The sequence below is a fragment of the Pseudomonas sp. Ma2-10 genome, assembly GCF_054330215.1.
Genome location: NZ_JBTEYL010000001.1, coordinates 456,282 through 513,090, shown reverse-complemented (window position 1 = coordinate 513,090; position 56,809 = coordinate 456,282). Strand labels below are relative to the sequence as shown.

The window sequence follows — 56,809 nt, the reverse complement described above, 5'->3', positions numbered from 1 at the left end:
GCCGCTGCTGATCGACGAAATCGCAGGCATGCTTGATGCGCTGATGGTGGGGTTCGCCGCAGCGTGTGTGATTTTTCAGGCTTTGGTGCTGGTTCAGGCCGAGGGCCTTGCCAGCCTATGGCGCGATATTCGCGGGCAGCTGCTGATGGTGGCACTGTATGCGTGTGCGATGTATGTGACGGTGCGTATCGGTTGGCCGGATGCCATGCGTTGGCAGGTGTTCAGCTATCTTGTTCTGGGTTTTTCCGGGCTGGTGCTGGTGTTGCAGCCGGTGCCTGGGTGGAGTGGCAGGGTGCGCGAAGCACACCCTTGACCCTTGTCATCACTTGAAGCGATGGACGTTCGACAGTTGCTTGTTGACGCTGAAGTTCTTGCGGTAAATCAGTGCCATCTTGCCGATGACCTGAACCAGGTCCGCTTTGCCGACCTTGCACAGTTCTGCAATGTTCGCCAGGCGCGACTCGCGATCGAGGATGTTGAGCTTGATTTTAATCAGCTCGTGATCCGCCAAAGCGCGTTCAAGTTCGGCTAACACACCTTCAGTCAAACCGTTGTCAGCCACAGTCAAAACTGGTTTCAGATGGTGGCCAATGGATTTGTACTGTTTCTTCTGCTCTTGAGTGAGCGGCATAATCTGACCCCTGCGTCTGATCTTGTAAAAAGCGGCGGCCAGTTTACCCGAGCGAGTCCGGGACCGCCCAGTTAATCACGACCCGTTTTATTTTCGAGGTGGCCCGTGGCCCGTTCCAAGACAAGCCTTAAGTGGCTGCAAAGACATGTCAATGATCCCTATGTGAAGCAGGCGCAGAAGGATGGTTACCGTTCGCGTGCGAGTTACAAGCTTCTGGAGGTCCAGGAGAAATACAAACTGATCCGTCCGGGTATGAGCGTTGTCGACCTGGGAGCGGCGCCCGGCGGCTGGTCGCAGGTCACTAGTCGGCTGATCGGTGGTCAGGGGCGTCTGATCGCCTCGGACATCCTGGAAATGGACAGCATTCCGGACGTGACTTTCATCCAGGGTGACTTCACCCTGGACGACGTGCTCGCTCAGATCCTGGAAGCCGTGGGTAATTCGCAGGTGGACCTTGTGATTTCCGATATGGCCCCCAATATGAGTGGTACGCCTGAGGTGGACATGCCAAAAGCCATGTTTCTATGTGAGCTGGCTCTTGATCTGGCAGCTCGCATACTCAAGCCAGGTGGTAATTTCGTGATCAAGGTGTTTCAAGGCGAAGGGTTTGATGCTTACGTGAAGGACGCTCGTCAGAAATTCGACAAGGTTCAGATGATCAAGCCGGACTCTTCCCGTGGCAGCTCCCGCGAGCAATACATGCTGGCTTGGGGCTACCGCGGCCGTAGTGAGTAAATCGAGGTTCTTCAGCGGGTCGATAGGTTTTTCGTATTTCGCCTCGTGAGCAATAGCGAATAATGTGTAGGAAGTGTTTCACAAAGGGTTACAGACGGCGCCTGCCAGAGCCGTAGGTAATGTAGTAAGTTAGGCCGGTGAATATCATGCGAAGCGCGCGCCATTAGCGGAGCTTGCTTCAGAGGGTAGTTAATTGAACGATATGGCAAAGAATCTGATCCTGTGGTTGATCATCGCGGCTGTCCTGGTGACAGTAATGAACAACTTCTCCAGCCCTAACGAGCCGCAGACCCTCAACTATTCCGACTTCATCCAGCAGGTCAAGGATGGAAAGGTCGAGCGCGTAGCGGTTGACGGCTACGTGATTACCGGCAAACGCAACGACGGCGACAGCTTCAAGACCATTCGTCCGGCAATCCAGGACAACGGTCTGATCGGCGACCTCGTGGACAACCATGTCGTAGTCGAAGGCAAGCAGCCTGAACAGCAAAGCATCTGGACTCAACTCCTGGTCGCAAGCTTCCCGATCCTGGTGATCATCGCCGTGTTCATGTTCTTCATGCGGCAGATGCAGGGCGGCGCCGGTGGAAAGGGTGGGCCAATGAGCTTCGGCAAGAGCAAGGCGCGCCTGCTCTCCGAGGATCAGGTGAAAACTACCTTGGGTGATGTTGCCGGCTGTGACGAAGCGAAGGAAGAAGTTGGTGAGCTGGTCGAGTTCTTGCGTGATCCGGGCAAGTTTCAGCGTCTGGGTGGTCGCATTCCTCGCGGCGTGCTGATGGTGGGTCCTCCGGGTACCGGTAAAACGTTGCTCGCCAAAGCGATTGCAGGCGAAGCAAAAGTACCGTTCTTCACTATTTCTGGTTCCGATTTTGTCGAAATGTTTGTCGGTGTCGGTGCCAGCCGTGTCCGTGACATGTTCGAGCAGGCCAAGAAGCACGCGCCATGCATCATCTTCATCGATGAAATCGACGCCGTCGGTCGTCATCGTGGCGCCGGGATGGGTGGCGGTCACGATGAGCGCGAGCAGACTCTCAACCAGTTGCTGGTAGAGATGGACGGCTTCGAAATGAATGACGGCATTATCGTTATCGCAGCAACCAACCGTCCGGACGTACTGGACCCTGCGTTGCTGCGTCCGGGCCGTTTCGACCGTCAGGTTGTCGTCGGTTTGCCGGATATCCGTGGTCGCGAGCAGATTCTCAAGGTTCACATGCGAAAAGTGCCAATGGGTGACGATGTCGCTCCGGCTGTGATCGCTCGTGGTACTCCTGGTTTCTCCGGTGCCGACCTGGCTAACCTGGTGAACGAAGCGTCGTTGTTCGCGGCCCGTACTGGCAAGCGCGTCGTTGAAATGAAAGAGTTCGAATTGGCCAAAGACAAGATCATGATGGGCGCCGAGCGCAAATCCATGGTCATGTCCGAGAAAGAGAAGCAGAACACCGCGTACCACGAAGCAGGTCACGCTATTGTTGGGCGCGTCGTGCCTGAGCATGACCCGGTCTACAAGGTGTCGATCATTCCGCGCGGTCGTGCGCTGGGTGTGACCATGTTTCTGCCGGAAGAAGATCGCTACAGCCTGTCCAAGCGTGCATTGATCAGTCAGATCTGCTCGTTGTACGGTGGCCGTATTGCTGAAGAAATGACCTTGGGCTTCGACGGCGTCACCACTGGTGCGTCAAACGACATCATGCGTGCCAGCCAGATTGCACGGAACATGGTAACCAAATGGGGCTTGTCGGAAAAACTCGGTCCGTTGATGTACGCAGAAGACGAGGGTGAAGTGTTCCTCGGTCGCGGTGGTGGCGGTCAGGGTGCAAGCTTCTCTGGTGAGACCGCCAAGTTGATTGACTCCGAAGTGCGCAGCATCATTGATCAGTGCTACGGCACGGCCAAGCAGATCCTCACCGATAATCGTGACAAGCTCGACGCCATGGCTGATGCCTTGATGAAGTACGAAACGATCGACGCTGATCAGATCGACGACATCATGGCGGGTCGTGCGCCTCGTGAGCCTCGCGACTGGTCGGGCGGTGGTACCGGGACCTCCGGAACACCTCCGGTGGCGCAGGATCCGCGTCCGGAAACACCGATCGGCGGTCCGGCTGCTGACGTTTAAGGTTTGAAATGACTTCTGTTCAGTCCTCGACCCGGTTGCCTTGCGGCAATCGGGTTCTTGATTTGGCCCTGACGCACGTCATGGGTATTCTCAATGTCACTCCCGATTCCTTCTCTGATGGCGGCCAATATAGCCAGCTCGATGCGGCCTTGCGCCATGCCGAGGCTATGGTGGCGGCCGGCGCGACGTTGATTGATGTTGGTGGTGAATCGACCCGCCCGGGTGCCAGAGCGGTATCGCCGCTGGAAGAGCTTGAGCGCGTAGCTCCGGTCGTCGAGCGAATACACCGCGAGTTGGATGTAATTATCTCGGTCGACACTTCCACCCCGGCTGTGATGCGCGAAGCCGCGCGACTCGGTGCGGGGTTGATCAATGACGTGCGCTCTCTGCGGCGCGATGGCGCTCTGGATGCGGCTGCGGCCACTGGCCTGCCAGTCTGTCTGATGCACATGCTCGGTGACCCGGGCGACATGCAGGACAATCCGCAGTATCAGGATGTCACGAAAGAGGTGGGCGAGTTTCTCGCTGAGCGCATGGCTCAATGTGCGTCGGTAGGCATTACCGCGAACCGGATCATCCTTGATCCGGGCTTTGGCTTCGCAAAAACCTTGCAGCACAATCTAAGCTTGTTCAAGCATATGGAGGCCTTGCATGCCTTGGGGCGGCCCCTGTTGGTTGGGGTTTCGCGAAAGAGCATGATAGGTCAGGCATTGAATCGTCCGGTTGGAGAGCGTCTGCATGGTGGTCTGGCGCTCGCAGCGCTGGCTTCGGTCAAGGGGGCGCGTATATTGCGCGTCCATGATGTGGCCGAAACCGTCGATGTGGTGCGAATGATCGCCGCAGTGGAATCTGCCGAATAAGAATGATGGAGCTCTTATGACTAAGAAATACTTTGGCACCGACGGCATTCGTGGTCGGGTCGGAGAATATCCGATTACTCCTGACTTCATGCTCAAGCTCGGCTGGGCTGCGGGCATGGCGTTCCGTAAAATGGGCGCCTGCAAGGTACTGGTGGGCAAGGACACCCGGATCTCCGGCTATATGTTCGAGTCGGCTCTTGAAGCCGGACTTACGTCGGCAGGTGCCGATGTCATGCTCCTGGGGCCGATGCCGACACCGGCCATCGCCTACCTGACACGTACCTTTCATGCCGAAGCGGGCATCGTGATCAGTGCCTCGCACAACCCTCACGATGACAACGGCATCAAATTTTTCTCCGGAAAGGGCACCAAGCTTCCGGACGAAGTCGAGCATATGATCGAAGAATTGCTCGATACCCCGATGACCGTGGTTGAATCGAGCAAGATCGGCAAGGTATCGCGCATCAACGATGCTTCAGGCCGCTATATCGAATTCTGCAAGAGCAGCGTCCCTACCGGCACTAGCTTCGCAGGCCTGAAGATCGTGATCGATTGCGCTCATGGCGCGGTCTATAAGGTGGCGCCTAGCGTGTTCCGTGAGTTGGGTGCCGAAGTCGTTGTGCTTTCCGCTCAGCCTAACGGACTGAACATCAATGATAATTGCGGTTCGACCCATATGGGGCAGCTGCAAGCCGCTGTATTGGCAGAGCATGCTGATCTGGGCATTGCCTTTGATGGTGATGGTGATCGTGTTCTGATGGTGGATCATACCGGTGCCATCGTTGATGGCGATGAACTGCTATTCATCATCGCTCGCGATTTGCATGAACGCGACAAATTGCAGGGCGGAGTCGTCGGTACATTGATGAGTAACCTGGGGCTGGAATTGGCCCTGGCGGATCTGTCGATTCCTTTTGTGCGTGCCAACGTCGGTGACCGTTACGTGATCGCTGATCTGCTGGAGCGCAACTGGCTCCTGGGTGGCGAAAACTCCGGGCATATCGTCTGCTTCAGCCACACCACTACGGGTGACGCAATTATCGCTGCGCTGCAGGTGCTGATGGCGCTGAAACGTCGCTGCGAGGGGTTGGCGCAATCGCGTCAGGCGCTGCGCAAATGCCCACAGGTGCTGATCAATGTGCGATTCGGCGGTGGCGCGAGCCCTCTTGATCATCCATCCGTCAAGGAGGCAAGCGAGCGCGTTACCAAGGCAATGGCTGGTCGTGGGCGCGTGCTGTTGCGCAAGTCCGGGACGGAGCCGCTGGTGCGGGTCATGGTCGAAGGCGAGGACGAAACACAGGTTCGCGGCTACGCCGAAGAGCTGGCAAAACTGGTTACTGAAGTTTCTGCCTGATTTCGGCTTGCCAGTCATGATTGTGTTGGGTAACATCTGCGCCCACTTTGACCGACGAGGTACAGCATGCGTCGCCCTATGGTAGCTGGTAACTGGAAGATGCACGGTACCCGCGCCAGCGTCGCTGAGCTGATCAATGGCCTTCGTCATTTGGCCTTGCCGAGCGGTGTTGATGTCGCGGTATTCCCGCCTTGCTTGTATATCAATCAAGTGATTGATGGCTTGGAAGGAAAGTCGATTTCGGTCGGTGCGCAGAATTCTGCGGTGGAATCCATGCAAGGTGCATTGACCGGTGAGATTGCGCCGAGTCAGTTGGTGGATGCAGGTTGTTCCCTGGTGCTTGTCGGGCACTCTGAGCGCCGCCAGATACTGGGCGAGCAGGACGGAATGCTGATTCGCAAGTTCGCAGCGGCACAGGCATGTGGCTTGATTCCGGTGTTGTGCGTAGGGGAAACCCTTGAAGAGCGCGAAGCTGGAAAAACTCTTGAGGTTGTCGGGCGTCAGCTAGGCAGTATCATAGAGGAGCTCGGTGTTGGTGCTTTTGCAAAGGCAGTAATCGCTTACGAGCCGGTCTGGGCCATTGGTACCGGGCTGACTGCTTCACCGCAACAGGCGCAGGATGTGCATGCAGCCATTCGCGCGCAGTTGGCGGCAGAGAATTCTGAGGTTGCACAAGGTGTGCGGCTTCTATACGGCGGCAGCGTGAAGGCGGCCAATGCGGTCGAACTGTTCGGCATGCCGGATATCGATGGGGGGCTCATTGGTGGGGCTTCCCTGAATGCAGATGAGTTCGGTGCGATCTGTCGCGCCGCGGGAAACTGAAAAAATGCTGGAAACAGTCGTAGTCGTTTTTCATCTGCTGGGTGCATTGGGCGTAGTCGCTCTGGTATTGCTGCAGCAGGGTAAAGGTGCGGATGCTGGTGCGTCTTTCGGAGCAGGTGCTTCAAATACTGTGTTCGGGAGCCAAGGTTCCTCTACCTTTCTTAGTAAGTTTACTGCTATACTTGCCGCCGGTTTCTTCATAACCAGCTTAGGGTTAGGTTACTTTGCTAAAGAGAAAGCTCACCAGCTGACTCAAGCAGGTTTGCCAAGCCCGGCAGTGTTGGAAGTTCCAAAGCAACAACCGGCTTCTGATGATGTACCGGTGCTTCAAGAGCAAAAGTCGGCTGCTTCAGCGACTGACGTGCCTCCAGCTCAAGAGCAAAAGTAAGAAGGGTTTCAAATGTAGTATTGCCGAGGTGGTGGAATTGGTAGACACGCAACCTTGAGGTGGTTGTGCCCATAGGGTGTAGGGGTTCGAGTCCCCTTCTCGGTACCAATTATCAGGAGAGCCCGCTGTAGCGGGCTTTTTTGTAGGCGGAAGGTTACATTGACCCTGTCAGGGATCGGTCGTATACTTCCGCCCCAGCTTTGTCGCGGGGTGGAGCAGTCTGGTAGCTCGTCGGGCTCATAACCCGAAGGTCGTCGGTTCAAATCCGGCTCCCGCAACCAGTTTAAGGAGCCCCTTTTAAGGGGCTTTTTGTTAGCTGGACACTTTCAACGCCGCTGTTCGACGGCGTTTCAAGGATGGGCGTTTCGCCCATTTTTTTATTTTGCACAGCATGCACATACATGCACGAGGGGGTTCAGGTGTCGAGCAAGCTAGAAGAGTTGCAGGCCTTGCTGGCCCCGGTGGTCGTGGCCCTAGGCTATGAATGCTGGGGTATTGAGTTTTCGGCTCAAGGTCGCCACTCAATGTTGCGCGTTTATATCGATAAAGAGGGCGGCGTGCTGGTGGACGATTGTGCCATTGTCAGCCGTCAAATCAGCGGTGTTCTGGATGTTGAAGATCCAATCACCGTTGAATACACCCTTGAAGTTTCCTCGCCTGGCATGGAACGCCCGCTGTTCACTATTGAGCAGTTTGCAAAATTTGCCGGTGAACAAGTGAAGATCAAGCTGCGCTCGCCTTTTGAAGGTCGACGCAACTTTCAGGGCCTTCTGCGCGGTGTAGAAGAACAGGACGTCGTGGTGCAGGTAGAAGACCATGAGTTTCTGTTGCCGATCGATATGGTCGACAAGGCCAACATTATTCCCAGTTTTGACTGAGACGCGGATCCCGCGGATCCAATGGCTTGCGAAAGGCGAGGCGTACGATGAGCAAAGAAGTACTGCTGGTTGTTGAGTCGGTATCCAATGAAAAGGGCGTACCGGCAAACGTAATTTTTGAAGCGCTGGAGCTGGCTCTGGCCACTGCTACCAAAAAACGTTTCGAGGACGAAGTCGATCTGCGTGTGGAAATCAATCGCCACACCGGTGCTTACGAGACATTCCGTCGCTGGACGGTCGTCGAAGAAGCAGACCTGGACGATCCGGCCATCGAAATCTGGCCGAGCAAGGTTGCGCAAACGCATCCTGGTGCTCAGGTTGGCGATGTAGTCGAAGAAAAGATCGAATCCATCGAGTTCGGCCGTATCGCTGCACAGACTGCCAAGCAAGTCATCGTGCAGAAAGTTCGCGAAGCCGAGCGCGCTCAAGTTGTTGATGCTTACCGCGAGCGCCTGGGTGAAATCATCTCCGGCACCGTGAAGAAAGTGACCCGCGACAACGTGATCGTTGACTTGGGCAACAACGCTGAAGCGTTATTGGCTCGTGAAGACATCATTTCTCGCGAAACTTTCCGGGTTGGCGTGCGCCTGCGTGCGCTGCTCAAGGAAATCCGCACCGAGAACCGCGGCCCGCAGCTGATCCTGTCGCGTACCGCGCCGGAAATGCTGATCGAGTTGTTCCGCATCGAAGTGCCGGAAATTGCTGAAGGCCTGATCGAAGTAATGGCAGCATCCCGTGACCCGGGTTCGCGCGCCAAGATCGCGGTCCGTTCCAAGGACAAACGCATCGACCCGCAAGGCGCTTGCATCGGTATGCGCGGTTCGCGCGTGCAGGCAGTGTCGGGTGAGTTGGGCGGTGAGCGTGTGGACATCGTCCTGTGGGACGACAACCCGGCTCAGTTTGTGATCAATGCAATGTCGCCGGCTGAAGTGGCGGCAATTATCGTTGACGAAGATGCCCATGCAATGGACATCGCCGTTGGCGCAGACAATCTGGCTCAGGCCATTGGTCGGGGTGGTCAGAACGTGCGTCTGGCTAGCCAGTTGACTGGCTGGACCCTGAACGTGATGACCGAATCGGACATCCAGGCTAAGCAGCAAGCAGAAACCGGCGACATCTTGCGCAACTTCATCGACGAGCTGGAAGTCGACGAAGACCTTGCACAGGTGCTGGTAGATGAAGGCTTTACCAGCCTGGAAGAGATTGCCTACGTACCGTTGGAAGAAATGCTCAACATCGACGGCTTTGACGAAGAAACCGTCAACGAGCTTCGCGCTCGCGCCAAGGATCGTTTGTTGACCAAAGCCATCGCTACTGAGGAAAAGCTGGCAGACGCCCATCCGGCCGAAGACCTGCTCTCGCTTGAGGGTATGGACAAGGATTTGGCGATGGAACTGGCGGTGCGCGGCGTAATTACCCGCGAAGACCTGGCCGAGCAGTCTATTGACGACCTGCTCGACATCGACGGCATTGACGATGATCGTGCCGGCAAGTTGATCATGGCCGCCCGAGCCCACTGGTTCGAGTAATTAGGCGCGGCCTGAGGAGAGAAGTGCATGACGCAAGTCACGGTGAAACAACTGGCCGATGAGGTCAAAACACCGGTAGAGCGCCTGTTGCAGCAGATGCGTGAGGCAGGTCTGCCGCACACCGCCGCCGAAGAACATGTGACTGACAGTGAGAAGCAATCTTTGCTGACTCACTTGAAAAGCAGCCACAAGGCGAAAGTGGAAGAACCACGCAAGATCACGCTGCAGCGTAAAACCACCAGCACCCTGCGTGTTGCTGGCAGCAAAAGCATCAGTGTTGAAGTCCGTAAAAAGAAAGTTTTCGTACAGCGCAGCCCGGAAGAAATCGAAGCCGAGCGCAAACGTGAACTGGAAGAACGTCGCGCAGTAGAAAATGCTGCCCGTCAGAAGGCTGAAGAAGAAGCCAAGCGTCGCGCCGAAGAAGAAGCGCGTCGCCAGCCTGCCGGCGCGCAATCCGCTACTAACGGCGCCGTTGCAGCACCTGCAGCAGTTGCCGAGCCAGTACGCGAAAGCGCGCCGGTTGTGGCTGCTGCACCAGCACCGTCTGCTGACGTTCGCAACAAGCAGAACGAACAGCGTCGTCCGGACAAGCCGCGTGCAGACGATAACAATCGTCGTGGCAGCAGCGATGGTGATCGCAAAAACGCTCCGCATCGTGCTTCGGTTAAAGAGAAAGCGCCTGCGCCACGTGTTGCGCCACGTACTACTGACGAAGAAAGCGATAGCTTCCGTCGTGGTGGTCGCGGCAAAGCCAAGCTGAAGAAACGCAACGCTCACGGTTTCCAGAGCCCAACCGGCCCTGTAGTGCGCGAAGTGAAGATCGGCGAGACCATCTCTGTTGGCGATCTCGCTCAGCAGATGTCGGTCAAGGCTGCTGAAATCATCAAGTTCATGTTCAAACTGGGTACGCCAGCGACCATCAATCAGGTATTGGATCAGGAAACTGCCCAACTGGTTGCTGAAGAACTGGGCCACAAAGTGACCCTCGTCAGCGACACGGCCCTGGAAGATTCCCTGGCCGAGTCCCTGAAGTTTGAAGGTGAGTCGTTCTCCCGTGCGCCAGTCGTGACCGTAATGGGCCACGTTGACCACGGTAAGACCTCGCTGCTCGACTACATCCGTCGTGCCAAGGTAGCTGCTGGCGAAGCCGGCGGTATCACCCAGCACATCGGCGCATACCACGTTGAAACTGACCGCGGCATGGTTACGTTCCTCGATACCCCGGGTCACGCTGCGTTTACCGCAATGCGTGCTCGTGGTGCCAAGGCGACCGACATCGTGATCCTGGTGGTTGCAGCGGACGACGGCGTAATGCCGCAGACCATTGAAGCCGTTCAGCACGCCAAGGCTGCCGGTGTTCCACTGGTTGTTGCCGTGAACAAAATCGACAAGCCGGGCGCCGATCTTGATCGCATCCGTAGCGAACTGTCGGTTCACGGCGTGACCTCGGAAGAGTGGGGCGGCGACACCCCGTTCGTATCGGTTTCGGCGAAAGTCGGTACTGGTGTGGACGAGTTGCTCGAAGCAGTACTGCTGCAAGCCGAAGTTCTGGAACTGAAAGCAACTCCTTCGGCCCCAGGTCGTGGTGTTGTGGTCGAATCGCGTCTCGACAAAGGTCGTGGCCCGGTTGCAACTGTTCTGGTTCAAGACGGTACCTTACGCCAAGGCGACATGGTGCTGGTCGGTTCGAACTATGGCCGTGTACGTGCCATGCTCGACGAGAACGGCAAGCCGATCAAAGAAGCGGGTCCTTCCATCCCTGTCGAGATCCTCGGCCTGGACGGTACTCCGGACGCTGGCGACGAGATGAGCGTACTGTCCGACGAGAAGAAAGCCCGTGAAGTGGCTCTGTTCCGTCAAGGCAAGTTCCGCGAAGTCAAACTGGCCCGCGCTCACGCCGGCAAGCTTGAAAACATCTTCGAGAACATGGGTCAGGAAGAGAAGAAGACGCTCAACATCGTCCTCAAATCCGACGTCCGTGGTTCGCTGGAAGCGTTGAACGGTGCCTTGAACGGCCTGGGTAACGACGAAGTGCAAGTGCGTGTTGTCGGTGGCGGTGTCGGTGGTATCACCGAGTCCGACGCCAACCTGGCACTGGCCTCCAACGCTGTACTGTTCGGCTTCAACGTGCGTGCCGATGCTGGCGCTCGCAAGATCGTCGAGCAGGAAGGTCTGGATATGCGTTACTACAACGTGATCTACGACATCATCGAAGACGTCAAGAAAGCCCTCACCGGTATGCTGGGCAGCGATGTTCGCGAGAACATCCTGGGTACCGCTGAAGTACGTGACGTGTTCCGTTCGCCGAAGTTTGGCGCGATCGCCGGTTGCATGGTTATCGAAGGTGTTGTTCACCGTAACCGTCCAATCCGTGTACTGCGTGAAGACATCGTTATCTTCGAAGGCGAGCTGGAATCCCTGCGCCGCTTCAAGGATGACGCTTCCGAAGTACGTGCCGGCATGGAATGCGGTATCGGCGTGAAGAGCTATAACGACGTCAAAGCTGGCGACAAGATCGAAGTTTACGAGAAAGTTCAGGTTGCTCGCAGCCTCTAACTCGCGGACTTCAAGGGCCACGATGAGCCGCCGCATGCAGATGCGCGGCGCAGCGTCAGGACTCTAAACGCAACGCCCGGTCTGGCTTTTGTCAGGCCGGGCGTTTGCCGCTTTCAGACCCTTCGGGTTTCACCGTGGGGCAGTAACAGGTAACAAGACATGGCAAAAGAATACAGCCGTACCCAACGTATCGGCGATCAGATGCAGCGTGAGCTGGCACAGCTGATCCGTCGTGAAGTCAAAGACCCGCGCGTCGGCCTGGTCACCATTACAGCTGTTGAAGTCAGCCGTGACGTCGGTCACGCGAAGATCTTCATCACCGTGATGGGGCAAGACAACGCCGAAGATATCGCGCAAAGCATCAAGGTGCTCAACTCCGCCGCCGGTTTCCTGCGCATGCAGTTGGCTCGCGAAATGAAGTTGCGCAGCGTTCCACAGTTGCACTTCCACTACGACGAAAGCGTCGTGCGTGGCGCTCATCTGTCGGCATTGATCGAACGTGCGGTAGCTGAAGACAATCAGCATCCGGTTGCGGCAGAAGCCGAAGACACCAAGGAGTAATCGGTGGCTCAGGTCAAACGTATCCGTCGTAACGTCAGCGGCATCATCCTGCTCGACAAACCACTGGGGTTCACCTCCAATGCGGCGTTGCAGAAGGTTCGTTGGTTGCTGAACGCCGAGAAGGCCGGGCACACCGGCAGTCTCGATCCGCTGGCCACCGGCGTGTTGCCATTGTGCTTCGGTGAGGCCACCAAGTTTTCGCAATACCTGCTCGACTCCGACAAGGGTTACGAAACCCTGGCGCAACTGGGCAAGACCACCACCACGGCCGATGCCGAGGGTGATGTGCTATTGGAGCGCCCAGTGACCGTTGGTCGCGCCGATGTCGAAGCAGTACTGCCGAAATTTCGTGGGCAAATCAGTCAGATACCGCCCATGTACTCGGCGCTCAAACGTGATGGCCAGCCGTTGTACAAGCTGGCCCGGGCAGGTGAAGTAGTGGAGCGCGAACCGCGTTCTGTTACTATTAGGCGCTTGGAATTACTGGCCTTTGAAGGTGATACTGCGCGGCTTGCAGTGGATTGCACCAAAGGCACTTATATCCGCACTCTGGTGGAGGATATCGGTGAGCAACTCGGTTGTGGCGCATACGTTGCTGAACTGCGACGTACCCAGGCCGGGCCTTTCACGCTGGCCCAGACAGTCACGCTGGAAGAGTTGGAAGCGGTACATGCCGAAGGCGGCAACGAAGCGGTCGACCGCTTTCTGATGCCCTCGGACAGCGGCCTGCTGGATTGGCCACTGCTGCAGTTCTCGGAGCACAGCTCGTTCTACTGGCTTAACGGCCAACCGGTACGAGCCCCGGATGCACCGAAGTTCGGCATGGTACGGGTACAGGATCACAATGGTCGCTTCATCGGTATCGGTGAAGTGAGCGAAGACGGGCGCATCGCGCCACGTCGACTGATTCGGTCAGAATGACCGGACGAGTGTGGCTGTTAACAGGCACGGTCACTACTCATTTTTAGATACAGGGATTTGTCCCTGGCCTGTTGAAGCTGTTTCTTTGAAACAGTTTCCTGATAAAAGGATTGCCTCATGGCTCTCGACGTTCAAGAAAAAGCTCAAATCGTAGCTGACTACCAGCAAGCTGTTGGTGACACTGGTTCGCCAGAAGTGCAAGTTGCACTGCTGACCCACAACATCAACAAGCTGCAAGGTCACTTCAAGATCAACGGTAAAGATCACCACTCCCGTCGTGGTCTGATCCGCATGGTAAACCAGCGTCGTAAGCTGCTGGACTACCTGAAAGGCAAGGATCTGGGTCGTTACCAGGCTCTGATCGGTCGCCTGGGTCTGCGTCGCTAATCAGCGATTGCGCTAGAGGTTGGTTGTCTGTCGTACGTCAGTGGGTTTCCCGCTGGCGTATGGCAGGCTCCCAGCCTCAAGTTTTATCTGGATACCTGCTTTACCTGGACAATGACAGTCGGGCCGATTCCCGGCGTTGCCCAAAAATTTCGCAAGAAGACAAATTCCCCAAGAGCCACAAAAGAAGGTAGGACACCGTGAACCCGGTAATCAAAAAATTCCAGTTCGGTCAGTCGACCGTTACCCTCGAGACTGGCCGTATCGCCCGTCAGGCCTCCGGCGCAGTATTGGTCACCGTTGACGACGACGTCAGCGTATTGGTGACTGTAGTCGGTGCCAAACAAGCCGATCCAGGCAAGGGCTTCTTCCCTCTGTCCGTTCACTACCAGGAAAAGACTTACGCTGCCGGTAAGATCCCTGGCGGTTTCTTCAAGCGTGAAGGCCGTCCTTCCGAGAAAGAAACCCTGACTTCCCGACTGATCGATCGTCCGATCCGTCCGCTGTTCCCAGAAGGCTTCATGAACGAAGTGCAGGTTGTCTGCACCGTCGTTTCCACCAGCAAGAAGACCGATCCGGACATCGCTGCGATGATCGGTACCTCGGCTGCCCTGGCAATCTCCGGTATTCCTTTCGATGGCCCGATCGGCTGTGCACGCGTTGCGTTCCACGAAAGCACCGGCTACCTGCTGAACCCGACTTACGAACAACAGAAAGCTTCGAGCCTGGACATGGTCGTTGCCGGTACTTCGGAAGCTGTGTTGATGGTTGAATCGGAAGCCAAAGAGCTGACCGAAGACCAGATGCTGGGCGCTGTACTGTTTGCTCACGACGAGTTCCAGGTGGTGATCAACGCCGTTAAAGAACTCGCCGCTGAAGCGGCCAAGCCGACCTGGACCTGGGCTCCACAGCCAGAAGCCACTGCTCTGTTGGGTGCTATCCGTGCCGAGTTCGGCGACGCGATCTCCCAGGCTTACACCATCACCATCAAGGCCGACCGTTACGCTCGTCTGGGCGAACTGAAAGACCAGGTGGTTGCCAAGCTGTCCGGTGAAGAAGGCCAGCCTTCCTCCAGCGAAGTCAAAGCGGCTTTCGGCGAAATCGAATACCGCACCGTTCGCGAAAACATCGTTAACGGCAAGCCACGTATCGACGGCCGCGACACCAAGACCGTACGCCCTTTGAACATCGAAGTCGGTGTTCTGCCAAAGACCCACGGTTCGGCACTGTTCACCCGTGGCGAAACCCAGGCTCTGGTTGTTGCAACACTGGGCACCGCCCGTGACGCACAACTGCTGGACACCCTGGAAGGCGAGAAAAAAGACCCGTTCATGCTGCACTACAACTTCCCTCCGTTCTCGGTAGGTGAGTGTGGTCGCATGGGTGGCGCTGGCCGTCGCGAAATCGGTCACGGCCGTCTGGCCCGTCGTTCGATTGCAGCCATGCTGCCTGCTGCCGACGTGTTCCCGTACACCATTCGTGTTGTGTCGGAAATCACCGAGTCCAACGGTTCGAGCTCCATGGCTTCGGTCTGCGGCGCTTCCCTGGCTCTGATGGACGCCGGCGTTCCGATGAAGGCACCGGTTGCCGGTATCGCCATGGGTCTGGTTAAAGAAGGCGAGAAATTCGCCATCCTGACCGACATCCTGGGTGACGAAGACCACCTCGGCGACATGGACTTCAAGGTAGCCGGTACCGCCAAAGGTGTTACCGCGCTGCAGATGGACATCAAGATCAAAGGCATCACCGAAGAAATCATGGAAATCGCTCTGGGCCAAGCCCTGGAAGCGCGCCTGAACATCCTCGGTCAGATGAACCAGATCATTGGCCAGTCGCGTACCGAACTGTCGGAAAACGCTCCGACCATGATCGCGATGAAAATCGACACCGACAAAATCCGTGATGTCATCGGTAAAGGCGGCGCGACCATTCGTGCGATCTGTGAAGAGACCAAGGCTTCGATCGACATCGAAGACGACGGCTCGATCAAGATCTTCGGCGAAACCAAGGAAGCGGCTGAAGCTGCACGTCAGCGCGTTCTGGGCATCACCGCTGAAGCTGAAATCGGCAAGATCTATGTCGGTAAGGTTGAGCGCATCGTCGACTTCGGCGCATTCGTCAACATCCTGCCGGGCAAGGACGGTCTGGTTCACATCTCGATGCTGAGCGACGCTCGCGTAGAGAAAGTGACCGACATCCTGAAAGAAGGCCAGGAAGTGGAAGTACTGGTACTGGACGTGGACAACCGCGGCCGTATCAAGCTGTCCATCAAAGACGTAGCAGCAGCCAAGGCTTCGGGCGTTTAATCAGCCTCCACGCCTGACCGCTTCAACGTTATAAAAAATGCCCCGCAGTGAAAGCTGCGGGGCATTTTTTTGCCTGCAAAAAAATGAGACGGGTCATGAAGTTGCCTGCCCCCAAAGTCAGTGCTAGGTTTAGTCCACTGCCCGTGTAGCTCAGTTGGTAGAGCAGCGCACTCGTAACGCGAAGGTCGCAGGTTCGACTCCTGTCTCGGGCACGAGCGACACGTTGTTTTCAAATGATCCCGAATGGTTCTGAAGGCCAGGCAAGCCGGGCTTCAAACGGTTTTTTTGCGTCAGAGAGATCCTTGATGATCCAGATCCATCTTCCATTCCTCAGATCAAAGAGAACGCCATGACCGTTAAAGAGATGACTCAAGAAGCCAGACACGCAGAAGCGCTGAAGAAGTACTTGGTGGATTCGCCCCAGCTAGCCGAAGAGATCAAGGACTTGCCCGCCGACGATCAGAAAGACCAGATCCAGTGGGCATTCGAGGATGAGGCAGAGTCTCAGGGCTTGCAGCCCTGGGAGCTGACGCTCAAGTACACCTCAACCCCTGAAGAGTTCGAGGCTGCGCGCCTTGTTCTGCACAAGGAGGCTGCCGAGGTGTTGGGCGTCGAGTGGGAAGAGTACTGCGAGATGAACAATCTGGTGGTCTGATAAAAACGCCAGCCTCACGAGGCTGGCGTTTTTCATTCACACAAGCGTTATCAAAGGCTCAGGCGCATCGACAGATCGACAGCCTTCACATCCTTGGTCATCGCACCAATCGAGATGTAATCCACCCCCGTTTCGGCGATCGGTAGCAGCGTGCTTTCGTTGATACCGCCGCTGGCCTCCAGTTTCGCCTTGCCGCCGTTCAGGCGTACGGCTTCGCGCATATCATCCAGACTCAACTCATCGAGCATGATGATGTCGGCACCGGCTGCCAGGGCCTCCTTCAGTTCCTCCAGGCTTTCCACTTCGATCTCCACCGGTTTGCCCGGGGCAATCTTGTGCGCGGCTTTGATGGCCTCCGGGATGCCACCGCAGGCGGCAATATGGTTTTCCTTGATAAGGAAGGCGTCGTACAGGCCGATACGGTGGTTATGGCACCCGCCGCAGGTCACGGCGTACTTCTGCGCCTGACGCAGCCCCGGCAAGGTTTTACGGGTGTCGAGCAACTTCACCTGAGTCTCTGCAACGTAATCCGCCAGGTACTGCGCGCGTGTGGCCACGCCAGAAAGCAACTGCAGGAAGTTCAGGGCACTGCGTTCGCCCGTCAGTAGCGAGCGCGCCGGGCCTTCGAGGTGGAACAGCACCTGATTGGGTTTCACCCGCTCGCCATCGAGCACCTGCCAGTGCACTGCAACACGTGGGTCCAGCTGTCTAAACACGGCATCAACCCAGGCGGCGCCGCAGATGACGGCAGCGTCGCGGGTGATGATCGTGGCTTTGGCCAGGCGTTCGGCCGGGATCAGCTGTGCGGTGATGTCGCCGCTGCCGATGTCTTCGAGCAACGCACGGCGCACGTTGGCTTCGATTTCGGCGGTCAAATCGGCGAGACGTAGATTCGGCATAACGGACTCCACAAACAAAGTGACCCGATTATAGGGCCATGGCGCTGGGCAACCCAAGGCATCAGAGGCGTTCCCATCGCTCTGCAACCTGCATTTGGTCGATTCGACTGAGTAATCAACACTAAGTTAGCGCTGCCATAAACGCCTCGGTGGCGCTGCCCAATGCCGGCGTGGAGCGTCGCGTGGCAGTGGAGGGGATGGTCAGCAAAGTGCTCAACCGCGACGGGTTCGCCCTGGACGAACTGACTGACCAGAAAGCCATGCACGTTCAACTGTTCGAACGTCCAGGGCAAAAGCTGGAGCCGTCTATCGATAGTCCGGTAATGGTCGAGGTGCTGCAAGAAACTGTCCTGCGGCGCCTCAATCGCGGCAAGTGATCGCGCCCCGAGGGTCTATCGCGGCATACTGGGCGCCTACACCGTTGCCGTTGAAGGAACCTGTATGCAGTTGGACCCCGCGAGCGGTTGGTGTCAGGGCGTAGATATTTGCCTCTCCCCCAACTTCAATGCGCGCCCCTCGGACGAAATTTCCCTGTTGGTGATCCACAACATCAGTTTGCCGCCTGCGCAATTCGCCACCGGCAAGGTGCAGGCGTTTTTCCAGAATCGTCTGGATGTCACGGAGCACCCCTACTTTGAAGGGATCGCCGCCCTGCGTGTGTCTGCGCACTTTCTGATCGAACGTGACGGTACCGTCACTCAGTTTGTCTCTTGTCTTGAGCGCGCCTGGCATGCCGGTGTCTCGAGTTTCGAAGGGCGGGAAACTTGTAACGATTTTTCCGTGGGCATTGAACTTGAAGGCACGGATGATCTGCCGTTCACCGACCCTCAGTATCAAGCGTTGACGACCCTGACCCGGCAACTGCAAAGCGCGTTCACGGCCATCACCGCACAGCGTATTTGCGGGCATAGTGACATCGCACCCGGGCGTAAAACTGATCCTGGGCCTGCGTTCGACTGGGCACGCTATCGGGCGGCCCTGGCAAAAGAGGAACAATAATGAGTTTTCTGGTGTTGCTGTTGGCGGTCTGGATCGAGAAGTTTTCGGCCCTGCGTCATCGGGTTCAGCGCGATGGCGGTTGGTTGCGGGAGCTGGCCAAGCTGGAAACCAGTTCGCGCATGGTCAATCGTCCGTGGCTGATTTTGCTGATACTGGTGTTGTTGCCAGTGGCACTGCTGGGTTTGCTGCTACTGGTGCTGGACCCGGTGGCTTACGGGCTGCTGGCGTTGCCGGTGCATCTGCTGGTGGTGATTTACAGTCTCGGCCGCGGTGATCTGCTGGCCGGTCTCGGGCCGTTTCGCGATGCATGGCGCCGGGAGGACCTGCAAGCTGCCGCTCATGTAGCGGACCGCGATGTGGGAATCTGTGCCGATAGCGGCGAACAACTGCTGGAACGAGTCGAAGGGCATTTGCTGTGGGAGGCTTATCAGAGCTTTTTCGCGGTGATTTTCTGGTACTTCCTGCTGGGGCCTGTCGCGGCGTTGAGCTATCGACTGCTGGCCCTGGCCGAAGAGCACGGGCAGAACCCGGCCGTGGTAGAGCGCGCGGCAAAACTGCGTCATGCGTTCGACTGGGTGCCGGTGCGTCTGCTGGCGGCGAGTTTTGCGTTGGTCGGCAACTTTGTCGCGGTCAGCCGAGTGATGCTGCACGAGCTACTGAACTGGAACATCAGCGCCGCCCAATTGATCGAGAAGGTCGGACTGGTGGCGGGTGAAATCCCGGCGCCGGTGGTCGGGCCTGACGGCATCAACAGCCTGGATCGGATCTGGGAACTGCTGCTGCGCGCGGCAGTGCTCTGGTACGCCGGTTTCGCGTTGTGGACCGTCCTTCCGTAAACACGCTGCCCCTTGTAGCAGCAGCTTCGCCAGCGGCTACAAGACGGCGTGCATCTCGCCGTTAACCTTATGTTACAAAACCTCCCGCCGATTTAAGTTATACAGAGCTAGCGCCGAATAGTGGCTATCTGCTCTCGACCCGCGCCTGTCAATAAAAATAAGAAATCAAAGGGAGACTTCCAGTGATGAGCTTGCTCTATCCCGCCGTCGCGCTGATGAATCGCCTGAGCTTTGGCATGAAGTTCAGCCTGATCAGCGTGCTGTTCCTTGTGCCGATGTTGGTGACCAACTTCTATCTGGTGCGCGATTCTTATCGAGAATTCCAGGGCACCCGGGTCGAGTTGCAGAGCCTTGACCTACTGGGCAGCAGCCTGACGTTACGGCGCGATCTGGAAACCCTGAACAACCTGCTGCAGATCAACGTCACCCTTGGTCAGTCCGGCAAGGCCGGCAATGTCGAGTCGCAGATCAGTACCCTGGGGCAAAATGTGCTGACCCGTTTGCAAGGGCTGACGGCGATGACTGCGGACCCCGAGCAAATCATGGTTTTCGATGGCAAGCGCGATGAAATGATCGCCGCGTTCAAGGCCCAGCAAACGGAAAACTCCCTGCAAAGCAAAAGCGCGATGATCAGCAAGTTGCTCGGCAACGCGCAAATTTTCAGCCAGATCATCGCCAGTCAGGCCGGTCTCAGTCGTGACACCCAAAGCGACATGCGCCAGATGAGCGAACTCATTACCAATGTCACCCCGTCCGTTACCCAGCTTCTGGGCGAAGGCCGGGCGATGGGTTCTTTTTCGCTGGGGCAGGGCTTTCTCAACTCAGCATCGAGTACCCGTTTTGATGAGTTGCTGGCGCAGATAGAGAAACTGCACGCCGAATATGCCCTGAAGTTGCAGGACGCGCTGGGCTCCAGCAAAGCGGCACGGGAAACCCTGGCTACTCAGGCTGATAACAGCAAGGCATCGATGAAAAAGGCCAGTGAACTGTTCGAAGAACAGGTAGTGATGGCCGACACGCTGGATGCGCCGTGGCAGGGCTTTTACGATCAGGTCAGCGGCCTGATGGAGCAGACCTACCAACTCAACGAAGCCACCCTGAAGTTTCTCGGCTCCCAGTTGCAACAGCGACTGGAGCAGAACCGCACCCACATGGTCTTGCAGGCCGTGGCGTTGTCGGTGGTGTTTGTGTTGATCTTTTACCTTTACGGCGGCTTCTACGCCTCGACCCGCACCACCCTCAAACGTCTTGGCGCGGTGATGGACAAAGTCGCGGGCGGCGACATGACGGTGACCTTCAGCGCCAACAGCCGCGATGAACTGGGCGAGTTGGGCGAGGTGTTCAATGGCACCGTGAAGAAAATCCATGACCTGATCGAGCGGGTCGGCCAGACCGTCAGTGAGGTCGAACGCCAGGCCGGGCAGGTGGAGAGCGTTTCCGCCCAGAGCAACCAGGCGGTGGCGGGGCAGCGCACTCAGATCGAGCAGGTCGCCACGGCCATGAACCAGATGTCCGCCACGTCCCTTGAGGTTGCACGCAGTGCCGCGGCAGCGGTCAGCAGCGCTCATAGCGTCAACGATGAGACCATCAGCGGTCGTGGGCTGGTGGAATCCCAGCAGGGCAGCATCGCGGCACTGGCCAGTGAGATCGATCAGTCGGTGTTGGTGATCAATCAACTGGCCAGCGACAGCCAGTCCATCAGCCGCGTGCTGGAGGTGATCAAGAGCATCGCAGAGCAGACCAACCTTCTGGCCCTCAACGCCGCCATCGAAGCCGCTCGGGCCGGTGAACAGGGGCGTGGTTTTGCGGTGGTGGCCGATGAGGTCAGAACCCTGGCCAAGCGCACCCAGCAATCGACCGAGGAAATCGAGCAGATGATCGCCAGGCTGCACAGCGGTGTCGGCGCTGCGGTGAAGGCGATGGGGACCAGTCATCAGATGGCCAACGGCACGGTAGGGCAATCAGAAAAAGTTCAGCAGGCGCTGGAAAATATCCTCGGCGCCGTCGGTATGATCGTCGATCAGAACCAGCAAATCGCCGCCGCAGTAGAACAGCAGACCGCCGTGGCCCATGACATCGACCAGAATATCGTCGAGATCAACCGCGCCGGTGAGCGTACTGCCGAAGGTGCGCACCAGACCGAGGACGCCAGTCGAGCATTGTCGGCCCAGGTGGTGGAATTGAAGCAACTGATCAGCGCGTTCCGGGTGTGATGCTACGCCGCTCCCACAGGGATTTGCAGCGACTGACTACCAGTTAAACAACTCGCAGGCATTGGCTGTGCTGGCAGTGGCCAATTGCTCTGGGCTGATCGCCATGATCCCAGCCAGTGCCGAGCAGATGGCCGGCAGATGCGCCGGGCTGTTGCGTTGGCCGGGGAACATGGCAGGCGCCATGTCCGGCGAGTCGGTTTCCAATACCACCGATTCAAGCGGCAATTGGGCAAGCACACGATGCATGCGGAGCGCCTGAGGCCAGGTCGCGGCTCCGCCCAGGCCCAGTTTGAAACCGAGCTTGATGTATTCGCGGGCTTCTTCTTTGCTGCCGGCGAAGGCATGAATGATCCCCGCGCGTTTCAAGCGAAACCGTTTAAGCGTGGCAATCACCGCCGCGTGGCTGCGTCGCACATGAATCAGCGCCGGAAGATTGAAGTCCGCCGCCAGCTGCAGTTGCGCATCGAACAGTACCTGTTGACGTTCACGGTCCAGGGTTTCGATAAAGTAATCCAGACCGATCTCGCCCACCGCACACAACTGGCGATGACCCGCCAACCGGGTCAGCCAATCACCCAGTTCGTGTAAATCTTCAGGGCGATGATCCTCCAGATACACCGGATGCAAACCGAACGCCGCGTGCAGGTCTGGATCGCTTTGCACCAGGTCCCAGACGCGCTGCCAGTTGCCCTGATAAACCCCCAACACCACCATCCGCCGCACGTGGAGGGCGCGGCTCTCGGCCAACAGCGCCTGACGGTCCTCGTCGAAGTCCGGAAAATCCAGATGAGTGTGGCTGTCGATCAGCTCCACGGTTCAGTCCTGGCGAATACGCTGCTTGAAGGTCCGCGCGATGGCCTGCACGCCGGGTCGGTAATCCGATTGCTCGATGGCGGCCAAGGCCAGTTCCAGCGCTTTGTCGGCGATCAGCTGATGCTGCTGGGCCATTGCGTTGACCGGCAGAGGCAGGAAATCCAGCAGCTGCGTGTCGCCGAATGTGCCGAGGCGCAAGGGGCGGGTTTTGAGCGGGAAGTCGTGCAAGGCATCGAATACGCCCTGAAGCAGCACGTAGGAGGTGGTCACCAACGCATCCGGCAAATGGCCCAGACGCTGTAGCAGTTCTTCCATCAACTGTTTGCCGCACTCACGGCTGAACGACTCGCCGTGTTCGATCAGCACCTCGCCTTTGAACCCGACCAACGCTTCTTTGAAACCGCCCGCCCGCTCCTGGCTGATGCTCAGTTCGGGGCGTGCGCCGATCAGTGCGATCTGCTTGGGCAGCGGATCCAGTAGACTGCGGGTCAGTTGCAGGCTGGCCTCGCGGTCATCACTGATCACCGAACAGAAATGCTCAGGCTCCATGACCCGATCGATCGCGATGATCGGAGTGCCCTTGGCCTGCAATTGGCGATAGCTGTCATCGCCGGCCGGCAGGCAACTGGCAACGATCAATGCATCGCAGCGCCGGGCCCGGAACAGTTTCAGCAATTGCCGTTCGCTGTCCGGTGCATCATCGGAACTGGCGATCAGCAGTTGATAACCGCGAGCCCGGGCGCCTTGTTCCAGCAGCTTGGCGATTCGCGCGTAGCTGGGGTTTTCCAGGTCCGGCAGAATGAAACCCAAGGTGCGGGTGTGCCGACTGCGTAGCCCGGCAGCTTGGGGGTTGGGCGTAAAGCCATGTTGTTCGACGACCGCGCGCACGCGCTCGACGGTGGCACTGCTGATACGTTGTTGTTCTGCCTTGCCATTGATGACATAGCTGGCGGTGGTAACGGACACACCGGCCAACTGGGCGATATCACTGAGTTTCAACCCGTGTTTTCCTTGTTTTTTCGAGCTTGCCTCGACATTTTCGCCAATCCTACCCGATTAAGGCAGACGACCATCGTCGCGACGCATCCGACAATTGGACTTCAAGGATGAGACATTATCGAGTAACGTGCCAATCATTCCAGATTAAACGTTTCAGCAAGCGTATTTTCTACGTTATAGGCTCATTTGTCGGTTCTGCCACGAAACCGCCAAAACGGCCCCTGAAAAGGTGTGCCTAAGCGCCTAAGCTGAATCATTCAAAACAATACCTGGCGTCAAAGGCGCCAAAAAGGAGAAAGCATGCTCGAGCTCACCATAGAGCAGATATCCATGGGCCAATCGGCTGTGGATAAGTGCGCAGCGTTGCACCTGCTGGCGCAGCATCTGGTCACCGATGGTCTGGTGGCCGAGGGGTATCTCGCCGGGTTGCAGGCGCGCGAAGCTCAGGGCTCGACCTTTCTCGGTCAAGGTATTGCCATCCCCCACGGTACGCCGCAAACCCGTGATCTGGTGTTTTCCACCGGCGTGCGGCTGATGCAGTTTCCTGAAGGCGTGGACTGGGGCGACGGTCAGATCGTCTACCTGGCGATTGGTATTGCGGCCAAATCCGACGAACACCTGCGTCTGCTGCAATTATTGACCCGTGCCCTCGGCGAAACCGACCTGGGCCAGGCGCTGCGCCGCGCCAGTTCCGCCGAAGCATTGTTGAAACTGCTGCAAGGCGCACCGCAAGAACTGGCGCTGGATGCACAGATGATCGGCCTCGGTGTGTCCGCCGATGACTTCGAAGAGCTGGTCTGGCGCGGTGCACGTCTGCTGCGTCAGGCCGATTGTGTGAGCAACGGTTTCTCGGCCGTGTTGCAGCAGGTCGACGCGCTGCCGCTGGGCGATGGCCTGTGGTGGTTGCACAGCGAGCAAACGGTCAAGCGTCCGGGCCTGGCGTTCGTCACGCCGGACAAACCCATGCGCTACCTCGGCCAGCCGCTCAGCGGTCTGTTCTGTCTGGCCAGCCTCGGTAAAGCCCATCAGGCTTTGCTCGAACGTCTGTGTGCGTTGCTGATCGAAGGTCGCGGCCACGAACTGGGCCGCGCCACCAGCCGCCGCAAAGTCCTCGAAGCCCTGGGCGGTGAGCTGCCGGCGGATTGGCCGAGCGCTCGCATCGCCCTGGCCAACGCCCACGGCTTGCACGCGCGTCCGGCGAAGATCCTCGCGCAACTGGCGAAAAGTTTTGAAGGTGAAATTCGCGTACGCATTGTCGATGGCCAAGACAGCGCCGTGTCAGTCAAGAGCTTGAGTAAACTGCTCAGCCTCGGCGCCCGTCGCGGTCAGGTGCTGGAGTTTGTCGCCGAACCGAGCATCGCCGCCGATGCTTTGCCAGCCTTGCTGGCCGCCATCGAAGAAGGCCTCGGTGAAGAAGTCGAGCCGCTGCCCGCCGTGAGCCAACAGCGCGAAGTGATCGCCGATGTGGCCGAAGTGGTCCTCGCGCCAGCCTCCGGCAGTCTGGTTCAGGCCATCGCCGCGGCACCGGGCATCGCCATCGGCCCGGCGCACGTTCAAGTGCTGCAAACCATTGATTACCCGCTGCGGGGTGAGTCTGCCGCGATCGAGCGCGAGCGTCTCCAACAGGCGTTGGCGGACGTGCGTCGCGACATCGAAGGCCTGATTGAACGCAGCACGTCCAAGGCCATTCGCGAGATCTTCATCACCCACCAGGAAATGCTCGACGACCCGGAATTGACCGATGAAGTCGACACCCGTTTCAAACAGGGCGAAAGCGCCGAAGCGGCGTGGATGGCGGTGATTGAAGCGGCGGCCAAACAACAGGAGTCGCTGCAGGACGCCTTGCTCGCCGAGCGCGCCGCCGACTTGCGTGATATCGGCCGTCGAGTGCTCGCGCAATTGAGTGGCGTCCAAACCCCGAGCGAGCCGGAGCAACCGTACATTCTGGTGATGGATGAAGTCGGTCCCTCCGATGTCGCGCGCCTCGATCCGGCGCGCGTCGCCGGTATCCTCACCGCCCGAGGCGGCGCCACTGCGCACAGTGCGATTGTCGCCCGAGCCCTCGGGATTCCGGCGTTGGTCGGCGCTGGCCCGGCGGTGTTGCTGCTGGCACCGGGCACGCCGTTACTGATTGATGGCCAGCGCGGCCGCCTGCACGTGGACGCCGACGCGGCGACCTTGCAGCGCGCCACCGAAGAGCGCGACACCCGCGAGCTGCGTCTGAAAGCGGCCGCCGAACAACGTCATCAACCGGCACTGACCACCGACGGTCATGCAGTCGAAGTGTTTGCCAATATAGGTGAAAGCGCGGGTGTCACCCGCGCGGTGGAGCAGGGCGCCGAAGGCATTGGCCTGCTGCGCACCGAACTGATTTTCATGGCCCACTCGCAAGCGCCGGACGAGGCGACTCAGGAAGTCGAATACCGTCGCGTCCTCGATGGTCTGGCGGGTCGGCCGCTGGTGGTTCGTACGCTCGATGTGGGTGGCGACAAACCGCTGCCGTATTGGCCGATCGCCAAAGAAGAAAACCCGTTCCTGGGCGTGCGTGGTATTCGCCTGACCCTGCAACGTCCGCACATCATGGAAGCGCAATTGCGTGCCTTGCTTCGCGCTGCGGACAACCGACCCTTGCGGATCATGTTTCCCATGGTCGGCAGCGTTGATGAGTGGCGTCAGGCGCGAGACATGACCGAACGTCTGCGTCTGGAAATTCCGGTTGCCGACCTGCAACTGGGGATCATGATTGAAGTGCCTTCGGCTGCATTGCTGGCGCCGGTGCTGGCCAAAGAGGTCGACTTCTTCAGCGTCGGCACCAATGACCTGACCCAATACACCCTGGCCATCGACCGTGGTCATCCAACCTTGTCGGCCCAGGCGGACGGCTTGCACCCGGCGGTGCTGCAACTGATCGACATCACCGTGCGCGCGGCGCATGCCAACGGCAAGTGGGTCGGTGTGTGCGGCGAGCTGGCGGCCGATCCGCTGGCGGTGCCGGTGCTGGTTGGTCTGGGTGTGGATGAGCTCAGTGTGTCGGGTCGCAGCATTGCCGAGGTCAAGGCGCGGGTTCGCGAACTCAGCTTGGCCCAGACCCAAATCCTTGCCCGACAGGCCTTGGCCGTGGGCAGCGCAAATGAAGTGCGCGCACTCGTGGAGGCCTTGTAATGGCCAAAATCCTGACCCTGACCCTCAACCCGGCGCTGGACCTCACCGTCCAGTTGCCGCTACTTGCCTCCGGCCAAGTCAACCGTAGCGACGAGATGCACACCCACGCCGCCGGTAAAGGCGTGAACGTGGCACAAGTGTTGGCGGACCTCGGGCATCAGCTCACGGTCAGCGGTTTCCTCGGGGAAGACAACCTTCAAGCGTTCGAAACCCTGTTCGCCAAACGCGGTTTTGCCGACGCGTTCATCCGTGTACCGGGTGAGACGCGCAGCAACATCAAACTGGCGGAAAGCGATGGGCGCATCACCGATATCAACGGTCCCGGTCCCTTGGTGAGTGACGCCGCGCAACAGGCGTTGCTTGATCGACTTGATCAGGTTGCACCCGGTCATGACGCGGTCGTCGTTGCCGGCAGCCTGCCCCAAGGCATCAGTCCTCAATGGTTGCAGGCGTTGATTGTACGTTTGAAAAATCTCGGTTTGAACGTGGCGCTGGACACCAGTGGTGAAGCCTTGAGGGCCGCGCTCAATGCCGGTCCGTGGTTGATAAAACCGAACACCCAAGAACTGGCCGATGTGCTGGGCTGCGAAGTGGTTTCGGTCGCTGCACAGGCTGAAGCCGCGAGACGCTTGCATGCTCAAGGTATCCAGCACGTGGTGATCTCCGACGGCGCCGATGGCGTGAACTGGTTCAGTGTCGGTTCGGCGATGCATGCCACGCCGCCCAAGGTCAGTGTCGTCAGCACCGTGGGCGCAGGCGATTCGTTACTGGCCGGCATGCTCCACGGTTTGCTCAGCGCGGACACGCCTGAACAGACCTTGCGCACCGCCACGGCGATCGCCGCGATGGCGGTCACCCAGATCGGTTTCGGTATTGGCGATGCCACGCAGTTGGCGCGGCTCGAACAGGGCGTGCGGATGCGCTCTCTGACAGAACAATAAGAGGGTTTGTCATGAAGTTAGCCATTGTTACGGCTTGCCCGAACGGCATGGTCACCAGTGTGCTGTGCGCCCGTTTGCTTGATGCGGCGGCCCAGCGTATGGGCTGGAGCACCAGTGTCGAAGTCAACGATGCCGCGCACCCTGAACGCCAATTGTCGGCGGCCACGATCGAGGCGGCCGAGTGGGTATTGCTGGTGACGAGCGCGCCGGTGGATATGTCGCGATTTGTCGGCAGGCGGGTGTTCCAGAGTACCCCGGCGCAAGCCCTGCAAGATGTTGAAGCGGTGCTGCGTCGCGGTGCTGAAGAGGCTCAGGTTTACGTCGCCCCCGAAGTCGTGGCCGAGCCTGCCGCCCTGGTAAAAAACGCCCCGCGCCTGGTCGCGATTACCGCGTGTCCGACCGGCGTCGCTCACACCTTCATGGCTGCCGAGGCATTGCAGCAAGCGGCCAAGCGCTTGGGCTACGACCTGCAAGTGGAAACTCAGGGCTCGGTCGGTGCGCGCAATCCGTTGAGCGCCGCAGCGATTGCCGATGCGGACGTGGTGCTGCTGGCCTGCGATATCGAAGTCGCCACCGAGCGTTTCGCCGGAAAGAAGATTTACCGTTGCGGCACCGGCATCGCCCTCAAACAAGCCGAGGCTACGCTAAACAAAGCGTTGGCCGAAGGCTCTCAGGAAACCGCTTCGAGCGGTGCCAAAGGCCCGGCCAGGCAAGAGAAAACCGGTGTCTACAAACACCTGCTGACGGGCGTGTCGTTCATGCTGCCGATGGTGGTGGCGGGCGGTTTGATGATCGCCCTGTCATTCGTGTTCGGCATCACTGCTTTCAAGGAACCCGGCACGCTCGCCGCAGCCCTGATGCAGATCGGCGGCGAGACCGCGTTCAAGTTGATGGTGCCGCTGCTGGCGGGTTACATCGCCTACTCGATCGCCGACCGTCCGGGCCTGGCGCCGGGGATGATTGGTGGTTTGCTGGCAAGTACCCTGGGCGCCGGTTTTATCGGCGGGATCATTGCCGGTTTCATCGCCGGTTACGCGGCGCAGGCGATCAATCGTTATGCGCGTTTGCCGCAAAGTCTTGAGGCGCTCAAACCGATCCTGATCATCCCGTTGCTGGCGAGTCTGTTCACCGGTCTGGTGATGATCTACGTGGTGGGCAAACCCGTGGCCGGGATGCTCGAAGGGCTCACGCAGTTCCTCGACAGCATGGGCACCACCAACGCGATCCTGCTCGGTGTGTTGCTGGGCGCGATGATGTGCGTCGACCTTGGCGGGCCGATCAACAAAGCCGCGTATGCGTTCTCGGTGGGGCTGCTGGCGTCACAAAGTTATGCACCGATGGCGGCGACCATGGCGGCCGGCATGGTGCCGCCGATTGGCCTGGGCATCGCCACGTTTATTGCCCGGCGCAAGTTCGCTCAGACCGAGCGCGAGGCCGGCAAAGCAGCATTGGTGTTGGGGCTGTGCTTTATCTCCGAAGGCGCAATTCCGTTTGCCGCGAAAGACCCGCTGCGAGTGATCCCAGCGAGTATTGCCGGTGGTGCGCTGGCCGGTGCGTTGTCGATGTATTTCGGCTGCAAACTGATGGCGCCGCACGGCGGGTTGTTCGTGCTGGCGATCCCGAATGCGATCAACCATGCGCTGCTTTATTTACTGGCGATTGTCGCCGGGAGTTTGCTGACGGCGGTGGTGTATGCGGTGCTCAAGCGGCCGGAGGTCGTTGAGCTGGCAATAGAGCCTGTCAGCGCCTGACACCCAACCCTGTGGGAGCGAGCAAGCCCGCTCCCACAAGGGATCTGCTGTGTTGGCCATTCACTGATGACGTTGGAGTGGGTTACTCGATACACACCAACTACACGATGTGGTTCTCGTCTCTCAGGGTTCTGCCGGTCCAGTCTTCAAGTGTTCGCACTTGTTCTAGCGAAAGATCGTAGCCGTCAAACTCATCCTCTGGTGTATGCCAATCCATTAGTTTTGCTAGTTCCTTTTGACGGCTATTGGGTATTTCCACACTCAGGAGAAGCTCCTCACTGTGTCTGTCGAAGACCTCTATGACATGTTTCATTTTTCTTTAAATCCAGGCCCTGAGATGCGCGCCATTCACGGCTCACTCGTAGCTGCTGAGATACAGCATTAGCTCCTTGGGGAGTTCAATCATTGCGAGATTCTCAATGGCTTTAACCTGTTCGGCGGATAGTAGATGGCTTGCTATGGCATCCTCTTCTTCATGCCAAGCCATTATTGGCATCAGGGCATCCGTTGTAATGGACCGGGACAAATCCACCTCGAATACAGCCAAGTCACCGTTTTCAGGTATTCCATAAATCTGAAACTTCAGTTCGTATTTCATGGTTCAACCGCTCTGGTTTTATTTGCTGGCTTTGTCTGGCCCCCCGTCTCCGGATTGAACTCACCGAGGTGTTTGCCACGCTTGTTGTACTTTTCCAGCGCCCCATGTTGAGAGTCCCATTCGTAGATCGTACCGTCTTCATCTTTCCATCTATCGCGTAACCCACCGCCTTTTTTTGGAGTTTTAGGTGTTGCGCGTTTGAGGCCTGGGAACGCAGGGAAGCTGTTCGGTCTGGGGTGATAGCTGTGATCCCCCGGCAACACGCTCAGCATAATGTAGACCGGCTCTACACCTGCATCGGCAGGGAACCAGATGATCGCATCCTGGTACTCGGGCGGATGCTCGGGGTTCACTAGTGCTTTATTGGCTTGCTCGGTGGGCGGGTACACCCATACAGACGGTAGTTGAGGGGCGCCTTCCAATGCAGGAATTCCCAGTACAACGTCTGGATTCGCTGCTGGCGTCCAAGTCAGGCCAATCCCGTTACCGATGTCAGCAACAAACTTCTCGCCTTCTTGAGTGGCCTTGATAACCGGGACAAACTCCCAGTCTTTTTTCCCGCCGGTGTAAAAGCCGTAAGCGTTGACTGAGCCATCCGGCAATGTCTTTACGTTGATACGGACACGGGTTCGCCCCGTATCCAGCATTGCGTATTGCTCGTTTTGGTAAAAGGCACTGTCTGGCGAAATGCTGGTGTTCGGCATCAATAGCGCAACTGTCCCGACCGCTGCACCCGTTGCCACAACCGCTGAGCCTGTTAGTAGACGCAGTGCAAGAGAACCGCCGAGACGTTGGGAAATGACGCCGCCCGTTGCCGAGGCACCCACCAGTTTCAGTGGAATCCCTTCGGCGGTGATCGCGACCCCGGTGCCAAGCACGGCCCACGACCCGTAGTCAGTCAGTTTCTCCACGGGGACAAACCCGGCGGGGTTGTTGTGATCGATTACGCCGTCTGGAAGATTGCAGCTTTTGGCGAATACGCAGCCTTTGGGATTAGGATGTTCCTGCTTTTCAGCTCCTATGACGAGACGGTCTTCGTGCGCCTGTTGTCTGGCAAGCATATCGTCGTAAGACTTTTGTCGGGCGTTACGCTCGGCTAACTCAGTCGGGGTCATGTCTCTCAGGTAACGGTATCCGATGCCCGATCCGCCGCCACCACCGCCATGCTCCCAGACTTGGGGGATGTCCTTGTTGCGAGCCATAGGCGTCCTGTTCTGAGTGTGGCTGGGATGCCTCGAACCTACTTGGCTTGCTCAGGGCTGGCGTTAGGACGTTTCCTAAATATGGCGCTGAAATTTCCTATTCCTTGATAGGGCCGGGAGCTGCGATGTTTTGCATCAAAGTGCCGCCGTCCTGGGGCTACACGACGTTGCGTCGTTGCCTACAACTGCGCCAGAATCCGCCGGCTTCCTGGGTCCCCGGTCTACTAACCTGCGCACAGCTGCCACCTCTTCTTATTAGTAGAGAGGCGGTGGTAGCTCTCACGTATAGGACCCCAAATAATGTTCAAACCTACGCCAAACCTGCCGGATACCGATCCGGCCGCTCCATCCGATCCCAACACTGCAACCATCGACCAGACCCAGCGCACACCCAGCAAAATCTTCTTCATTGCCCCCGAAACCGACAACCGGACGTTGCTGGAATACGCCTGTGAATCGCTGGCATCAGCGAACGTCATGGCAAGTGACTTCGCGAGGTATCTGCAAGGATCGCAATGCAACACGATGTTGGGGATTCAGCAGTCGATCATGCTGGGAGAACTGGCGGTGAACCGTGTGCTGGATAATCTCGATCCGCGCGGATAGCCACCGGATACTGTGGGATCGCATTTTCACATCAGCGTCATACGGCCGTGTTTAAGTTTTCCTTTTCAGGGAGAGCACCATGAGCGAATTCGACGTCAGCCGCCGTCGTGTCATACAAGCCGTCGGTGCCGGGCTGTTGTTGCCAGGCTTGGCGCCGGCGGTCATTGCCTCGGTCAAGGATCGGCCACAACTCACCGATGGCGTGCAGTCCGGCGACGTGCTGGGCGACCGGGCGATGATCTGGAGCCGCTGCGATCGCCCGGCGCGGATGGTGGTGGAATGGGACACCCGCAGCCTGTTCAGTAACCCACGTCGTTTTGTCTCGCCATTGGCCGTGTCCAATACCGATTTCACGGCCCGCGTCGAACTCACGGGCCTGCCGGCCGACCAGGCGATTTTCTACCGCGTGCACTTCGAAGACGCCCAGAGCGGCGTTGCCAGCGAACCCTGGTTCGGCCATCTGCGCAGCGTGCCGCAAACCCGCCGCGATATCCGTTTCGTCTGGAGCGGCGACACCGCCGGCCAGGGCTTCGGCATCAACCCGGACATCGGCGGCATGCGCATTTACGAAGCCATGCGTTTGCGCCTGCCAGACTTCTTTATCCACAGCGGCGACACCATCTACGCCGACGGTCCCATACCTGCGCAACTCACCACGGAGAGCGGCCGCGTGTGGCGCAACATCACCACTGAAGCCAAGAGCAAAGTCGCCGAAACCCTCGATGAATATCGCGGCAATTACCGCTACAACCTGATGGACGAAAACGTCCGCCGCTTCAACGCCGAGGTCCCGCAGATCTGGCAATGGGACGACCATGAAGTGGTCAACAACTGGTCGCCGGGCAAGCAGTTGGATGATCGCTACAAGAGCAAAGATATCCACAGCCTGGTCGGTCGCGCGCGTCAGGCCTGGCTCGAATACGCACCGATGCGGTTGCAGAGCGCCGATGGCGGCGGGCGGATATATCGCAAGCTCGGTTACGGTCCGTTGCTTGATGTGTTCGTGCTCGACATGCGCAGTTATCGCGGGGCCAATGACGACAACCTGGGTGCCGCTAAACCGTTCCTTGGCCGTGAACAACTGGACTGGCTCAAACGTGAGTTGAAGGCCTCCAAGGCCCAGTGGAAAGTCATCGCTGCTGATATGCCGATTGGCCTCGGTGTATCGGATGGTGAAGTCAGCCCCGGTGTGGCGCGTTGGGAGGCCGTGGCCAATGGCGATCCGGGGCCAGCCCAGGGGCGTGAGCTGGAAATTGCCGAATTGTTGGGTTTTCTGCGGGCGCAGCAGGTGCGCAATTTTGTCTGGCTGACGGCGGATGTACATTACTGCGCCGCACACCATTACCACCCGGACCGTGCGGCGTTTCAGGACTTCGAACCGTTCTGGGAGTTTGTCGCCGGGCCTTTGAATGCGGGGAGCTTCGGGCCTGAATCGCTGGATAAGACCTTTGGTCCCGAGGTGGTGTTCGAGAAAGCACCACCCGCACAGAACAGCTCACCGTTTGCCGGGTTTCAGTTTTTTGGTGAGGTGAATATTGATGGGCAGACCGGGGAAATGAGTGTGGTATTGCGGGATCTGGATGGGGTTTGTGTTTTCGAACAGAAATTGCAGCCGGTTTGAAATGAAGTCACGGGCAGACACCACATCCCTGTGGGATGTGGTGAGGGTCAGTAGACGTCGCGGCGGTAGCGGCCTTGCTCGATCAGGCGGTCGACCTGTGCAGTTCCGAGTATTTCGTTGAGCACGTGATCCACGCCTGAAGCCATCCCTTGCAAGCTGCCGCAGATGTAAATGACCGCACCCTCGGCCAGCCATTTTTTCAACTCGTCCGCCGACTCGCGCAGTCGATCCTGCACGTAGACCTTCTCGGCCTGGTCCCGCGAGAACGCCAGGTCCAGCCGCTCCAGATCCCCCGAAATCAACCACTCCTCAAGCTCATCTCGACACAGATAGTCATGCTCGCGATTGCGTTCGCCGAACAACAGCCAATGACGTTGCTGCCCATCGGCGATCCGTGCCTTGAGCAAACTGCGCAGCCCGGCCAAGCCGGTGCCGTTGCCCAGCAGGATCATCGGCACCGGTTCGGCCGGCAGGTGGAAACCGCTGTTGCGCCGTACGCGCAGGCTGATGGTGCCGCCCACCGGGGCGTGTTCGGTCAGCCAGCCGGAGCCGACGCCCAGGCGGCCTTCAGGATGCAGTTCCTGGCGCACGATCAGTTCGAGGATGCCATCGGCGGCGATCGAGGCGATGGAGTATTCGCGCATGGCCAAAGGCACCAGCGCATCCACCAGCGCCTGGGCATGCAGGCCGACCAGATGAGTTCTGTTTTCCGGCAGTTGTCGACTGGCGAGGGCTTGCTCCAACGGTTGTGACAGGCCACCGAGCGCAACCGTGGCGCGACCGTCAATGCCCAGGCCATCGAGGAAGTGTTCGATCGCCCATGGACAATTGCGCGGCAACACTTCCACCAGGTCACCGGCCAGCCAACTGCTGGTGGTGGGGGCGGTGAGGCCGAGCAAGTAAACGCCCGAAGCGCTGCTGTCAGGGTTGAGCAACTCACGACGGGTCAGGTTCCAGTTGTCATAGCTTGGCGCTTGCCAGATGTCCACGGGTGCCTGTCCGGTCAGCAGGCCCAGTTGCTGCTGCCAGTGACGCAAGGCGTAAGGGTCGCCACTGTCGACCTCCACCGGGGCGAACAGGGTCTTGCCGCCGTGCTCGCCCAGCCACGTGTGCAAGCGTCGGGCGAAGCCGCAGAAATGTTGATACTGGCGATCACCGAGGCCGAGCACGGCATAGTTCAGCCTTTCCAGGCTCAACGTCCTGCCCAGCACTTTGCGCTCAAACCCTCGGGCGCTGTCCGGCGCTTCACCATCGCCGAAGGTGCTGACCACGAACAACGCATGGCTGGAATCACGCAAGTCTTGCTCGCTGACCTCTGCCAGCGGCTGAACTTTCACCGGCAGGCCCGCCGCCTGCAATTGCCCGGCGGTCTGCCACGCCAGTTGCTCGGCAAAGCCGCTCTGGCTGGCGAAGCCGATCAGCCACGCCGATGCGGTACTGTCCGGTTGTGCGAGGTCTTTGCGGGCATTCTTGATCTGCTTTTTCTTGCGTCGACGATCGAGGTACAACAACCAGCCCGTGATGAAAAACAGTGGCATCGCCAGTGCGCTGATCGTCAGGATGATCCGCCCGATAATTCCGAAGTAGCTGCCGACGTGCAGCGCGTAAATACTGGTCAGCAGTTGCGCCTTAAGGCTCTTTTCGCTGTAGCGATCGTGCCGCGCGACGCTACCGGTCGCCGGGTCCAGCTTGATCTGGTTCAGGGCACGGTCGTGGGGTGAGGTGTTCAACAGGTAGAACACGGTGGCTGGTTGTCCGGCCACGGGCGGCATGCGGATGTTGTAGGCGCTCAATGCCGGGCCGGCGGCGCTGTAGATGCTGCTCCACATCGCGGCGTAATCGGCGGAGGGGCCCGGGCCGCTTGGCGCTGGGCCGCGACCGCCGCGACCGCGCTCGTTCTGCGGTGAGTCGGAAAGCAATCGGGTCAGGCCCTTGTTGTACCACTCATAGGACCAGGACAGCCCAGTGAGCGCTGCCAGGAGGTAAAACACCAGGCACCAGGTACCGGCCACCGAGTGCAAATCCCAGTTGAAGCTGCGGCCTTTTTTCTTCCAGTCGAGGGTCAGCCAGGCGCGCCAGCTTTTCCATTGGCGCGGCCAGCGCAGGTAAAGACCGGACAGGCAGAAGAACACCAGAATCAGTGTGCAGGCGCCGGTGATTTGCCGACCGGTATCGCCCATGGCGAGGAAACGGTGCAGTTGCAGCATCAGGCCGAAGAAATCCTGGCCAGTGGCGTCGCCCATGAACTCGGCGGTGTACGGGTCGAAGTAGCGCATCTGCCCACGTCGTTCGCCCGGTGGCGGGGTAAAGCTCACGCGCGCGGCGTTGCCGCTGTCAGTCTCGACCCACAGCATCGCGACTTTCTTGCCCGAGGCACCCTCGATTTTTTCCACCAGTTCGGCGGGCGGCAGGACGCCGGCGACCTGCTTCTCGACCTGCAACACAGAAGGGTTCAGCGCGCGCAGGATTTCATCCTGAAACGACACCGTCGCCCCGGTGATGCCCATCAGGGCCAGGACCAGTCCGGCGCTGATGCCGAAAAACCAGTGCAACTGGAACAGGGTTTTCTTCAACACGTCGCTCGCCTTGTTCGTTCGAAAATAATGATCACGGCGCGCATTATGCCGTGGGTTGTCGAGAAACATTCTTTATTACGCACAAAAGCCCCGTTCACCTGGATGAACGGGGCCTTGGTCTTCACGCTTCTATCAGAAGTGGAAGTTGGCGCTCAGCAGGGCGGTACGACCCGCCGCCACGTGGGCGTAGTGCGTCTGGAACACCTGGTCGAAGTAACGCTTGTCGGTCAGGTTCTGCACGTTGAGTTGCAGGTCGACGTTCTTGGTCAGGCGATAGCTGGCCATTGCGTCGTAGCGCCAGTAGGACGGGATCTCCACCGAGTTAGCGACGTTGCCGAATTGCGAGTCGACGAACGTGGCGCCGGCGCCGATAGTCAATTTGTCCGGCACCAGGTCGTAGGTCGACCAGAACGTGAAGTTGTTCCGCGGGGTGCTTGGCATGTGGTTGCCTTCATCGGCGGCTAGGGTGGTTTTGACCACTTCGCTTTCCATGTAGGTGTAGCCGCCGAAGACCTTCCATTTAGGGGTCAGCTTGCCGCTGTAGCTCAGTTCCAGACCGTTGACCCGCTGCTCACCATCCAGCACTTGCGTGGTGGCACCATCTGGATCGTTCATGCGCGCGTTGGTTTTCTCGGTGCGAAACAGTGCGGCGGTCAGCGACAGGTCGTCACCGAAGAAATCCCACTTGGTACCGATCTCGTAGTTGCGGTTCTTTTCCGGGTCCAGGTCACTGTTGTTCGCCGCCAGTTCCAGGCCACCGTTGCCGCTGGTTTCACCGGACGGGTTGCTGGAGGTGGAGTAGGCCGCGTAGAGGCTGCCGTTAGGCAACACGTTGTAGACCACGCCGATCTGGTAGTTGATCAGGTCGCTGGTGTTTTCACGGGAGAAGTCGTTCGCTGGCGCTGTCCTGCTCGCGTTGGCGTAGCCGCTGGATTTGACCTGGTAGTTGTCGTAACGCAGGCCCAGGTTCAGGGACCATTGCTCGTTGAACTTCAGTGTGTCGAACACGTAGGCCGCAGCGGTTTTGGTGTCGGTGTCGGTGAACGCGTTGCTGTCGGTGATTGAGCCGTTCCAGTGATCCCCTGGCGTCGGTTTTTGCAGGCTGGTGCAGTCGCCGGAGTTGAACAGGGCGGTGTTGCACCGGGTGCCGCTGGCGGTCGAGGTCAGGGTGTATGGGCGGTTGTGGGTGTCTTGATAAGAAAACTCAAGGCCGGTGACCAGGCTGTGCTCGATGGCGCCGGTGTTGAACCTGGCGCTCAGGTCGGTCTGGTTGATCCAGCTGCTGGACGTCGAGTTACGGCTTTTCGCGCCGCGATACACGCTGCCATTGGCCACGTTGCCCTTGCTGTCGTCCGGGTTGGTGACGATGTAATCGAGCGTGGAGCGCGACATGCGGAAGCTGTTCGAGACGGTCAGGTCATCATTGAGATCGTGTTCGATCTTGATGGTGCCGCTGTCATTGCTGGTCTGGCGATAGTCGCGACCGGTGAGGCCGTAGAAGTTGTCGCGATCGACATGCACAGGTTTATCGACGTTGTACTTGCTGCGGTTGGGGCTCGAGGTCAGCGGGAGGCCGTAGTCGGGCATATCGTCGGTTTCAACGTGGTAATAGCCGATGGTCAAGCGGGTGTCGGTACCCAGGCCAAACGCAAAGGAGGGTGCCACGCCCCAACGGCTCACGTCCACGGCATCACGGCCGGCGACGTTAGCTTCATGCTTCATCAGGTTCAGACGGAAGGCCGAGGTGTCGGTCATCTGTTGGTTCAGGTCGAGGGTGGTGCGCTTGGTCTGGTCCGAGCCCCAGGTGAAACCGCCGTTGTAAGAATTGCCCAGTTTGGCGGTCTTGCTCACCAGGTTCAGGCTGCCACCGGTGGAACCGGCGCCGGTGAAGGCCGATCCCGGGCCCTTGCTGACTTCGATCGATTCTACGTTGAAGATCTCGCGGCTCTGGGAGGCCGGGTCGCGCATGCCGTCGATGAACACGTCGCTTTCCGCGTTGAAGCCGCGAATGATCGGACGATCGCCGGCCGGGTTGCCGCCTTCACCGGCACCGAACGTGATACCCGGTGTGGTGCGCAGCGCGTCGACCAGACTGGTGGCGCCCGTGTCGCGAATCACTTGTTGCGGAATCACGGTGACGCTTTTCGGCGTCTCGCGCAGCGGCGCAGTGTATTTCTTGGAGGCCGAGGTATCGGTCTTGTAGGAGGTCTCGTTCTGAGCTTCGCCGTTGATAGCGGTAGCGCCCAGCGAAATCACGTTGCTCGGTGCTTTTTCGTCGGTCTGTTCAGCCGCAAAAGCCATGTGGCCCGCAGAGCTGGCAGTGATCGCCACGCCAATTGCAGACGCGAGCAAGCGCGGTGAACTGACCGGTAATTGTGGTTGTTGGCGTGACATGAGAATTCCCCTCCCCAAGGATTTGAGGCCGAGGAATATAGGGTAAACAGGTATCTGTATCAATTGCGAAACTTTATTATTCGCATTAAATTTACATTCTTTACAATTTACCCTTACGGTTTTTGCTGTCTCGTTCGTCATGGGGGTTTTACACGGGCAATAAGAATCAATACCATTGCCGGCTCTTTGTCTTCAGGTGTCATCCCATGCTGCTGCACATTCCAGGCGTGTTCGCGAAAGAAGAAGTGCAGCGCATCCGCGAGGCTCTGGAGCAGGCAGATTGGGCGGACGGCAAAATCACCGCCGGATACCAGTCGGCCAAAGCCAAGCACAACCTGCAGCTGCCCGAAGGTCATCCGCTGGCCAAGGAAGTCGGCGCGGCGATGCTGGAACGGCTGTGGAAAAATCCGCTGTTCATGTCAGCGGCGTTACCGCACAAAGTCTTCCCTCCGTTACTGAACTGTTATACGGCCGGCGGCAGTTTTGACTTTCACATCGACAACGCCGTGCGACAGCCCAAGGGCAGCATCGAGCGGGTGCGCACCGATTTGTCGGCCACTCTGTTTTTCAGCGAACCGGAGGATTACGACGGCGGCGAACTGGAAGTCCAGGACACTTTCGGCACCCAACGGGTGAAGTTGCCGGCCGGCGACATGGTTCTGTACCCCGGCACCAGCCTGCATAAAGTCAACGCCGTGACGCGCGGCACCCGCTACGCCTCGTTCTTCTGGACCCAAAGCCTGGTCCGCGAAGACAGCCAGCGCGCCTTGCTGTTCGAGATGGACGGGGCGATCCAGCAGTTGACCCAAGACATGCCCGACCACCCTTCGCTGATTCGCCTCACCGGCACCTATCACAACCTGTTGCGTCGCTGGGTCGAGGTATGAGTTATCAACTGCGCCGCGAGGAAGTCCTCGATGGTGATCGGCTCAAAGCCATGCTCGAGGAAAGCCCGGCGCGCGCTGCGCAGGCAATTCTGATCGCCGCCCGCGAAGGTGTTCTCGATGCTCAGGCCTTGCTCGGGCAGATCCTGCTGGATGGACAGGGCATCGAGCAGGATCAGCCGCTGGCTGTACGCTGGTTCGAGATCGCCGCCCACGGCGGGCATTTGATGGCGCGCAACATGCTCGGTCGTTGTCATGAACATGGCTGGGGTTGCGTTGCCGATGTTTCGGTGGCTGCAGGGCATTATCGCCAGGCCGCCGAAGCCGGGCTGGATTGGGCGATGTACAACTACGCCAACCTGTTGGCTACCGGGCGCGGGGTGACTGAGGATCAGTTGCAAGCGCTTGATTTGTATCGCCACGCGGCTGAGTTGGGACATGCAAAGTCGATGAACCTGCTGGGGCGCTATCTGGAAGACGGGCGGGTTTGCCCGGCGGATCCGCAAACTGCGCGTGACTGGTATCGACGTTCGGCGGATGGCGGGGATTTTCGCGGGCAGTTCAGTTATGCCGCTGTGCTGGCGGATGAAGGCAATATCGACGAGGCATTGGTCTGGTTACGCAAGGCCCTGGACGGTGGGAATCTGAATTTTTTGCGGGTGGCGAGCAAGGCATTGTCGAGCGCGATAGATCCGCAGATTTGTGCTTTGGCAACAGATTATGCTCGACGCTACGCCGACTTGACGTTGGAACTCGCTCCTCTGTAGGAGCAGCCTCGTTGCACTCGGCAGCTCCTACTTCAGATATAAAAAAGCCCATGACACGTCATGGGCTTTTTCATTTCTACGCGTAGTGCTTACAAGTAAAACGACTTCAGCGGTGGAAAGCCATTGAATTCAACCGCGCTGTAGCTGGTGGTGTAAGCACCGGTCGACAACCAGTACATACGATCACCAATCGCCAGGTTCAGCGGTAAACCGTACTTGTAGTTCTCGTACATGATGTCGGCGCTGTCGCAGGTTGGGCCGGCGATGACCACTTCTTCCACTTCGCCTTTCTTCTCGGTCCAGATCGGGAACTTGATGGCTTCGTCCATGGTTTCGATCAGGCCGGAGAACTTGCCCACATCCGTGTACACCCATCGCTCTACCGCGGTACGGGATTTACGGGCGACCAGCACCACTTCGCTGACCAGGATGCCGGCGTTGGCGATCAACGAGCGGCCTGGCTCCAGGATGATTTCCGGCAGTTCGTCACCGAAGTCTTCCTTGAGGAAGCGGATGATTTCTTCAGCGTAGGTTTCCAGGCTGTTGGTGCGGGTGATGTAGTTGGCCGGGAAACCGCCGCCCATGTTGATCAGCTTCAGGTGAATGCCGTCTTCTTCTTTCAGGCGTTCGAAGATCACTTTGACCTTGGCGATTGCCGCGTCCCAGACGCTGATGTCGCGCTGTTGCGAACCGACGTGGAACGAGATGCCGTACGGCACCAGGCCCAGGTCGCGCGCGAGGATCAGCAGGTCCATGGCCATGTCGGTCTGGCAGCCGAATTTGCGCGACAAAGGCCAGTCAGCGGTGGTCGAACCTTCGGTCAGGATGCGCACGTAGACTTTCGAACCCGGTGCCGCCTTGGCGATGTTGCGCAGGTCGGCTTCGGAGTCGGTGGAGAACAGACGCACGCCCTTCTCGTAGAAGTAGCGGATGTCCTTGGATTTTTTGATGGTGTTGCCGTAGCTGATACGGTCGGCGCTGACGCCGCGGTCCATCACTTTGTCCAGCTCGTAGATCGAGGCGATGTCGAAGCTCGAGCCTTTTCCTTTGAGCAGGTCGATGATTTCGACGGCCGGGTTGGCCTTGACCGCGTAGTAGACCTTGGCGAATTCGAAACCGGCGCGCAGGTCGTCATAGGCCTGGCTGATCATCGCGGTGTCGATTACCACGAATGGGGTTTCTTGCGTGTCGGCGAAAGCCTTCATTTTCTGGAAGGTTTCGCGCGCGTAATAGTCTTCGACGTTGATCGACATGCTGGGATCTCCTACTGGCAAACTAAATTAATCAATGGGTGCAAATGAACGTCCTCCGTATCCCCACTTTGGTTCGCCTACTTCCCAAGGCATGTCGCCGAAAGCAAAAAGGCCATGGGAAGCGGTGCTTTCCCTTGGCCTTGCTGTCTCGTCGTCAGTACTTGAGCCGGATGGATCGTTTCCAGCATGGACGTTCGGCGCGAACTTTAGGGCGTGAGGGGTTTGAGATCAACAAAAAATGTCGCGTTTTTGCACACATCCGTCGTGCGGTCCTGGACAGCTACTGATGTAACCGACCTGCATGACAGTGTGATGTTCCCATCAATGCTCGCTCCTACGCAGAACGTGGGAGCGAGCAGTAGGGGGCGTCAGGCCATTGCGGCCTGCTCAGCCACTTCAGCAGGCGAAACAATGTTGGTCTTGCCCCCTCGGGACTTGCCGGAGCTCAAATATTCGGCAATCGATTCCTGCGTCACTTCACCCAGGAACACCCGCTCCGCATCCATCACCGGCAGCCACGAACGGTTGAACTCGTACATGCGCGACAGCAGGATGCGCAAATGCTCGTCGTACGCCGCAGTGGCGTTGAACTCGCGCAGGTATTGCGTGCACGTGCCCGTCTGGCGGTGCAGGTCGCGACGGCGAACGTAGCCCAAGGCCTTGTTCTCGGCGCAAGTGACTACCACGTAGCGACGGTCCAGTTCGTCCATTAACTCCAGGGCTTCGGCCACCGGGGTTTCAGGGCTCACCGACGGAGCGTTGTCCGCCGCATCTTCGGCTTTCACCAGCAACAGACGCTTGAGGGTGCTGTCCTGGCCGACGAAGTTGCTGACAAAGTCATCCGCCGGGTGCGCGAGCAGCGTGTCCGGGTGATCGATTTGCAGCAGTTTGCCAGCGCGGAAGATTGCGATCTTGTCGCCCAGCTTGATGGCTTCATCGATGTCGTGGCTGACCATGATCACGGTCTTGTTCAGCGCGCGCTGCATTTCGAAGAACTCGTTCTGGATCATCTCGCGGTTGATCGGGTCGACCGCGCCGAACGGTTCGTCCATCAACAACAGTGGCGCATCCGCTGCCAAGGCACGAATTACCCCGATCCGTTGCTGCTGGCCACCGGACAATTCACGCGGGTAGCGATTCAGGTACTGCTTGGGTTCCAGCTTGATCATGCTCATCAGCTCGCGAGCGCGGTCGTGGCATTTCTGTTTGTCCCAGCCCAGCAGGCGCGGAACGATGGTGATGTTTTCCTCGATGGTCATGTTCGGGAACAGACCGATCTGCTGGATCACATAACCGATGTTGCGGCGCAGGGTCACGGCGTCGAGGTCAGTGGTGTCTTCGCCGTTGATCAAGATCTTGCCGGAGGTCGGCTTGATCAGGCGATTGATCATTTTCAGCGAGGTGCTTTTGCCGCAACCCGATGGCCCGAGGAACACACAGATCTCGCCTTCATTGACGGTCAGGCTTACCGAGTCCACGGCTTTCACATCTTTGCCGTTGCTTTGGAAGGTCTTACTGAGGTTTTGAAGTTCGATCATTTCAGGAGTCCTTTTGGAGTCAGCGTGCGTTGCAGCCATTGCAGAAGCAGGTCGGCGAAGATGGCCAGGAGGCTGACCAGCACGGCGCCGACGATCAGCATCGACATGTCGCTGCGGCTGATGGAAGCGAGAATGAGTACACCAAGGCCACCGGCGCCGATGGTGGCGGCGATGGTCATGACGCCAATGTTCATGACCACGGCGGTGCGCACACCGGCGAGGATTACCGGCACGGCGATCGGCAGTTCGACCATGCGCAAGCGCTGGCCGAAGGTCATGCCGATACCACGTGCGGCTTCGCGAATGCCCGGTTCGACGCCGGTCAGGGCGAGGTAGGTGTTACGCATGATCGGCAGCAGCGAGTACAGAAACACGGCGGTGATCGCCGGCATCGGACCGAGGCCCTGGCCGAATGTGGAGTAGATCGGCAATAGCAGGCCGAACAGGGCAATCGACGGTATCGTCAGCAGCACCGTGGCGCTGGCTTGCAAAGGGCCGGCCAGCGTTGGGAAGCGGGTCATCAGAATGCCCAGCGGTACGCCCACCAGAATTGCCAGCGTCACGGCAATACCGACGAGGGTAATGTGCTGCAGGGTGAGGTGCAGCACCAGAGGCCAGTCGAGATGTGAAAAGGCGTTCAGAAATTCCATGGCTTTTCTTCCTCCGGCTACTTATTGGAAAGCGAGGGATGCTGGCGCAGGAAGTCTGCGGCAACGGATGAAGGGCTTTCATGATTGACATCGACCCGCGCATTGAGCTGGCGCATGGTTTCGTCATCGAACAGCTCGGCCAGCGGCTTGAGTTCTGCGGCAAGCTTGGGATGCGCGTCGAGGTAATCCTGACGCACCACTGGCGCGGCGGTGTAGTCCGGGAAGTAATGCTTGTCATCTTCGAGCAACTTGAGCTTGAACGCGCTCAATCGACCGTCGGTGGTATAGACCAGGCCGGCAAATACTTGGCCATTGCGCAGCGCGGTGTAGACCAGTCCGGCGTCCATCTGACGGATGTTCCTGCGGGTCAGGTTCATGCCGTAAAGCTCGACCATGCCGTCCAGTCCGTCGGAGCGATTGGCGAATTCGGTGTCCAGTGCTACCAGATGATTTTCCTTCTGCTCAGCCTGCAGCACCGTGTTCAGGTCGCTGATGGTGTTGATCTGCGGGTAGGCCTTCGCGGTGTTTTCCGGCAAGGCCAGCGCGTAGGTATTGCTGAACTTCGATGGGGTGAGCCAGGTCAGGCCTTTCTTCGCGTCGAGTTCTTTGACTCGGGCGTATGACTGAGCGCTGTCGAGTTTTTCGCTGATGTGGTTATAAGACACCAGTGAAACGCCGGTGTATTCCCAGAGCATGTCCAGTTGACCGCTTTCCTGGGCGCTGCGGGCCAGGTTGCTGCCCAAGCCTCCCGTCACTTGGGGGGCATAACCTTTGGTGCGCAGGTATTGAGAGGTGATTTCTGCCAGCAGCGTCTGCTCGGTGAACACGCGGGCACCGATACGGATGACCGGTTTATCAGCGGCGTGGGCAAATCCCGCGAACAGCAGGGCGCAGCCTAAAAATAAGCATATTTTTTTCATGAGTTTTCCTTTGCCGAGGCTTAAGACGGGCGGAGGCCGCGTTCGAGCCAGAGGCGGCTGGCGAGTGTCACCAGGCCGTCGAGCAGCAAGGCCAGCAGGGCGGTGCAGGCCGCGCCGAGCAGCAGTTGCGGCTGATTGTTCAGGGCGATGCCAGGAAAAATCAGGCTGCCCAGGCTGTTGGCGCCAATCAGGAACGCCAGCGGTGCGGTACCGACGTTGATCGCCAGCGCCACGCGCACGCCACCGATGATGATCGGCACGGCGTTCGGCAGTTCGACCCGCCACAACACCTGAGTCGGTGTCATGCCGATGCCGACGGCCGCTTCCTTGAGCGAACCCTGGACGTTTTTCAGGCCTTCATAGGTGTTACGCACGATCGGCAACAGCGAGGCGAGGAACAGGGCGAAGATAGCGGGGCCGCTGCCGATGCCGAGGATACCCAGGGCGATGGCCAGTACGGCAAGAGGCGGCACGGTGTTGCCGATGTTGAAGATCTGCATGAAGCGTTCAGCGTGGCCCACCATAGTCGGGCGGCTGAGAAAGATACCCGCGGGGATGCCTACAACGAGGGCGGCCAGCATGGAAGCGAGGACGAGAACCAAATGAGCTTGCAGGTAAAACAACAAATCGTCGCGGTAATGTTCGATCGTGTTGATGCCAATCCAGTGGACCAGCAGGGCCAGGAGGGCGACGACAACCGCACCTCCTATCAGCCCTTTGCCATAGCGAATAGCCACAGGCAGACTCCTATTTTCAGTCGGCGAACACTCTTTCGTGTGGCAACGCCTTACTTGGCTGCCGAAAAAATGATCGCGAGAAGCAGCTCGTTCAGGCCGGCAAAGCGGCGTGATATCGAGCCATGAGCACAGCCTCGTCAGGCTGATTTGCGGGTATTTCAGGCCCCCGACGAGTGGTCGTTACGGGGGAGTGGACGTCTCCGTGCTTTAAAAGGTTCCCATCTGTGGCAGCATTTGGCCACCCTTAATGTGCTCAACGGTTCGGTTCTTGGATCAACTTGGGCTATAATCTGCGCCCTTTTTTGAATCACCTGCCAGGCGATTTCCCATGACCAAACAGGCCGCCGAAGTCGCGAAACGCCGCACTTTCGCCATTATTTCGCACCCCGATGCCGGTAAAACCACCATCACCGAGAAGCTCTTGCTGATGGGCAAGGCGATTGCGATTGCGGGCACGGTGAAATCTCGCAAATCTGACCGCCATGCCACCTCCGACTGGATGGAAATGGAAAAGCAACGTGGTATTTCGATTACCACGTCGGTCATGCAGTTTCCGTATCGCGAGCACATGATCAACCTGCTCGACACCCCGGGCCACGAAGACTTCTCCGAAGATACCTACCGCACCCTGACGGCGGTGGACTCGGCATTGATGGTCCTCGACGGCGGTAAGGGTGTAGAGCCACGGACCATCGCGCTGATGGACGTCTGCCGTCTGCGTGACACGCCGATTGTCAGCTTCATCAACAAACTCGACCGTGACATTCGCGACCCGATCGAACTGCTCGACGAAATCGAAGCGGTCCTGAAGATCAAGGCAGCGCCGATCACCTGGCCGATCGGTTGCTACCGTGATTTCAAAGGCGTGTACCACCTCGCCGACGACTACATCATCGTGTACACCGCTGGCCATGGCCACGAGCGCACCGATGTGAAAATCATCGAGAAGCTCGACTCCGATGAAGCCCGCGCCCACTTGGGCGACGAGTACGATCGCTTCGTCGATCAGCTGGAACTGGTGCAGGGCGCCTGTCACGAATTCAATCAACAGGAATTCCTCGACGGCCAACTGACCCCGGTGTTCTTCGGCACTGCACTGGGCAACTTCGGTGTCGATCACGTGCTCGACGCCGTGGTCAACTGGGCGCCGAAACCGCTGGCCCGTGTTGCCAACGAGCGCACGGTTGAGCCAGTTGAAGAGAAATTCGCCGGCTTCGTGTTCAAGATCCAGGCGAACATGGACCCGAAACACCGCGACCGTATCGCCTTCATGCGTATCTGTTCCGGCAAGTACGAAAAAGGTATGAAGATGCGCCACGTGCGCACTGGCAAGGACGTGCGGATCGGCGATGCGCTGACCTTCTTCTCCTCCGAGCGTGAGCAACTGGAAGAAGCCTTCGCCGGCGACATCATCGGTTTGCACAACCACGGCACCATCCAGATCGGCGACACCTTCACCGAAGGCGAAGTCCTGGGCTTCACCGGTATCCCGCACTTCGCCCCGGAACTGTTCCGTCGCGTGCGCCTGCGCGATCCGCTGAAATCCAAGCAACTGCGTCAGGGTCTGCAGCAACTGGCGGAAGAGGGCGCGACCCAAGTGTTCTTCCCTACGCGCAGCAACGACATCATTCTCGGCGCCGTCGGTGTGCTGCAGTTCGATGTGGTCGCCAGCCGTTTGAAAGAGGAATACAAGGTCGAGTGCTCTTATGAGCCGATTACGGTCTATTCCGCGCGCTGGATCGATTGCAGCGATAAAAAGAAGCTCGAAGAGTTCGAGATCAAGGCTGTGGAAAACCTTGCCATCGACGGCGGTGGTCATCTGACCTACCTGGCCCCGACGCGGGTGAACCTGGCGTTGATGGAAGAGCGCTGGCCGGACGTGAAATTCCGTGCGACGCGCGAGCATCACTAAGCGCTAGATGTTCGGTCACAGCAAAGGTGAAGCTTTCGGGCTTCGCCTTTTTTTTCTTTTCGGCATAACCCCTATTCAAAACCAATCTCCCAAGCAATGCTATTTTCATCCATTTGCTAGCGTCCTATCTGGAGAACTGCGCTGATCAGAACTAGATTTTATCCAGCGCCACACAGGCACCCCATGCTTCACCCAACAAAGGATGGAATCGGCTATGAGCATTTTTCAACGCATTGTGCTGTTGTTTAAGGTTTTGGTGATGCTGTCCGTTGGCATGTCGGCGGCGTGGGCAGAGTGCCAGGACCCCGGTGAGCAGGCCTCAAGCGGGCCGGTGACGCACACTGCCCTGATGATCGCCAGATCCGAATCGGAACCGGGCGACCAGGATCAGGGTGGTAGCAAGGACGATGACGACTCGACCACTGACGAACCGGACACCGACGAGGATGAAGGGGCTTAAATAACAGGCAAAAGAAAACCCCCTTCTATCGGCCTGATGCGCAGCCCAGGCAGAAGGGGGTCGGTTAACGCTACAAAAGCGCGCCTCAGTGATTGAGGCGCGTTTTTTTATGCCGCGCCGTCGAGGAATTGCTCGGCGTAGTGGCAAGCTACCTGGCGGCTGTCGAGCAGGCGTAGGGCCGGCTCTTCAGTGCTGCAACGTTCGGTCGCGTACGGGCAGCGCTTGTGGAATGCACAGCCGGACGGCGGGTTCAGCGGGTTGGGCAATTCGCCGACGATCTTGATTTTCGGCTTGTTCGGGTCCGGGTGAATGGTCGGTGTGGCCGACAGCAACGCCTGGGTGTACGGGTGCAGAGGACGCTCGTAGATGTCGTTCTTCGGGCCCATTTCCACCGGGCGACCGAGGTACATCACCATCACGTCATCGGCGACGTGTTGCACCACCGCCAGGTTGTGGGAGATGAACACGTACGCGGTGTTGAACTCTTGCTGCAAGTCCATGAACAGGTTCAGCACCTGCGCCTGAATGGATACGTCCAGCGCTGAGGTCGGTTCATCCGCGACCAGCACTTTAGGCTGCAACATCATCGCGCGGGCCAGGGCGATCCGCTGGCGCTGACCGCCGGAGAACATATGCGGATAACGCTGGTAGTGCTCAGGACGCAAGCCCACCTGCTTCATCATCGCCTGCACTTTTTCGCGACGTTCGGCCGCTGACAGGTTGGTGTTGATCAGCAGCGGCTCGCCGAGCTGGTCACCTACTTTTTGTCGAGGGTTCAACGATGCGTAAGGGCTCTGGAACACCATCTGCACGTCTTTGCGCAGTTGCTTGCGTTCAGCTTTGTTCGCACCGGTGACTTCCTGTCCGGCGATCTTCAAAGAGCCGGAGGAGGGCTCTTCGATCAGCGTCAGGGCACGGGCCAGGGTGGATTTTCCACAGCCCGATTCACCGACGACAGCGAGGGTCTTGCCGGCTTCCAGTTCGAACGACACACCGTTCAGAGCGCGAACGGTCGCATGGCCCTTGAACATGCCACGGGACACTTCGTAATGACGGGTCAGGTCGCGGGCGGTAAGTACGACGGCCATTACGCCACCTCCTGATTCAACGGGTAGAAGCAGCGGGCGAGGCTGTTGCTTTTCGGGTCAAGGGTTGGACGTTGCTGACGGCAAGCATCCTGCACGTACGGGCAGCGCGGCGACAGCAGGCAACCCTGGGGACGGTCATAACGACCGGGAACGATGCCCGGTAGCGTCGCCAGGCGGTTGGCGCCCAGGCTGTGTTCCGGAATCGCCTTAAGCAGCGCTTCGCTGTAGGGGTGCGCCGGAATGTCGAACAGCTGAGGCACCTGACCCACTTCGACCGCTTGGCCGGCGTACATCACGCACACGCGCTGAGCAGTTTCGGCCACGACTGCGAGGTCGTGAGTGATCAGCACCAGGCCCATGTTCTGCTCTTTTTGCAGGGCCAACAGCAGGTCCATGATTTGCGCCTGAATCGTGACGTCCAGTGCCGTGGTCGGTTCGTCGGCGATCAACAGTTTCGGTTCGCCGGCAATCGCCATCGCGATCGCCACACGCTGGCTCATACCACCGGACAGTTGATGCGGATAAGCATCCATACGGCTGGCGGCGCCCGGAATTTCTACTTTTTCCAACAGTTCGATGGCGCGTGCGCGGGCTTGCTTGCCGGACATTTTCAAATGCAGGCGCAGCACTTCTTCGATCTGGAAACCGACGGTGTAGCTCGGGTTCAGCGCAGTCATCGGGTCCTGGAAAACCATGGCCAGGTCCTTGCCGACGATTTTCCGGCGCTGACGGTTGCTGAGTTTGAGCATGTTTTTGCCGTCGAAATTCAGGGCGTCGGCGCAGACGATTCCTGGATGTTCGATCAGGCCCATCAGCGCCATCATGGTCACGGACTTACCGGAACCCGACTCGCCAACGATGGCCAGCACTTCGCCCTTGTCCACGGTAATGTCGAGACCGTCGACCACCGGAACGGCGTTATTGTCGCCGAAGCGAACGTTGAGATTCTTGATTTCTAACAGTGACATTTGAATCTCCTCAGGCGGCGTTCTTGAGTTTCGGGTCTAGCGCATCGCGCAGGCCGTCGCCCATCAAGTTGATTGCCAGCACGCTGAGCAAAATGGTCAAACCAGGCAGACTGACGACCCACCAGGCGCGTTCGATGTAGTCGCGAGCTGAAGCCAGCATGGTGCCCCACTCAGGGGTTGGCGGTTGTACGCCAAGGCCGAGGAAGCCCAGTGCGGCGGCATCGAGAATCGCCGAAGAGAAACTCAAGGTGGCCTGAACGATCAGCGGCGCCATGCAGTTGGGCAGCACGGTGACGAACATCAGTCGTGGCAGACCGGCACCGGCCAGGCGCGCGGCGGTCACGTAGTCGCGGTTCAATTCGCCCATCACCGCGGCGCGGGTCAGACGAACATAAGACGGCAACGAAACCACGGCGATGGCAATAATGGTGTTGATCAGGCCAGGGCCGAGGATGGCGACAATCGCCACCGCCAGCAGCAGGGACGGCAGGGCCAGCATGATGTCCATCAGACGCATGATGGTCGGGCCGAGCAAGCGCGGGAAGAATCCGGCGAACAGACCCAAAAGGATGCCCGGAATGAGCGACATCACCACCGACGACAAGCCAATCAGCAGGGACAGGCGCGAACCGTGGATCAGCCGCGACAGCAGGTCGCGACCCAATTCATCGGTGCCGAGCAGGAACTGGAGTTGCCCACCTGCCAGCCAGGACGGCGGGGTCAGCAGGAAGTCGCGGTACTGCTCGCTCGGGTTATGCGGTGCCACCCAAGGGGCGAACAGTGCGCAGAAAATCACCAGCAGCATAAACATCAGGCCGGCGACGGCGCCTTTGTTCTTGGAGAATGCTTGCCAGAATTCTTTGTACGGAGACGGATACAGCAGGCTTTGATCGACTGCTACCGCTGGAATTGAAGGGGTCATGGTCATAATGATCTCAGCGCTGGTGACGAATGCGTGGGTTGGCAAAACCGTAGAGGATGTCCACCACGAAGTTGACCAGAATCACCAGGCAGGCGATTAACAGGATGCCGTTTTGCACCACGGGATAGTCTCGTGCGCCAATGGCTTCGATCAGCCATTTGCCGATGCCGGGCCAGGAGAAGATGGTTTCGGTCAGCACCGCACCGGCCAGCAATGTGCCGACTTGCAGGCCGACCACGGTCAGTACCGGAATCAGCGCGTTACGCAGGCCGTGAACGAACACCACGCGCGATGGCGACAGGCCTTTGGCGCGGGCGGTACGGATGTAGTCTTCACGCAGCACTTCGAGCATCGAAGAACGGGTCATCCGCGCGATCACTGCCAGTGGGATGGTGCCGAGCACAATGGCCGGCAGAATCAGGTGATGCAGGGCATCGAAGAACGCACCGACGTCATCGGCCAGCAGCGTGTCGATAAGCATGAAACCGGTCCGCGGCTCGATGTCATAGAGCAGGTTGATCCTCCCTGACACCGGGGTCCAGCCCAGGGACACCGAGAAGAACATGATCAGGATCAAGCCCCACCAGAAGATGGGCATCGAGTACCCCGCCAGGGAGATGCCCATCACCCCATGGTCGAACAGGGATCCTCGCTTGAGTGCCGCAATCACCCCGGCCAGAAGCCCCAGGATGCCGGCGAATAACAGGGCGGCCATGGACAGTTCCAGGGTCGCGGGGAAGAGGGAGGTGAACTCGGTCCAGACACTGGTGCGGGTACGCAGGGACTCCCCGAGATCGCCGTGAGCCAGTTTGCCGATGTAATCCAGGTATTGGGCATACAGGGGTTTGTTCAGACCTAGGCGTTCCATTGCCTGAGCGTGCATTTCGGGGTCGACTCGACGTTCGCCCATCATCACTTCCACGGGGTCGCCTGGAATCATGCGAATCAACGCGAAAGTCAGCAAGGTGATGCCGAAGAACGTGGGGATCAATAACCCCAATCGGCGGGCAATAAAACTAAACATCTTGTGGTGTACCTCATCAGCCGGTTAGGCGTGCCCGGCATTCCTGGGTCAGGAATGCCGGTAGTTTCTTATCTACTTCACCCGGGTGGTGGCGAAGTTATTAGTGGTGAGCGGGCTAATGTGATAGCCCTCTACGTTGTTGCGCATTGCGGTGAACATACGGGTGTGCGCCATGCTGATCCATGGCTGGTCCTGATTGAAAATCTCTTGGGCTTGCTCATAGAGCGCTGCGCGTTCCGCCGGGTTAACTTTAGCCCGTGCTTGATCGATCAGCGCCTGGAAGTTCTCATTGCACCAACGTGCGTAGTTTTCGCCGTTTTTGGCGGCCTCGCAACTGAGCATAGGCGTCAGGAAGTTATCCGGGTCGCCGTTGTCGCCCGCCCATCCGGCAGACACCATGTCGTGCTCGCCGTTTTTTGCACGCTTGAGCATTTCTCCCCATTCCATGACGCGGATGTCGAGTTTGATCCCGACCTTGGCCAGGTCAGCCTGCATCATCTGTGCGCCGAGCATCGGGTTCGGGTTGGTCGCACCGCCGCCGTTACGGGTGAACAGGGTGAATACGGTGCCTTCCGGAACGCCTGCTTCCTTCAACAGGGCGCGCGCCTTATCCAGGTCGCGAGGCGGGTTTTTCAGGCTGTGGTTGTAGCCCAGCAACGTGTCAGGGTACGGGTTGACCGCCACGGTCGCATTGCCTTTGCCAAACAGCGCGTTGACGGCCGCTTCCTTGTCAAAGGCGATGTCGATGGCTTTGCGCACGCGCACATCACTCAAATATTTATGAGTGGTGTTGATGGCGATGTACGCAACGGTCATCGCGTTCATTTCATCGACTTTCAGCTTGGCGTCTTTCTTGATGCTCGGGATGTCATCCGGTTTCGGGTACAGCGCGATCTGACACTCGTTGGCCTTGAGCTTTTGCAGGCGCACATTGTTGTCGGTGGCGATGGCCAGAATCAGTGCTTCTGCCGGTGGCTTGCCACGGAAATACTCCGGGTTGGCCTTGAAACGGACCTGAGCATCCTTGGCGTAACGCTGGAAGATGAACGGGCCGGTGCCAATTGGCTTGCTATTCAGGTCGCCGGTCTTGTTGGCTTTGAGCAACTGATCGGCGTATTCGGCGGAGTAGATCGAGGAGAAGGCCATGGCGATGTCGGCCAGGAATGGCGCTTCGCGGCGAGTCAGTGTGAATTTGACGGTGTTGTCGTCAACCTTCTCGACGCTTTTGAGCAGTTCTTTGAAGCCCATGCTTTCAAAGTACGGGAAGCCCACGCTCGACAGTTTGTTCCACGGGTGGTTCGGGTCCAGCTGACGCTGGAAGCTCCAGACCACATCGTCGGCGTTCATGTCACGGGTCGGCTTGAAGTATTCGGTGGTGTGAAACTTGACGCCTTTGCGCAGGTGGAACGTGTAGGTCAGACCGTCCTCGCTGATGTCCCAGGAATCGGCCAGTGCCGGAACTACTTCGGTGGTGCCGGGCTTGAAGTCCGCCAGACGATTGAAGATGGTTTCGGCCACCGCATCGGCTGTGACTGCAGTTGTGTACTGAACCATGTCGAAGCCTTCCGGACTGGCTTCGGTGCAAACCACCAGAGGTTTGGCCGAGACACCAACAGCGACACTCAGCAACGCGGCCGCGATGGCCGCCCGTAGGGGAAGCATTTTCATCAAAGAACCCTCTGCAATCGGTTGAACTGGAAAAACCGAACGGCCGACTCGTCATGAGTCAGCCGTTCGGCTGGCGTTTTTACAGAATGTTGAACGGGATGGTGGTCACGAGACGGAACTCGTTGATGTTGCCATCACCCTGGTTTTCGCTGGCTCGGTGAGTGGTGTAAGTCGCACGAATAGCGGTGGCTTTGAGCGGGCCGCTTTGTACCGCGTACGAAGTACCAATGCCATATTCATAGTGGTGTTCGCCGTCGAGGCTGTTCACGTTGTAAGCGTTGCCGGTGTAATGAGTACCGTCGATGCCCCAGCCGCGAGCCTGGTAGATGTTGAACTTCAGGCCTGGCACGCCGTATTCGGCCATGTTGATGCCGTAGGCGATTTGGAAGGACTTCTCGTTCGGGCCGTTAAAGTCCGAGAGCAAGGAGTTGGCCAGGTAGATGCCGTTGGTTTCGTGCAGGTAGTCGAAGTACTCGTTACCGTTAATTTCCTGGTACGAAAAGGTCAGGCTGTGGGCTTGGTGAGTCAGGCCGAACGACAGGGAGTAGGTGTCGTTGTCGATCTCCCCCATCTCTTTTTTGCCGGTGTCGACGGTTTTGTAGTAGTTCAGGCCGGTGGTCAGGCTCAGGACCGAGCTATCGCCCAGTTCATGAGTGGCGCCGAAGTAGTATTGATTCCAGAAGTCTTCGACTTCGGTGGCGTACAGGCTGGTCTTCAGGCTTTTCAGCGGCTGGTAATTCAGACCGACAGTGTTTACGTGGTCGGACTCAACGTCGATGTTGGAGTATTCGGAGCGGAATTTCGTCAGGCTTTGTTCGGTACGTGGCGAGACGCGGTCGAAGGTACCCAGGTCGAACGAAAGGTTATCGAACTCCTCGCTGTGCAGGGTCACACCCTGGAAGCTCGAAGGCAGCGGACGGTTACCGATGACGTCGACGATCGGGCTGCTGAAGTTCTGGCGACCAGCGGTCAGAGTGGTGTTGGAGATGCGAGCCTTGACGTTAGCCAGACCGAGTTTGCTCCACTGGTCCACGGCGTCGCCGTTGGAGTGAGCCAGGGTACGGTTGGAACCGCCTTTGATGTCTTCACGGCTGCGATCCAGCGCAAGAGCGTTGTATGCCGCGACTTCAGTGCTGAAACCTACGGTGCCTTGGGTGAAGCCCGAGGTGTAGTTGAGGATCGTGCCTTGAACCCAGTTGATCCGACGCGAACCGGTCAGATCTTTGCCGTGTCTTTCGTAGCCAAAAGTACCGCCACGACGTTTCAGTTCGTTGGCGTACCAGTTACGGGTAGTACCCGACAGGCTCTGACCATCGATGAAGCCTTTGGCGTCCGATTGGGCACTGGTGCTTGCCAGCTGGGTCGGAACGAAGTCTTGGCTGACGCTCTCGGCATGGGCCCCCGCGGTGACGCTACTAATGGCCAAAGCCAATAAAGCGGTGCTGCTCAGTTTCATGGGTGACGCTCCTTTCTTTTTTTTTAATGCCGGTCTTTTTTGGTGATCCAGCTATTTGGTTTGGAACTCATTCAAGGCATCGCAAACGTTTGCTGTAGGCCGGATTGGCGAATTACGGCAATACGCTTGTGTGAGGGCGGAATCCGCCCCCCTGCGTTTCTGGCTAATCGGTTATTTTTCTATGCTGACACCCGAGAACACGTTACGACCGAAAGGACTCACCTTGAACCCTTCGATTTTGGCGCTCAACGGCTGATTAACCGTCGAGTGGGCGACTGGCGTAATCGGTACCTGCTGCTTGAGGTACTGCTGCGCCTGTTTGTAGAGCACAGTGCGCTGGTCGCGGTCGGTAACGACTTTGGCCTGCTTGATCAGCTTGTCGTAAGCCGGGTCACACCACATGGAGTAGTTGTTGCCGCCAATGGCGTCGCAGCTGTAAAGCGTGCCGAGCCAGTTGTCCGGGTCCCCGTTATCACCGGTCCAGCCAATCAGGCTGATGTCGTGTTCGCCATTCTTGGTGCGCTTGATGTATTCGCCCCATTCGTAGCTGACGATTTTTACCTTGAGGCCGATTTTTGCCCAGTCAGCCTGGAGCATCTCGGCCATCAACTTGGCGTTGGGGTTGTACGGACGCTGGACCGGCATGGCCCAGAGGGTAATCTCAGTGCCTTCCTTCACACCGGCAGCCTTGAGCAGTTCCTTGGCTTTTTCCGGGTTGTAGGCGGCGTCTTTGATGGTCTCGTCGTAGGACCATTGGGTCGGTGGCATGGCGTTGACCGCCAGTTGACCGGCACCTTGGTACACGGCATTGAGAATGCTTTGTTTGTTCACCGCCATGTCCAGCGCCTGGCGCACTTCGAGCTGGTCGAAAGGCTTGTGGCGCACGTTATAGGCGATGTAACCGAGGTTGAAACCGGGCTTCTCGATGAGCTTGAGTGTCGGGTCGTTCTTCAGCGCGGTCACGTCGGCAGGGCGCGGGTGCAGGGTGATCTGGCACTCGTCGGCCTTGAGCTTCTGAACCCGCACCGAGGCATCGGTGTTGATGGCGAATATCAGGTTCTCAAGTTTGACCCGGCTTGGGTCCCAGTACTGCTTGTTGCCGGTGTAACGGATGTTGGAATCTTTCTGGTAGCTCTTGAACACGAACGGCCCGGTGCCGATCGGCTTCTGGTTGATCTCGCTCGGCTTGCCTTCGGCCAGCAATTTGTCGGCGTATTCGGCGGACAGGAGGGCGGCGAAGCTCATGGCGATGTTCTGGATGAACGCGGCGTCCACGCTGTTGAGCGTCATGACCACGGTCAGCGGCCCGGTCTTCTCGACCTTGGCGATGTTCTTGTTCAGGCTCATCCCGTTGAAATACGGGAACTCGGTCGGATAAGCCTTACGGAAAGGATGCTGTGGATCAAGCATGCGATTGAACGTGAACAGCACGTCATCGGCGTTGAAATCACGGGTCGGCGTGAAGTATTTGGTTGTGTGAAATTTCACCCCTTCGCGCAGGTGAAAAGTGTACTTGAGGCCGTCCTCGGAAATGTCCCAACGAGTGGCCAGGCCTGGTACGACGTTGGTGGCGCCTTTCTCGAACTCTGCCAGTCGGTTGTACAATGGCTCGGCGGCGTCATTGTCGGTCGAGGTCGTGTACTGCGCAGTGTCGAAGCCAGCGGGGCTGCCTTCGGAGCAGAACACCAGGCTGTTATTGGCGGCTTGGCTGATGGAAGTGGCGGCTAACAGGCCGGTGCCCAGCAATGCGGATAAAACCAAGGTATGGCGCATGACGCTCCCTTCTCTCGTTCTCTATGTGTTTTTCAATGTCCCCCGCTTCGTCCGGAGACGTAGAGGCATCATTGATCTCAAGCCATGACAGGCAGCAATAACCGAGAGCCCACGCAGGAACTGGTCAGATCCCGACGGTAGGTGCCGTGGGTCTGGCAGTAAATACGTAGAGTCCTAAAGACTTGTAGGAAATGGCTTCACGTCCGACGCCGCGGCTGTAATGCTCAGCGGAACTGGATGTAGGTGGTTTCCTACTTTCTCGGCAGATAAAGCAACGGCGACGTTAAAAACGTCGCCGTTACATAACCTTATTTGCTGACGCTGACGCCGTAGAAGGAGTTCAAGCCAAACGGGCTGATCTTGAAGTCCTGCACGTTGTCGCGCATGGGTTGGAACACCGTCGAGTGAGCGATAGGTGTCATTGGAACGGCATCTTTGAGGACGTGTTGCGCCTGCTTGTACAGTTCGGTGCGCTTGGACTGA

General features: G+C 58.4%; 50 protein-coding genes and 3 tRNA genes (2 of these 53 only partly in view). 31 read left to right on the top strand and 22 right to left on the bottom strand.

What is annotated here, in order from left to right:
- On the top strand, positions 1 to 313 hold the 3' portion of the coding sequence (locus ACXPVS_RS02315; protein WP_458508460.1) for an MFS transporter. It extends 92 nt beyond the left edge of the window; the window shows 313 of its 405 coding nt (coding positions 93-405); the start codon falls outside the window, past its left edge; it ends in the stop codon at positions 311 to 313.
- A 9-nt stretch (positions 314 to 322) separates the two neighbouring features.
- Here the strand turns inward: ACXPVS_RS02315 and ACXPVS_RS02310 are convergent, their stop codons facing one another.
- Positions 323 to 631 (bottom strand): YhbY family RNA-binding protein, encoded by a 309-nt coding sequence (locus tag ACXPVS_RS02310; RefSeq protein WP_008005472.1) that lies wholly within the window; start codon positions 629 to 631, stop codon positions 323 to 325.
- 105 nt (positions 632 to 736) lie between these two features.
- Here ACXPVS_RS02310 and rlmE point away from each other — a divergent pair, with 105 nt between their 5' ends.
- The 17 genes from rlmE to ACXPVS_RS02225 all read left to right on the top strand — a co-directional run bounded on the left by rlmE (position 737) and on the right by ACXPVS_RS02225 (position 16,696).
- Positions 737 to 1,366, top strand: coding sequence for a 23S rRNA (uridine(2552)-2'-O)-methyltransferase RlmE (gene rlmE, locus ACXPVS_RS02305; protein ID WP_458508459.1), 630 nt, complete (start codon positions 737 to 739; stop codon positions 1,364 to 1,366).
- A 202-nt stretch (positions 1,367 to 1,568) separates the two neighbouring features.
- Positions 1,569 to 3,482 carry an ATP-dependent zinc metalloprotease FtsH gene (gene ftsH, locus ACXPVS_RS02300; protein ID WP_458508458.1) on the top strand — a complete coding sequence of 638 codons (1,914 nt, stop codon included), beginning with the start codon at positions 1,569 to 1,571 and terminating at the stop codon, positions 3,480 to 3,482.
- 8 nt (positions 3,483 to 3,490) lie between these two features.
- Positions 3,491 to 4,342: a dihydropteroate synthase gene (folP, locus tag ACXPVS_RS02295; RefSeq protein ID WP_458508457.1), complete on the top strand. Its 852-nt coding sequence runs from the start codon at positions 3,491 to 3,493 to the stop codon at positions 4,340 to 4,342.
- A 16-nt stretch (positions 4,343 to 4,358) separates the two neighbouring features.
- Entirely contained in the window at positions 4,359 to 5,696 is a 1,338-nt protein-coding gene (gene glmM, locus ACXPVS_RS02290) for a phosphoglucosamine mutase (protein ID WP_458508456.1), read from the top strand.
- 66 nt (positions 5,697 to 5,762) lie between these two features.
- A complete protein-coding gene (gene tpiA, locus ACXPVS_RS02285) occupies positions 5,763 to 6,518 on the top strand; it encodes a triose-phosphate isomerase (protein ID WP_458508455.1) in 756 nt (251 codons plus the stop codon).
- A 4-nt stretch (positions 6,519 to 6,522) separates the two neighbouring features.
- A complete protein-coding gene (secG, locus tag ACXPVS_RS02280; RefSeq protein WP_458508454.1) occupies positions 6,523 to 6,906 on the top strand; it encodes a preprotein translocase subunit SecG in 384 nt (127 codons plus the stop codon).
- Positions 6,907 to 6,928: 22 nt separating this feature from the next.
- A tRNA-Leu gene (locus tag ACXPVS_RS02275) sits at positions 6,929 to 7,014 on the top strand.
- Between the two features lie 96 nt (positions 7,015 to 7,110).
- Positions 7,111 to 7,187, top strand: a tRNA-Met gene (locus ACXPVS_RS02270).
- Positions 7,188 to 7,325: 138 nt separating this feature from the next.
- Complete coding sequence (gene rimP, locus ACXPVS_RS02265; RefSeq protein WP_458508518.1) at positions 7,326 to 7,784, top strand: ribosome maturation factor RimP; 459 nt, start codon at positions 7,326 to 7,328, stop codon at positions 7,782 to 7,784.
- A gap of 47 nt (positions 7,785 to 7,831) precedes the next feature.
- Positions 7,832 to 9,313, top strand: a complete 1,482-nt coding sequence (gene nusA / locus ACXPVS_RS02260; RefSeq protein ID WP_458508453.1) for a transcription termination factor NusA — start codon at positions 7,832 to 7,834, stop codon at positions 9,311 to 9,313.
- Positions 9,314 to 9,340: 27 nt separating this feature from the next.
- Positions 9,341 to 11,869: a translation initiation factor IF-2 gene (infB, locus tag ACXPVS_RS02255; protein ID WP_458508452.1), complete on the top strand. Its 2,529-nt coding sequence runs from the start codon at positions 9,341 to 9,343 to the stop codon at positions 11,867 to 11,869.
- Between the two features lie 159 nt (positions 11,870 to 12,028).
- Complete coding sequence (gene rbfA / locus ACXPVS_RS02250; RefSeq protein WP_008149016.1) at positions 12,029 to 12,430, top strand: 30S ribosome-binding factor RbfA; 402 nt, start codon at positions 12,029 to 12,031, stop codon at positions 12,428 to 12,430.
- Positions 12,431 to 12,433: 3 nt separating this feature from the next.
- Positions 12,434 to 13,351, top strand: coding sequence for a tRNA pseudouridine(55) synthase TruB (truB, locus tag ACXPVS_RS02245; RefSeq protein WP_458508451.1), 918 nt, complete (start codon positions 12,434 to 12,436; stop codon positions 13,349 to 13,351).
- 117 nt (positions 13,352 to 13,468) lie between these two features.
- On the top strand, positions 13,469 to 13,738 hold the full coding sequence (gene rpsO / locus ACXPVS_RS02240; protein ID WP_140681637.1) for a 30S ribosomal protein S15: 270 nt from the start codon (positions 13,469 to 13,471) through the stop codon (positions 13,736 to 13,738).
- A gap of 197 nt (positions 13,739 to 13,935) precedes the next feature.
- A complete protein-coding gene (gene pnp, locus ACXPVS_RS02235; protein ID WP_458508450.1) occupies positions 13,936 to 16,041 on the top strand; it encodes a polyribonucleotide nucleotidyltransferase in 2,106 nt (701 codons plus the stop codon).
- Positions 16,042 to 16,180: 139 nt separating this feature from the next.
- Positions 16,181 to 16,253 (top strand) — tRNA-Thr (locus tag ACXPVS_RS02230).
- Between the two features lie 137 nt (positions 16,254 to 16,390).
- Positions 16,391 to 16,696 carry a DUF6388 family protein gene (locus ACXPVS_RS02225; protein WP_458508449.1) on the top strand — a complete coding sequence of 102 codons (306 nt, stop codon included), beginning with the start codon at positions 16,391 to 16,393 and terminating at the stop codon, positions 16,694 to 16,696.
- 50 nt (positions 16,697 to 16,746) lie between these two features.
- On the opposite strand, the gene nadC is transcribed toward ACXPVS_RS02225, so the two are convergent.
- Entirely contained in the window at positions 16,747 to 17,595 is an 849-nt protein-coding gene (nadC, locus tag ACXPVS_RS02220) for a carboxylating nicotinate-nucleotide diphosphorylase (RefSeq protein ID WP_458508448.1), read from the bottom strand.
- Between the two features lie 149 nt (positions 17,596 to 17,744).
- On the opposite strand from nadC, the gene ACXPVS_RS02215 reads away from it, so the two are divergent.
- The 4 genes from ACXPVS_RS02215 (at position 17,745) to ACXPVS_RS02200 (ending at position 21,643) form a co-directional block, all read left to right on the top strand.
- Positions 17,745 to 17,972, top strand: coding sequence for a hypothetical protein (locus ACXPVS_RS02215; RefSeq protein WP_458508521.1), 228 nt, complete (start codon positions 17,745 to 17,747; stop codon positions 17,970 to 17,972).
- Positions 17,973 to 18,036: 64 nt separating this feature from the next.
- Complete coding sequence (gene ampD / locus ACXPVS_RS02210; RefSeq protein WP_458508447.1) at positions 18,037 to 18,594, top strand: 1,6-anhydro-N-acetylmuramyl-L-alanine amidase AmpD; 558 nt, start codon at positions 18,037 to 18,039, stop codon at positions 18,592 to 18,594.
- Positions 18,594 to 19,430, top strand: a complete 837-nt coding sequence (gene ampE / locus ACXPVS_RS02205) for a regulatory signaling modulator protein AmpE (RefSeq protein ID WP_458508446.1) — start codon at positions 18,594 to 18,596, stop codon at positions 19,428 to 19,430. Before ampD ends, ampE begins: the two co-directional genes overlap by 1 nt.
- Positions 19,431 to 19,612: 182 nt before the next feature.
- On the top strand, positions 19,613 to 21,643 hold the full coding sequence (locus ACXPVS_RS02200; RefSeq protein WP_458508445.1) for a methyl-accepting chemotaxis protein: 2,031 nt from the start codon (positions 19,613 to 19,615) through the stop codon (positions 21,641 to 21,643).
- A gap of 36 nt (positions 21,644 to 21,679) precedes the next feature.
- On the opposite strand, the gene ACXPVS_RS02195 is transcribed toward ACXPVS_RS02200, so the two are convergent.
- Both ACXPVS_RS02195 and cra read right to left on the bottom strand, forming a co-directional pair.
- The gene (locus ACXPVS_RS02195; protein WP_458508444.1) at positions 21,680 to 22,456 is read right to left on the bottom strand and encodes a TatD family hydrolase; all 777 of its coding nucleotides are present in this window, start codon (positions 22,454 to 22,456) and stop codon (positions 21,680 to 21,682) included.
- Positions 22,457 to 22,459: 3 nt separating this feature from the next.
- Entirely contained in the window at positions 22,460 to 23,455 is a 996-nt protein-coding gene (gene cra, locus ACXPVS_RS02190) for a catabolite repressor/activator (protein ID WP_458508443.1), read from the bottom strand.
- Positions 23,456 to 23,755: 300 nt separating this feature from the next.
- On the opposite strand from cra, the gene ptsP reads away from it, so the two are divergent.
- From ptsP to ACXPVS_RS02175, 3 genes are read left to right on the top strand one after another with little or no spacing between them, the layout of a single operon-like run.
- On the top strand, positions 23,756 to 26,617 hold the full coding sequence (gene ptsP / locus ACXPVS_RS02185) for a phosphoenolpyruvate--protein phosphotransferase (protein ID WP_458508442.1): 2,862 nt from the start codon (positions 23,756 to 23,758) through the stop codon (positions 26,615 to 26,617).
- Positions 26,617 to 27,558 carry a 1-phosphofructokinase gene (gene pfkB, locus ACXPVS_RS02180; protein ID WP_458508441.1) on the top strand — a complete coding sequence of 314 codons (942 nt, stop codon included), beginning with the start codon at positions 26,617 to 26,619 and terminating at the stop codon, positions 27,556 to 27,558. Before ptsP ends, pfkB begins: the two co-directional genes overlap by 1 nt.
- 11 nt (positions 27,559 to 27,569) lie before the next feature.
- A complete protein-coding gene (locus ACXPVS_RS02175; RefSeq protein WP_458508440.1) occupies positions 27,570 to 29,309 on the top strand; it encodes a PTS fructose-like transporter subunit IIB in 1,740 nt (579 codons plus the stop codon).
- 100 nt (positions 29,310 to 29,409) lie between these two features.
- Here ACXPVS_RS02175 and ACXPVS_RS02170 read toward each other — a convergent pair whose 3' ends face one another.
- From ACXPVS_RS02170 to ACXPVS_RS02160, 3 genes are read right to left on the bottom strand one after another with little or no spacing between them, the layout of a single operon-like run.
- A complete protein-coding gene (locus ACXPVS_RS02170; RefSeq protein WP_458508439.1) occupies positions 29,410 to 29,622 on the bottom strand; it encodes a DUF7683 domain-containing protein in 213 nt (70 codons plus the stop codon).
- Positions 29,623 to 29,664: 42 nt separating this feature from the next.
- Positions 29,665 to 29,907, bottom strand: coding sequence for a hypothetical protein (locus ACXPVS_RS02165; protein ID WP_149630795.1), 243 nt, complete (start codon positions 29,905 to 29,907; stop codon positions 29,665 to 29,667).
- A complete protein-coding gene (locus ACXPVS_RS02160; protein WP_458508438.1) occupies positions 29,904 to 31,109 on the bottom strand; it encodes a colicin E3/pyocin S6 family cytotoxin in 1,206 nt (401 codons plus the stop codon). Before ACXPVS_RS02160 ends, ACXPVS_RS02165 begins: the two co-directional genes overlap by 4 nt.
- 300 nt (positions 31,110 to 31,409) lie before the next feature.
- Between ACXPVS_RS02160 and ACXPVS_RS02155 the strand changes: the two genes are divergently transcribed.
- Together ACXPVS_RS02155 and ACXPVS_RS02150 are read left to right on the top strand one after the other, a co-directional pair.
- A complete protein-coding gene (locus ACXPVS_RS02155) occupies positions 31,410 to 31,715 on the top strand; it encodes a DUF6124 family protein (RefSeq protein ID WP_458508437.1) in 306 nt (101 codons plus the stop codon).
- Positions 31,716 to 31,794: 79 nt separating this feature from the next.
- Entirely contained in the window at positions 31,795 to 33,336 is a 1,542-nt protein-coding gene (locus ACXPVS_RS02150) for an alkaline phosphatase D family protein (protein ID WP_458508436.1), read from the top strand.
- A 47-nt stretch (positions 33,337 to 33,383) separates the two neighbouring features.
- On the opposite strand, the gene ACXPVS_RS02145 is transcribed toward ACXPVS_RS02150, so the two are convergent.
- Positions 33,384 to 35,912, bottom strand: coding sequence for a PepSY domain-containing protein (locus ACXPVS_RS02145; RefSeq protein WP_458508435.1), 2,529 nt, complete (start codon positions 35,910 to 35,912; stop codon positions 33,384 to 33,386).
- Positions 35,913 to 36,044: 132 nt separating this feature from the next.
- Entirely contained in the window at positions 36,045 to 38,306 is a 2,262-nt protein-coding gene (locus tag ACXPVS_RS02140; protein ID WP_458508434.1) for a TonB-dependent receptor, read from the bottom strand.
- A gap of 206 nt (positions 38,307 to 38,512) precedes the next feature.
- Between ACXPVS_RS02140 and ACXPVS_RS02135 the strand changes: the two genes are divergently transcribed.
- Both ACXPVS_RS02135 and ACXPVS_RS02130 read left to right on the top strand, forming a co-directional pair.
- Positions 38,513 to 39,193, top strand: coding sequence for a Fe2+-dependent dioxygenase (locus tag ACXPVS_RS02135; protein WP_458508433.1), 681 nt, complete (start codon positions 38,513 to 38,515; stop codon positions 39,191 to 39,193).
- Positions 39,190 to 39,957, top strand: a complete 768-nt coding sequence (locus ACXPVS_RS02130; protein WP_458508432.1) for a tetratricopeptide repeat protein — start codon at positions 39,190 to 39,192, stop codon at positions 39,955 to 39,957. Before ACXPVS_RS02135 ends, ACXPVS_RS02130 begins: the two co-directional genes overlap by 4 nt.
- 89 nt (positions 39,958 to 40,046) lie before the next feature.
- Here ACXPVS_RS02130 and ACXPVS_RS02125 read toward each other — a convergent pair whose 3' ends face one another.
- The 5 genes from ACXPVS_RS02125 to ACXPVS_RS02105 all read right to left on the bottom strand — a co-directional run bounded on the left by ACXPVS_RS02125 (position 40,047) and on the right by ACXPVS_RS02105 (position 45,055).
- Positions 40,047 to 41,210 (bottom strand): type III PLP-dependent enzyme, encoded by a 1,164-nt coding sequence (locus ACXPVS_RS02125; RefSeq protein WP_458508431.1) that lies wholly within the window; start codon positions 41,208 to 41,210, stop codon positions 40,047 to 40,049.
- 368 nt (positions 41,211 to 41,578) lie between these two features.
- On the bottom strand, positions 41,579 to 42,748 hold the full coding sequence (locus ACXPVS_RS02120; protein ID WP_458508430.1) for an osmoprotectant ABC transporter ATP-binding protein OsmV: 1,170 nt from the start codon (positions 42,746 to 42,748) through the stop codon (positions 41,579 to 41,581).
- Positions 42,745 to 43,398 carry an ABC transporter permease gene (locus tag ACXPVS_RS02115; protein WP_458508429.1) on the bottom strand — a complete coding sequence of 218 codons (654 nt, stop codon included), beginning with the start codon at positions 43,396 to 43,398 and terminating at the stop codon, positions 42,745 to 42,747. The genes ACXPVS_RS02120 and ACXPVS_RS02115 overlap by 4 nt, the downstream gene beginning before the upstream one ends.
- Before the next feature lie 17 nt (positions 43,399 to 43,415).
- Positions 43,416 to 44,318 (bottom strand): glycine betaine ABC transporter substrate-binding protein, encoded by a 903-nt coding sequence (locus ACXPVS_RS02110; protein ID WP_458508428.1) that lies wholly within the window; start codon positions 44,316 to 44,318, stop codon positions 43,416 to 43,418.
- Positions 44,319 to 44,338: 20 nt separating this feature from the next.
- Positions 44,339 to 45,055 carry an ABC transporter permease gene (locus ACXPVS_RS02105; RefSeq protein WP_458508427.1) on the bottom strand — a complete coding sequence of 239 codons (717 nt, stop codon included), beginning with the start codon at positions 45,053 to 45,055 and terminating at the stop codon, positions 44,339 to 44,341.
- Between the two features lie 328 nt (positions 45,056 to 45,383).
- On the opposite strand from ACXPVS_RS02105, the gene ACXPVS_RS02100 reads away from it, so the two are divergent.
- On the top strand, positions 45,384 to 46,967 hold the full coding sequence (locus ACXPVS_RS02100; RefSeq protein ID WP_458508426.1) for a peptide chain release factor 3: 1,584 nt from the start codon (positions 45,384 to 45,386) through the stop codon (positions 46,965 to 46,967).
- Positions 46,968 to 47,181: 214 nt separating this feature from the next.
- On the top strand, positions 47,182 to 47,427 hold the full coding sequence (locus tag ACXPVS_RS02095; RefSeq protein ID WP_458508425.1) for a hypothetical protein: 246 nt from the start codon (positions 47,182 to 47,184) through the stop codon (positions 47,425 to 47,427).
- A 107-nt stretch (positions 47,428 to 47,534) separates the two neighbouring features.
- On the opposite strand, the gene ACXPVS_RS02090 is transcribed toward ACXPVS_RS02095, so the two are convergent.
- From ACXPVS_RS02090 to ACXPVS_RS02055, 8 genes are all read right to left on the bottom strand, one after another.
- Positions 47,535 to 48,515 (bottom strand): peptide ABC transporter ATP-binding protein, encoded by a 981-nt coding sequence (locus ACXPVS_RS02090; RefSeq protein ID WP_458508424.1) that lies wholly within the window; start codon positions 48,513 to 48,515, stop codon positions 47,535 to 47,537.
- Complete coding sequence (locus tag ACXPVS_RS02085) at positions 48,515 to 49,483, bottom strand: ABC transporter ATP-binding protein (RefSeq protein WP_458508423.1); 969 nt, start codon at positions 49,481 to 49,483, stop codon at positions 48,515 to 48,517. Before ACXPVS_RS02085 ends, ACXPVS_RS02090 begins: the two co-directional genes overlap by 1 nt.
- Positions 49,484 to 49,493: 10 nt before the next feature.
- Entirely contained in the window at positions 49,494 to 50,405 is a 912-nt protein-coding gene (locus tag ACXPVS_RS02080; RefSeq protein ID WP_458508517.1) for an ABC transporter permease subunit, read from the bottom strand.
- A gap of 13 nt (positions 50,406 to 50,418) precedes the next feature.
- Complete coding sequence (locus ACXPVS_RS02075; protein WP_458508422.1) at positions 50,419 to 51,429, bottom strand: ABC transporter permease subunit; 1,011 nt, start codon at positions 51,427 to 51,429, stop codon at positions 50,419 to 50,421.
- Between the two features lie 72 nt (positions 51,430 to 51,501).
- A complete protein-coding gene (locus ACXPVS_RS02070; protein WP_458508421.1) occupies positions 51,502 to 53,097 on the bottom strand; it encodes an ABC transporter substrate-binding protein in 1,596 nt (531 codons plus the stop codon).
- Between the two features lie 79 nt (positions 53,098 to 53,176).
- Positions 53,177 to 54,553, bottom strand: a complete 1,377-nt coding sequence (locus ACXPVS_RS02065) for an OprD family porin (RefSeq protein ID WP_458508420.1) — start codon at positions 54,551 to 54,553, stop codon at positions 53,177 to 53,179.
- Between the two features lie 171 nt (positions 54,554 to 54,724).
- Positions 54,725 to 56,326, bottom strand: coding sequence for an ABC transporter substrate-binding protein (locus ACXPVS_RS02060; RefSeq protein ID WP_458508419.1), 1,602 nt, complete (start codon positions 56,324 to 56,326; stop codon positions 54,725 to 54,727).
- Between the two features lie 308 nt (positions 56,327 to 56,634).
- On the bottom strand, positions 56,635 to 56,809 hold the end of the coding sequence (locus ACXPVS_RS02055) for an ABC transporter substrate-binding protein (protein ID WP_458508418.1). The gene runs 1,451 nt beyond the window's last position; only the last 175 of its 1,626 coding nucleotides appear in the window; its start codon lies beyond the right edge, outside the window; it ends in the stop codon at positions 56,635 to 56,637.

What these genes read in the sequence shown, in the direction of transcription:
- ACXPVS_RS02110 (WP_458508428.1), bottom strand. Translation starts at nt 44,318, where the DNA reads ATGAAAAAAATATGCTTATTTTTAGGCTGCGCCCTGCTGTTCGCGGGA.
- infB (WP_458508452.1), top strand. Translation starts at nt 9,341, where the DNA reads ATGACGCAAGTCACGGTGAAACAACTGGCCGATGAGGTCAAAACACCG.
- ampD (WP_458508447.1), top strand. Translation starts at nt 18,037, where the DNA reads ATGCAGTTGGACCCCGCGAGCGGTTGGTGTCAGGGCGTAGATATTTGC.
- ACXPVS_RS02175 (WP_458508440.1), top strand. Translation starts at nt 27,570, where the DNA reads ATGAAGTTAGCCATTGTTACGGCTTGCCCGAACGGCATGGTCACCAGT.
- ACXPVS_RS02125 (WP_458508431.1), bottom strand. Translation starts at nt 41,210, where the DNA reads ATGTCGATCAACGTCGAAGACTATTACGCGCGCGAAACCTTCCAGAAA.
- ampE (WP_458508446.1), top strand. Translation starts at nt 18,594, where the DNA reads ATGAGTTTTCTGGTGTTGCTGTTGGCGGTCTGGATCGAGAAGTTTTCG.
- ACXPVS_RS02095 (WP_458508425.1), top strand. Translation starts at nt 47,182, where the DNA reads ATGAGCATTTTTCAACGCATTGTGCTGTTGTTTAAGGTTTTGGTGATG.
- pfkB (WP_458508441.1), top strand. Translation starts at nt 26,617, where the DNA reads ATGGCCAAAATCCTGACCCTGACCCTCAACCCGGCGCTGGACCTCACC.
- ACXPVS_RS02155 (WP_458508437.1), top strand. Translation starts at nt 31,410, where the DNA reads ATGTTCAAACCTACGCCAAACCTGCCGGATACCGATCCGGCCGCTCCA.
- ACXPVS_RS02060 (WP_458508419.1), bottom strand. Translation starts at nt 56,326, where the DNA reads ATGCGCCATACCTTGGTTTTATCCGCATTGCTGGGCACCGGCCTGTTA.
- ACXPVS_RS02310 (WP_008005472.1), bottom strand. Translation starts at nt 631, where the DNA reads ATGCCGCTCACTCAAGAGCAGAAGAAACAGTACAAATCCATTGGCCAC.
- ACXPVS_RS02075 (WP_458508422.1), bottom strand. Translation starts at nt 51,429, where the DNA reads ATGTTTAGTTTTATTGCCCGCCGATTGGGGTTATTGATCCCCACGTTC.
- ACXPVS_RS02160 (WP_458508438.1), bottom strand. Translation starts at nt 31,109, where the DNA reads ATGGCTCGCAACAAGGACATCCCCCAAGTCTGGGAGCATGGCGGTGGT.
- ACXPVS_RS02100 (WP_458508426.1), top strand. Translation starts at nt 45,384, where the DNA reads ATGACCAAACAGGCCGCCGAAGTCGCGAAACGCCGCACTTTCGCCATT.
- ACXPVS_RS02165 (WP_149630795.1), bottom strand. Translation starts at nt 29,907, where the DNA reads ATGAAATACGAACTGAAGTTTCAGATTTATGGAATACCTGAAAACGGT.
- ACXPVS_RS02150 (WP_458508436.1), top strand. Translation starts at nt 31,795, where the DNA reads ATGAGCGAATTCGACGTCAGCCGCCGTCGTGTCATACAAGCCGTCGGT.
- ACXPVS_RS02080 (WP_458508517.1), bottom strand. Translation starts at nt 50,405, where the DNA reads ATGACCCCTTCAATTCCAGCGGTAGCAGTCGATCAAAGCCTGCTGTAT.
- folP (WP_458508457.1), top strand. Translation starts at nt 3,491, where the DNA reads ATGACTTCTGTTCAGTCCTCGACCCGGTTGCCTTGCGGCAATCGGGTT.
- ACXPVS_RS02115 (WP_458508429.1), bottom strand. Translation starts at nt 43,398, where the DNA reads ATGGAATTTCTGAACGCCTTTTCACATCTCGACTGGCCTCTGGTGCTG.
- glmM (WP_458508456.1), top strand. Translation starts at nt 4,359, where the DNA reads ATGACTAAGAAATACTTTGGCACCGACGGCATTCGTGGTCGGGTCGGA.
- secG (WP_458508454.1), top strand. Translation starts at nt 6,523, where the DNA reads ATGCTGGAAACAGTCGTAGTCGTTTTTCATCTGCTGGGTGCATTGGGC.
- ftsH (WP_458508458.1), top strand. Translation starts at nt 1,569, where the DNA reads ATGGCAAAGAATCTGATCCTGTGGTTGATCATCGCGGCTGTCCTGGTG.
- rbfA (WP_008149016.1), top strand. Translation starts at nt 12,029, where the DNA reads ATGGCAAAAGAATACAGCCGTACCCAACGTATCGGCGATCAGATGCAG.
- ACXPVS_RS02170 (WP_458508439.1), bottom strand. Translation starts at nt 29,622, where the DNA reads ATGAAACATGTCATAGAGGTCTTCGACAGACACAGTGAGGAGCTTCTC.
- tpiA (WP_458508455.1), top strand. Translation starts at nt 5,763, where the DNA reads ATGCGTCGCCCTATGGTAGCTGGTAACTGGAAGATGCACGGTACCCGC.
- rpsO (WP_140681637.1), top strand. Translation starts at nt 13,469, where the DNA reads ATGGCTCTCGACGTTCAAGAAAAAGCTCAAATCGTAGCTGACTACCAG.
- ACXPVS_RS02070 (WP_458508421.1), bottom strand. Translation starts at nt 53,097, where the DNA reads ATGAAAATGCTTCCCCTACGGGCGGCCATCGCGGCCGCGTTGCTGAGT.
- ACXPVS_RS02130 (WP_458508432.1), top strand. Translation starts at nt 39,190, where the DNA reads ATGAGTTATCAACTGCGCCGCGAGGAAGTCCTCGATGGTGATCGGCTC.
- ACXPVS_RS02120 (WP_458508430.1), bottom strand. Translation starts at nt 42,748, where the DNA reads ATGATCGAACTTCAAAACCTCAGTAAGACCTTCCAAAGCAACGGCAAA.
- ACXPVS_RS02135 (WP_458508433.1), top strand. Translation starts at nt 38,513, where the DNA reads ATGCTGCTGCACATTCCAGGCGTGTTCGCGAAAGAAGAAGTGCAGCGC.
- ACXPVS_RS02140 (WP_458508434.1), bottom strand. Translation starts at nt 38,306, where the DNA reads ATGTCACGCCAACAACCACAATTACCGGTCAGTTCACCGCGCTTGCTC.
- ACXPVS_RS02090 (WP_458508424.1), bottom strand. Translation starts at nt 48,515, where the DNA reads ATGGCCGTCGTACTTACCGCCCGCGACCTGACCCGTCATTACGAAGTG.
- ACXPVS_RS02085 (WP_458508423.1), bottom strand. Translation starts at nt 49,483, where the DNA reads ATGTCACTGTTAGAAATCAAGAATCTCAACGTTCGCTTCGGCGACAAT.
- ACXPVS_RS02225 (WP_458508449.1), top strand. Translation starts at nt 16,391, where the DNA reads ATGACCGTTAAAGAGATGACTCAAGAAGCCAGACACGCAGAAGCGCTG.
- nusA (WP_458508453.1), top strand. Translation starts at nt 7,832, where the DNA reads ATGAGCAAAGAAGTACTGCTGGTTGTTGAGTCGGTATCCAATGAAAAG.
- nadC (WP_458508448.1), bottom strand. Translation starts at nt 17,595, where the DNA reads ATGCCGAATCTACGTCTCGCCGATTTGACCGCCGAAATCGAAGCCAAC.
- ACXPVS_RS02065 (WP_458508420.1), bottom strand. Translation starts at nt 54,553, where the DNA reads ATGAAACTGAGCAGCACCGCTTTATTGGCTTTGGCCATTAGTAGCGTC.
- ptsP (WP_458508442.1), top strand. Translation starts at nt 23,756, where the DNA reads ATGCTCGAGCTCACCATAGAGCAGATATCCATGGGCCAATCGGCTGTG.